This window comes from Micromonospora sp. NPDC047756, assembly GCF_055587245.1.
In genome coordinates this window covers 227641-282271 of the sequence record NZ_JBVJGQ010000003.1, presented here as the reverse complement: position 1 = coordinate 282271, position 54631 = coordinate 227641, and the positions used below count along the sequence as shown (strand labels likewise).

The following is a 54631-nucleotide window of genomic DNA, read 5'->3' as shown; positions in this document are numbered from 1 at the left end:
GGACGAGGCTTGTCGCCGGGGGAGGTGGCGTGGGCGGCGCGCGACGGGCCGGCGGCCCACGCCTGGAACGCTTCTTCGCTCTCCCACTTCGTGTAGACGAAGTAGCGGGTCTCGCCGGCCACCGGGCGGAGCAGCTCGAAGCCGAGGAAGCCGGGGGAGTTCTCCACCGCTCCGGCGCGCGCGGCGAACCGCTTCTCCAACTCCGCGCCGCCACCCGGCGGGACGTCGATTGCGTTGATCTTCACGACTGCCATCTGCCCACCTTAGCCAGGATCAGAAGGTCTCAACCGCTGGCACCAGGTCAGCGTCGACCACGATCGGCGCGTGGTCGGAGGGGCCCTTGCCCTTGCGGGCCTCCCGGTCCACGTACGCGGAGCGGACCGCTCGGGCGAACGGCGCGGAGGCGTACACCAGGTCGATTCTCATGCCCTTGTTCTGGTGGAACATGCCGGCCCGGTAGTCCCAGTAGGTGTAGGGGTGCGGGCCCTTCATCGGGGTGGGCACGACGTCGCTGAGGCCCAGGTGGCGCAGCTCCGCGAGGGCTGCCCGCTCGGCCGGGGTGACGTGCGTGGAGTGGGTGAAGACCGCCGGGTCCCAGACATCGGCGTCGGTCGGGGCGACGTTGAAGTCGCCGCAGACCGCCAGCGGCAGACCGCCGGCCAGCTCGGCGTCGAGCGCGTCGCGTAGCGCCGCGAACCAGGCCAACTTGTACGCGTAGTGCGGGTCTTCCGGTGTCCGGCCGTTGGGCACGTACACCGACCAGACCCGCACCCCGTCGCAGGTGGCCGAGATGGCACGGGCCTCGGGCTCGGGGAAGCCGGGCTCGTCGGCGAACCCGACCCGGACGTCGTCCAGCCCGACCCGGGACAGGATGGCCACCCCGTTCCACCGGCCGTCGCTGTGGCTGGCCACGGTGTAGCCCAGCGCGCCGACCTCGGCGACCGGGAACGCGCCGTCCGGGCATTTCGTCTCCTGCAGGCAGACGACGTCCGGCCCGGTGTCGGCCAGCCACTCCAGCAGCCGGGGTAGGCGGGCCTTCACCGAGTTGACGTTCCAGGTCGCCAGGCGCATGCCCTCAGCCTGCCGCATTCGCCGCCGCGACGCCGGGTCAGCCGGCCGGGGTGTCGCCGGGACGCGTCTGTTCGGCCAGGAACCGTTCCAGTTCGGCGCCGAGTTCGTCGGCGGTGGGCAGTGGACCGGCATCCGGGGCGAGCAGGCTCTTCTCGCCCCGACCTCGGGCGAACGCGTCGTACTGCTCCTCCAGAGCCTGGACCAGGGCCGCGGCGTCGTCGGTCTGCGCCACCTGCCTGTCGATCTCCACCCGGACCACCTCGGCGGCCGAGCGCAGCCCGTCGCCGGGCAGCAGCAGCCCGGTGCTGCGCGACACGGAGGTGAGCAGCACCTCGGCGGCTGCCGGGTATTCGGTCTGCGCCACGTAGTGCGGCACGTGGGCGGCGAAGCCCAGCGCGTCGCGGCCCTGTTCGCCGAGGCGGAACTCCAGCAGGTGGCCGACGCTGCCGGGCACCTGGACGCGTTGCAACCACGGCTCGTAGCCGGCGATCAGCTCGGGGCGGGTGGCGTGCGCTGTCACCCCGGTCGGCCGGGTGTGCGGAACCGCCATCGGGATCGAGTTGAGCCCGACGGTGAGCCGGACGTCCAGCCGGGCGGCGAGCCCGGCCACGGCGGCTACGAAACGCTCCCACTGCAGGTCGGGTTCGGGGCCGGTGAGCAGCAGGAACGGGGTCTCGTCGTCGTCTCGCAGCAGGTGCAGCTCCAGCTTGGGCGCGTCGACGCTCTCCCAGTGGTCTTCGACGAAGGTCATCACCGGTCGTCGGGACCGGTAGTCGAAGAGCTGGTCGACGTCGAACGTGGCGATCGGCCGACCCTCCAGCGAGGTGAGCAGCTGCTCACGTGCCAGTCGGCTGGCGTTTCCGGCGTCCACGAACCCGGTGAGGGCCTGGATCAGGACCGGCTGCCCGAGGTCGGGCAGATCGTCGGTGAGCTGGTAGAGCTCGTGTGGGTCGAGCACCGGTGCGGACCTCCCTGAAATGTGCCTGCGGGGTGCCGTCGCGACGGAGGGCACCCGTTCGGGCAACGTACCCGCCATCCTGGCGCATTCCTGCGTCGGGCGATCCGTTGGCCGGGTGGTGGGCGTGACCGGACTAATCGTCTGTTTACGCCACCAGGCCGAGCCTCGTGGCCGAACGGCCGAGGCGCGGTTCGGCCCAAAGGCCGAGTTTGCCGATCATGTTGACGTCAGGGGTGGAATATGACCCCGTGCTCTGGTTCGTTCCGGTCCGCGTGCGCGGCCGGCTTCATCCGGTACGCGAGGTCCGTTCCCCGGGCGGGTCAACCCGCCCGGGTCGTCCGCCAGTACGGTCCCTATCTGTGTCGAGCGCCACGTGATCACCGTGCGTGATCAGGGTTTCCACCTGCCTAGCCTCGGTTGATGCGTGACGACGGCACCCTCGACGACCCGTACGCCCCGAGCGGCCCCACTACCGATACGGAGGATGGCACCTCAACCGAACGGACAACCGCCGCGACCCGGCTCCGGGCGTACGCCCGGGACCTGACCGGTCGACGCCGGGCACAGCTGGCGCTGGCCACCGGTGTGGTGTGCTGCCTCGGTCTGACCGCCGTCGTCCAGGTTCGGAACGAGGACGCCGACGCGGCGACCCGGAGTGGATCGCTCTCCAGCTCGGAGCTGGCGCAGCGCGCCGAGCAGCAGCGCGCCTCCCGGTCCCTCGACCGCACGGTTGCCCCGAGCGCCTCCGCCTCCGCCCCGTCCGCCGCGGCGAGCCCGGCCGACCCGGACACCAGCGCCCCGGCCCGCAAGGTCGCCCCGGCTCGGCCGACCGACCCGGCGCCCGTCGCCGGGCTGGACGAGGACCAGATGGAGAACGCCGAGGCGATCGTCCGTACCGGCCGCAAGATGGGGGTGCCGCGCCGGGGTCTGGTGATCGCGGTGGCCACCGCCATGCAGGAGAGCAACCTCTACAACGTGGCCAGTGGCGTGCTGCCCGAGTCGCAGGACTATCCGCACCAGGGCGTCGGCTGGGACCACGACTCGGTCGGGTTGTTCCAGCAGCGCTCCAGCAGCGGCTGGGGCCCGGTGGGGGAGCTGATGGACCCCGAGTTCGCCACCCGGCAGTTCCTCAGCGCGCTGCAGCAGGTGCCCGGCTGGCAGCGGATGCGGCTCACCGACGCCGCGCAGGCGGTGCAGGTCTCCGCGTACCCCGAGCACTACCAGCAGCACGAGTGGCGAGCCACCCGGGTCGTTGACGCCATCGTGCCGGCGGGGCGGTAACCTACCGCCCACTATGGACGGTCAGGGTTGAGGCTGTCGCATCCCGGGTACATGTGTTGCAGGTTCGGGGTACACATGACTACGGGACCATCGACAGGAGGACGCCATGTCACTGATGCAGCGGATCACCACGTTCCTGAGATCGCCGAAGGGACAGCAGTTGGTCGAGCGGGGTCGTCGCGAGATGGCCAAGCCGGGCAACCAGCAGAAGCTGAAGGGGTTGGCGGCCCGACTGTCCAACCGCCGTCGCTGACCGTTCCATCGGCCGCCCTGTCCACCGTTTCCACCCCTGGGGAGACCTGGTGACCGACACCCCACCCGTCGGCGGTCAGCCCGCCGTCCCTACTCCGCAGCCGTCCGTCGACCTGCCGGCCGGGCCGGTGGACGCCCCCGAGGGCCCGCCGGCCCGGCTCTGGGACCGGATGCGTGACGACCCGCAGTACGCCCCGGAGCACCTTGCCCTGGAGGCGGTGCGCCGCCTGGGGCCGGAAGCCGTGCAGTGGGCCGCCCGGGCCCGGGCCGAGCACCCCGGGGTGTCCGCCGACGCCCTGGCCGACCAGGCGGCCCGCAAGTTCGTCAACCTGGCCCGGCTGTCCGGCGCGGTCTCCGGCGCGGCCGGGCTGCCCGGCGCCGTGATCGACGTGGGCGTGCTGGCCTGGACCCAGGCGCGGATGGCCCTGCACATCGCTGCCGCGTACGGCGTCGACCCTCTGCACAGCGACCGGGCCACCGACCTGTTGGTGCTCCAGCGGGTGCACAAGGTCGCCGAGAGCGCCCGGCTGGCGCTCGGCGTGGCCGCCGGGCGGGAACGCGCCGACGCGCTCTTCGGTCTGGGCGGCCAGCGTCCGCTGGGTCGGGTCATGCTGCAGCTCGGCGTTCGGCTGGCCCAGATGGCTGGCGTCCGGGCCGCGAAACGGATGGTCGCCAAGATCGTCCCGGGTGCGGCAATCGTGCTCGGCACCTGGGCCAATTCGTCGGCCACAAAGGATCTCGCCCAGCGGTCCCGGGCCCTCTACGGCTCCCGCGGCAACGCCGCCCCGGCGCCGCGCCAACCCTGACGGCCCGTCGTAGGTCGTCAGCTGGCCAGGCCGGAGGCGCGCCAGGTCACCTCGGCGATCCGGCCCTGGCCGGTGGCGTTGGGGTGGAACCAGTCCAGCGGGTTGAGCAGGTCCAGGGTGAAGCGGACCTTGTGCAACGCGCCGCCGTCGTGCCGGCACCGTGATCCGTACGCCCGGCAGGCCGCCTTCAACTCGGCGTTGTAGGCGTCGATCCGGTCCCGGACGGCGGCGCGGCGCGCCCGGTCGGCGGGTGCGGTCGAGGTCGCCTCGGCCAGCAGCGCCGGGCAGATGCCCCGCCGCCACGCGCGGGTGGCCCGTTCGTCGTCGTGCCCGACCTCCCAGAGCCGGTACAGGTCGGGAATGCTCACCACCAGCACCCGGGCCTTGGGCCGGCCGGTCCGCAGGACCTGCAGCCCCTTGTCGACGTCGGCCCGGAACTGCGCCACCGGTGTCATCGCGTCCACCGCGCCCCGACAGACGTCGTTGGCGCCGATCAGCACGGTGACGTAGTCGGCGCGGTCGCGTACCGCCGCCTGGGCCTGACCGGCGAGGGCGTCCGCGCGGGCGCCGGGACGGGCATGGTTGTACGTCCGGTCGCGGATCGCCGAATCCTGTTCGAGCAGCCGCCGGTAGTGGCTCTGCACCCGCAGCCCGTCCCCGGTCGACCAGGAGTTGCGCTCGCAGGAGGTGAGCACCAGGCAGGAGGCGAAGCCGGTGCTGATCGAGTCGCCGAGGGCGGCGATGCCGCCGGGCCCGGTCGGCGGCCTGGTGCTCGTGGTGGGGCGGGGTTCCGCCGAGTTGCCGCCCTCGCAGGCCAGTGCGACCAGCGCCGCGAGACAGGCCAGTGCGGCGACCCAGCGTCGAGGCATGACGTCTCCCGTTCCCGCAGCACAGAGCGACAGCGCGGTAACTCTATGCGCAGGATGTGGTTGGCCGGGAAGTTGCTGTCGGGTATGCGGCAGAGTGCCGACACGGAAGCCGTAGAGGTGCTATGCGTCCCGCCATGGTGCCCGTTGACCGTGCAGCCACCAGTGCAACGCCCGGGTGATCCGAGGCAACACCAGATAGGTCATCAGCGGGGTCAGGCAGAGCGTCATCAGCAGCACCCGGGCCGCCAGCGGCACCGCGTCGAGGAAGCGGCTCGTCAACAGGGTGGCGGTCAGGCTCAGGGGGAAGAACGCCAGCCAGATGGTCACCGCCTGCTTCCAGCGCGGCGGCGACGGGAGCGGGGCCGGCTCCACCGGGTCCACCGAGTGCTCCAGCGGCCGGTCGAACCAGCCCTCGATCCCGGTACGCCGCTCCACCCGGGTGTGCTCGACGATGCCCTGCGCCGAGCTGAGCCACCAGTTCCGCTGCGGCGACTCCTCCCACCGGCGCAGCGTGTCGGCGTCGGCGAAGCGGTAGAGCATGTGCCACTCCGGCGAACCGGGGCCGCTCTGCACCCAGCCGGCGCCGAGAAACCCGGGGAACGCCTCGGCCAGCGCCGTGCCGGCCCGCATCCACGCCACCATCTCGCTGGCCCGGCCGGGGTCGACGCGGCGGGCGATGGAGACGGTCACCGGCACGGCGAGGGTCATTGACATACGCCCATCCTGCGGTCGACCGGGGCTACGGCGCGAACGGATGTAATCGAGCACACCAGCCGAGCGATGCACCGGCCGGTGCGGCACCGGTGCCTGGCGCGACTGACCGAGGTGTCCGAAACCGGTTAACGTCGGCGATCGGGGGTAGCTCCCTGAGCATGACGAGATCGCAGCCCCGGCGCGCCCGTGGGACGGTCGGCCATGCGAACAGCGCGTTGAACCTTCGGCTCACCCTCGCCAGCTTCGGGTTGGTGATCATGGTGCTCTTCGCGGTGCTGGCGTTCTGGGCCGGCATCGCCTGGCTCGGCGTACTCTGCGCGATCTTCGCCGTGGTCGCCGTGGTCGACCTGGTCGTGATCCAGCGCCGCCGCGCCGCCCGCCGCCGCGAGGAGCCGGGCGTACGACACTCGTTGTTCGAGTGACAGGAGGACGGAATGCCCCACATCGCCACCACCAACCCCGCCACCGGACAGGTGCTCAAGACCTATGAGGCGATGTCCACCGAGCAACTCGACGACGCCATCGAGCGCACCGACCTCGCGTTCCACCAGCTGCGGGCGACGACGGTCGACCAGCGCGCCCAGTGGATGAACGCGGCAGCCGACCTGCTGGACGCCGAGCGCGACGAGATCGCCCGGATCATGACGACGGAGATGGGCAAGACGTACGTCGCGGCGCAGGCCGAGGTGACCAAGTGCGCCACCGCCGCCCGCTTCTACGCCGACAAGGCCCCGGCGTTCCTCGCCGACGAGCCCGCCGACGCCGACGCCGTGAAGGCCACCCGGGCGTTCATCCGCTACCAGCCGATCGGCGTCGTGCTCGCGGTGATGCCGTGGAACTTCCCGCTCTGGCAGGTGATGCGCTTCGCCGCCCCGGCGCTGATGGCCGGCAACACCGGCCTGCTCAAGCACGCCTCGAACGTGCCGCAGACCGCGCTGCTGCTGGAGGACGTGTTCCGGCGGGCGGGCTTTCCCGAGGGGGCCTTCACCACGGTGCTGGTCGATTCGGAGGCCGTCGACCACATCCTCAGCGACCCCCGGGTACGCGCCGCGACGCTCACCGGCAGCGAGCCCGCCGGTCGGTCCATCGCCCAGATCGCCGGGCGGGAGCTGAAGAAGACCGTCCTCGAACTCGGCGGCAGCGACCCCTTCGTGGTGATGCCCTCGGCCGACCTGGACCGGGCCGCCGAGGTCGCCACCACCGCCCGCTGCCAGAACAACGGCCAGTCCTGCATCGCCGCGAAGCGGTTCATCGTGCACACCGACGTGTTCGACGCCTTCGCCGAGAAGTTCGCCGCCAACATGGCCGCCTTGCGCGTCGGCGACCCGATGGACCCGAACACCGACGTCGGGCCGCTGGCCAGCCAGCGTGGGCGCGACGAGGTGCACGCCCAGGTGCGCGACGCGGTCGACAACGGGGCGACGGTGCTCTGCGGCGGCGAGCCCCCGAACGGTGACGGGTGGTTCTACCCGCCGACAGTGGTCACCGACCTCACCCCGCAGATGCGGATGTGGGGTGAGGAGGTCTTCGGCCCGGTCGCCGGCCTGTTCCGGGTCTCCTCGTACGAGGAGGCGATCGAGGTCGCCAACGGCACCAGCTTCGGACTCGGCTCGAACGCCTGGACCCGGGACCCGGCCGAGCAGGAGCGCTTCGCCACCGACCTGGACGCCGGAAACGTCTTCGTCAACGGGATGACCACCTCGTACCCCGAGTTGCCGTTCGGTGGCGTGAAGAACTCCGGGTACGGGCGGGAGCTGTCGGCGCTGGGCATGCGGGAGTTCTGCAACACCAAGACGGTCTGGGTGGGCGAGGGCGCCGCCTCGGCCGGCGCGGGGGCACACGCGGAATAGCGCACGCATCAGGCGACGCGGACGTGGGTAGGAAGTGTGCCCATGACGTCGTTCGGGTTTCACGCCTCGCATGAGCAGATCGGTCCACGCGCCCTGTTGGAGGCGGTGATCCACGCCGAGCGCGCCGGCTTCGACGCCGCCATGTGCTCCGACCACTTCTCGCCGTGGAGCGCCCGGCAGGGCGAGTCCGGCTTCGCCTGGTCCTGGCTGGGCTCGGCGTTGCAGGCCACCGGCATGCCGTTCGGCGTGGTCAACGCACCCGGCCAGCGGTACCACCCGGCGATCATCGCGCAGGCCATCGGCACCCTCGGCGCGATGTACCCGGGCCGGTTCTGGGCGGCCCTGGGCACCGGCGAGGCCAGCAACGAGCACATCACCGGCGACGCGTGGCCCCGCAAGGACGTGCGTGCCGCCCGGCTGCGGGAGTGCGTCGACGTGATCCGCGCCCTGCTGGCCGGCGAGGAGGTCAGCCACGACGGTCTGGTCCGGGTCGATCGGGCCCGGCTGTGGACCCGCCCCGAGCAGCCGCCCGCGCTGGTCGGCGCCGCCGTCAGCGTGGCCACCGCCCGGTGGTGCGCCGAATGGGCGGACGGGCTGATCACCGTGAACGCCCCGGTGGAGCACCTGCGCGAGATGATCGACGCGTACCGGGACGCGGGCGGTCGGGGGCCGCTGCACCTCCAGGTGCACGTCTCCTGGGCGCCCGAGCAGGCCCAGGCCGAGGCGCTCGCGTACGACCAGTGGCGCAGCAACGTCTTCGCCCCGCCGGTGTGCTGGGACCTGGAAACCGTCGAACACTTCGACGTGGTCTCCGCCGACGTGCCGGCGCAGCGGGTCGCCGAGGTGGTGAACGTGTCGGCGGACCTGGGCCGGCACGTCGGCTGGCTGGAGGAGTACGTCCAGCTCGGCTTCGACCAGATCGCCCTGCACCACGTCGGGCAGGAGCAGCGCGGCTTCATCGACGCGTTCGGGGCGGAGGTGCTGCCGAAGCTACGCCCGGGCGGCTGATCGAGGTCGAACCGGCGTACCCCTAGGCTCGTACCCCATGGAAAGCCTGTTTCCGGTCGTCGTCTTCCTGGCGATCGCCACCCTGGGTGCTGCGTTGGCCCGCCGGCTCGGCCTGCTCGCGCCGATCGTGCTGGTCGTCCTCGGCCTGGCGCTCTCGTTCGTCCCGGGCTTCCCGCAGGTGCACCTCGAGCCGGAGTTGGTGCTGGTCGGCATCCTCCCGCCGCTGCTCTACGTGGCCGCGCTGGAGACCTCGGTGCCGGCGTTCAAGAACAACATCCGGCCGATCCTGCTGCTCGCGGTCGGCCTGGTGTTGTTCACCGCGTTCGTGGTCGGGTTGGTGCTGCACCTGCTGTTGCCACAGCTGCCGTTCGCGATCTGCCTCGCCCTCGGCGCGGTGGTCGCCCCACCGGACGCCGTGGCCGCCACGGCCGTCGCCCGTCGGGTCGGGCTGCCCCGCCGGGTCGTCACCATTCTGGAGGGCGAGAGCCTGGTCAACGACGCGACAGCGCTGGTGCTGCTGCGGGTCGCGACGATGGCCACCGTCGGCTCGGCCGTCGGCGCCGACAAGATCGCCATCGAGGTGCTGCGGTCCACCGGCGGCGGCATCCTGATCGGGGCCCTCGGGGCGCTGGTGTTCGGCTTCCTGCACCGGCGGATCACCGACCCGCTGCTGGACAACGCGCTGTCGTTGATCATTCCGTTCGCTGTGGTGTTCACCGCCGAACACCTGCACGCCTCCGGTGTGGTCGCCGTGGTGGTCACCGGCCTGGTGCTCGGGCACAAACTGCCCCAGTTGCTGTCGGCGGCGTCCCGGTTGCAGATCGGCGCGTTCTGGCGGCTGGTCCGTTTCCTGCTGGAGGGCCTGGTCTTCCTCCTGGTCGGGCTGCAACTGCGGGAGGTGCTGCACGACCTCGACGAGCCGATCGGCTCGCTCATCCTGATCACTTTCGCCGTGCTGGCCACCGTCTTCCTGACCCGGTTCGTCTGGCTCTTCCCGGCCACCTACCTGGCCCGGCTGGTCCCCCGGGTGCGCCGCCGTGACGCCCGACCGTCACCGAAGTACCCCATCATCATCGGCTGGGCCGGGATGCGGGGCGTGGTCACCCTGGCCGCCGCGCTGGCCCTGCCGCTGACCCTGGCCGGCGGCGAGTCGTACCCCAGGGCGTTGTTGATCTGGCTGGCCTTCGCCGTGATCGTCTTCACCCTGGTCGGCCAGGGCGCCACCCTGCCGATGGTCGCCCGCCGGTTGAAGCTGCCACCGGACGACCCGGTGCAGGACGCGCTCTCCGCGGCCGCCGTGCAGCAGCAGGCCAGCAAGGCCGCCCAGGACCGCCTCGACGAGTTGGCCGACGGCGCACCGGATGCGGTGGTGGACCGGCTGCGCCGAGCGGTGGAGGACCGCACCAACATGGCGTGGGAACGACTCGGCGGCGACGAGCGGGAGACCCCGTCACAGGCGTACGGTCGGCTGCGGCAGGAGATGATCGACGCCGAGCGGGACGTGTTCCGGGCGGCCCGGGACTCCGGTCGGATTCCTGAGGAAGTGTTGGTGCAGGCCTACCGTGACCTGGACCTGGAAGAGTCATTGCTGCGAGAGGTTGAGAAGTGAGCTGTCAGCACCTGACCGAGGCCGGTGCCGCCGAGCCGCGTACCCCCGACGAGTGCGCGGACTGCGTCGCCATCGGCGACACCTACTGGGTGCACCTGCGCACCTGCCTGAGCTGCGGGCAGGTCGGCTGCTGTGACTCGTCGCCGAACCAGCACGCCAGCAAGCACTTCGCCTCCACCGGCCACCCGGTGATCCGCTCGGCGCAGCCGGGTGAGGCCTGGCGCTGGTGCTTCGTCGACGAGGAGATCGGCTGACGATCAGCCCGGGTGTGGTGACCGGCCGGCGCGCTCGCTGCGGTCAGCGCGTGCGGCGTGGTGGGCCAGGGCCCGTCTGGTGAGCGGCGGCACGGCGAGGCCGGTGAGCGCGAGCAACCCCGCCAGCGCCAGCCAGCCGACCGGGCCGCCGTCGATGATCAACCAGGTCAGCAGGGCCGGGCCGGCCGCGCGGACCAGCCCGGCGAGCAGTCCGTCGACCCCTTGGTAGGCACCGAGGGCGTCCGGGGCGGCGAGGTCGTAGGCCAGCGCCGCCCCGGCCCCGGCGTGCCACAGGTCGCCCATTGTGTAGATCACCGTCGCCCCCAGCAGCAGGCCGACCGCCACCGCGGTGGGCACGACAGCGGTAGCGGCCCAGAGCAGCATCCCGGCCGCCAGCACCAGCCCGGCCCGGCGCATGGTCGCCGCCGCCGGCACCGCGTGCCGCGCGCTCCCGCTGAGCCGGACGGCGAGCAGCACGGTGAGCAGCGTGTTGACCAGCAGCAGGGCGGAGACCGTCACCAGAGGCGCATCGGTGTGCGCCACCACCCACAGTGGCAGTACCAGCGTCAACGCCACCTGGTGCACGGAGAGCACCGCCGAGGCTCCCGAGACCGCGAGGAACGGCCCGTCGCGCAACGCCCGGCCGGCTCTCTGGCGCAGGGGCCGCCGGGCCGGCGGGTACGCCGGGAGTCGCATGATCAGCGCCGCCGACACCAGATAGGTGGCGACGTTGCCGACCACCAGCAGCCGGTACGCCCACCCGGTGTCCGCCACCAGCGCGAACGCGGCCAGCCCCGAACCGAGCGCCACGCCCAGGTTGGCCACCGCGCGCAGGGTGGCGAAGGCGTGCACCCGGCCCTCGGGGCCGCCCACCGCCGCGACCAGCGCGGCGCGGACGGCGAGGTTGCCGGAGATCAGCAGAGCATCCAGTGTGGCCACCAGCAGGAAGACCGGGAAAGAACCGACCAGCAGGTACGCGGCGGCGACAACCGCCTGCGCCAGTTGCAGGACGGCGCGCAGGCCCCGGGGGTCACGCCGGTCCGCCAGCCCGCCGAGCGGCACGCTGGCAGTGAGCCCGACCAGGCCGGCGACAGTGAGCCCGAGCCCCACCTCGGTCGGGGTCAGCCCCACCGTGCGGGTGAGGAAGAGCGCCGCGCCCGTCACCCACAGCCCGGTGCCGACCGTGTTGGCGAGGGTGGCCAGCGACAGAGTGCGCAGCCGACCGGGCGGCGGCAGCGGCGAGAGCCACCGCCAGCGGCCGTCGACCCGCGCCGTGGTGCCCACCTCTCGACCGTAGAGGCGACGGGCGTATGTCGATGCCCCACCGGGTGGGGCATCCGTCACAGCCGGCCTGCAGATCGTGCGCCCCCTGGCTCAGCGGCTCGTGGCGTCGACGAGACGTTCGGTGGCGAGGCAGGAGACGAGGCAGCGTTCCTTCGCGTCGCCGCCCAGCCGGGCGGTCCAGTCGGTGAGGCCGCCGTCGCCGATCTCCGCTGACCGGGGCGACAGCGGAGCAGGTGCCGACCGGTACGACCGGTGACAGCTCCACCCCGGCGACGTCGGCGGGCAGCAGTTGCCACATCCGGGCCTCCACCAGCGCGAGCACCCGCGGGTCGGCGCGGGCCGGGCGGACGAAGCGGTCCTCGCGCCACCGCCGTACCACGTCGGACGGACGCGTTGTCGCCGCTCGGTCGCGAGCCACGCTCAACAGCAGACTGCGCAGGTCCGCGCCGGAAAGCCCGGACAGTGCGGCGCGGGACCCGGCCGGCATCGCCGCCCACACCCGACCCTCCGCGCCAGTCAGATCGCCGCCAGCCAGATCATCGTCAACCAGCCCGCTGCCGTCCATGGCGTCACCATGGCTCACTCGGCGCGTCCGTTCCAACGGTTTTGCCGCTCGCCGGTGATTCGTTCACGTCATCAGCTCGACAGCGCCAGCCGTAGACACCTGCTGGCGTGCCCCGAACCGGCCTGGGCGAGGCCACACCGACGCCGCTGTTCCGGGCCACCCACCAAGTGATCATCGAAGCCGGCCGGCTGCGCGTACCCCGTCTAAGCTTCACCGACGGTGTGAGCGTCGACGGGGGACGGACATGATTAAGACTGTCATCTTCGATGTTGGTGGGACGATCCTCGACGAGTCCCACGAGTTCGCTGCCTGGGCCGACTGGCTCGGCGTGCCCCGGCACACCTTCTCGGCGGTCTTCGGTGCGGTGATCGCCCGGGGTCTGGACTATCAGGAGACGTTCCGGGTCTTCCGGCCCGACTTCGACCTCGCCGTCGAGCTGGAGCGCCGGGCGGCGGCCGGCCAGCCGGAGTCGTTCGGCGCGGAGGATCTCTACCCGGACGCGCGGGCATGCCTGACGTCCTTGAAGGACCAGGGCCTGTTCGTGGGGCTGGCCGGCAACCAGCCGGCTCACGCGGCGGCGACCCTGCGCGATCTCGACCTTCCGGTGGACGTGATCGGCACGTCGCACGGGTGGGGTGTGGCGAAGCCGTCGCCGGTGTTCTTCGAGCGGGTCGTCGCCGCGGGCGGTGGTGTCGCGTCGTCGATCCTGTACGTCGGTGACCGGCCTGACAACGACGTGCGCCCGGCCCTGGAGGCGGGCATGAGGACGTGCCTGATCCGACGCGGCCCGTGGGGACACATCCTCGACGCCTCCACGGTGGCCGAACGGTGCCTGTTCCGGATCGACTCGCTCGACGAACTCCCGGGCCTGGTGGCCGAGCACAACGCGGCCGGCGGTTGACCCGCCGGCCGCGCGGAACGCGCTGTCCTGGTGGCCGCCCTTCCCCGGGCGGCCACCAGGACGTCGGTCAGGTCAGCGAGCAGGCTGCCCCGTTGACGGTGACCAGGCCGGGGCTCGGGTTGGCGCCGCCGGCCGTCGTCGCGTTGAAGCCGAACATCACACTGCCGCCGGGTGCGATCTTGGCGTTGTGCGACTCGTTGCGCGCGATCACCGTCGCACCGGACTGGGTGACCTTCGCCAGCCACGCCTCGCGCACCCGCTGGTCACCGGTGAACGCGAAGCGCACGCTCCAGCCGTTGACGGCGGTGGCGCCCGTGTTCTGGATGGTCAGCTGCCCGGTGAACCCGGTGCCGCCCTGCCAGGCGCCGTAGTTGGTGTAGCGCGCCGTGCAGGTGGTGGCCGGCACCGCGCCGGCGTCACCCTGGTCGGCAAGGAACGAGGCGATCCAGGTCAGCGCCGAGTTCCAGTTGATCGCCACCTCGTTCGTCGAGTACGAGTTGATGTCGTCGACGTAGCAGAACATCGGCTCGCAGCCGGCCAGCAGCTTCGCCACGAACGGGTCCTGCAGGGCCGCGTTCGGGCCACCGGCGAGGGAGCCGGCGGGCGGTCGGGGAAGGCTCGGGTTGAGCTGGTGGCCGAAGATCCGGCTGTGCTGGTTCTCCGCGGCGTGCTCTCCCCACCCGGTGACGTAGGAGATGTTGAGCGCGTTGCGGCCGAGGATGTAGTCCATCGCCTGCACGGCCCCGTCACGGTAGGCGACGTTGCGGGTCAGGTCGAAGGCCGTGGCCAGCACCACCGCGTTGTTGATGACGTTGCTGTTGCCGCCCCAGAAGTAGCTGTTGGCGTCTCCGGGCATCGGCAGCCCGTACGCCTGCCGGCGCAGCTCGGCGAGGTACGTGTCGGCGGCGGCCGTGACCGAGGCGCGAACCCGGGCCAGATCGGCGGCGGGCAGACCGTTCGGCACGGTGGCCAGGTCGAGGCGGCCCAACGCGGCCACGCTCTGCCAGCCGAAGCCCCGGGCGTCGAACACGTTCCCGGTGTGGTGCGGTGACGCGGTCAGGTCGGCCAGGTAGTTCTGCGCCCCGGTGGTCAGGTACAGCTCGGCCGCCGCCCAGTAGAACTCGTCGGTGACGTTGCTGTCGTCGTACGCGCCGCCGCCGGTGCCGTCGGTCGGGCTGGCGTACACCGCCGGGTGGGCCTTGGCCGCGGCGTAGGCGGTCTTCGCGGCAGTGCCGCAGCGGGTCGCGAACGCCGCGTCGTAGGGGGCGAAGAGTCGGGCGCACTGGGCCGCGGTGGCGGCCATGTTGAGGGTGGCCGCGGTCGACGGCGGGTGCAGCTCGCGAGGCTGCGGGTCGTCCTGCGGGGACAGCGGCAGCCCGGTCCAGTTCTGATCGTGGATCTTGTGGTGGACCATGCCGGCGAGCGGCTTGCCGGCGGGCACCTGCATGCGCAGCAGGAACTCCAGCTCCCAGCGGGCCTCGTCGAGGATGTCCGGCACGGCGTTGCCGCGCTCGGGCACCCGCAGCGTGCTGTCGCCGAGTTCGGCGCCGCCGTTCGCGGTGGCCGCCGTCTTGGTCCGCTCGAAGGTGTTCAACAACTGGTAGGTGGCGATGCCGCCGTTGACCACGTACTTGCCGTGGTCGCCGGCGTCGTACCAGCCGCCGCGCACGTCGAGGGAGTAGTCGCAGACACCCGGCTGGCAGGGCACATTGGTGTCGCCCTGGTTGGGTGCCACGCCGAGGTGACCGGCGGGCCGGGCGTACTCGTCGCCGATCAGGTCACCGTCGATGGCGATGCCGCTGCGCTGGGCGTAGAAGAACTGCAACGAGTCGGAGCGCAGCTGGTCGTAGAGGGCGCCGGAGATGTCGAACGGGTGGCTGGTCTCACCGTCGACGGTGAGCGTGAGCCCGGTGCCGGGGGTGCGGTAGCTGGAGAAGTCGACAGTCTGCACGTTCTGCCCGGAGGCGGCGTCGACGCCGCGGGCGGTGGTGGTGCCACTGGCCACGACGGTTCCGGTGGCGTTGCGCAGCTGCCAGGGCAGCGCCGTGGTGGCCTCGGTGACGACAGTGGCGTTCTTCGGGCCACCGGGCAGGTAGCCGACCTGGTTGACGCGCACCCGTGGCCCGGTGTCCGGCACGTACGGCTCGGGCGGTTCGCCGCCGCGCAGCGAGACGTCGTCCAGGCAGATGGTCTGCGCCTGGGCGGCCCCGCCGACCTGGAAGATCAGCTGAGCGTTGGGGTTGTCGTCCGGAACGGTGAAGGTCTGCTCGACCCGCTGGAGGGTGGCGGTGGCGGTGGCGTCCACGGCCGCGTACGTGGTGTACGGGGCGCTGCCGAGCTGCAACACGGCCTTGACCGCGGCGCCGGGAGTGGCGGAGACGTCGAAGCCGAGGGTGTATTCGGCACCGGCGATCAGCGGCACGCCGTCCTGGCCGATGCCGGCGTCCCATGGATTGGCCAGCCCGCCCGCGACAGTGGTGCAGAGCTGGCCGTCGGTGACCGCCAGCGCGCCGGTGCCGAAGGAGAACCAGGGGCTCACCCCCTCGCTGAAGTCGCCGTTGTCGATCTGCTCGGGGGCGTCCGGTGGTGGGTCGGCGTGGGCCGCGCCGGCGCCCGCGCCGGTGAGGGCCAGAGTGGTCGCCGCAGCCAGCAGGAGGCGGCGTCGGGATGGCGTCACGGGAGTCCTTCCGGGACGGGAAGCGGGACAGTGGTGGTGGCACGAGCTGGGAAAATTCTGGGAGCGCTCCCAGGTGTCTGCTCGATGTTTCCAGTGCCGGCACGCCCTGTCAATTGATCCGGTTGGATGGGTTTCGGCGTCCGACGAGGGCGGCCAGCCCGAGCGGCACCCTCCGAGCGCCGCCACCCGGACGTGAGATTGGCCGCGCCACGCGCCGTCGTCCTGATCTCCTAGAGACAACTGCGCCCTTCGCCTGGCAGGCTGCCACCCATGACCCTGAAGCTGCGTTCCGTGGGAACGAGCGACCGTGGGCTGATCCGCAGCGGAAACCAGGACGCCCTGCACGCCGGCACCTGGCTCGTCGCCGTCGCCGACGGCATGGGCGGAATGGCCGCCGGCGACCTGGCCAGCGCCCTCACCATCGACGCGGTCGCCCCGCTGGACGTGGAGACACCCGAGGACGCCCTGGTGGCCGCGCTCGAGGGCGGCATCGCGCTGGCCACCTCGCGGATCCGGCAGGCGGTCGCCGAGGATCCCGAGCGCCAGGGCATGGGCACCACGCTGACCGCCCTGCTCTTCGCCCGTACCGGCAGCTGCCTGGCGCTCGCGCACGTCGGCGACTCCCGGGCCTACCTGTTCCGCGAGGGTGTGCTCAAGCAGGTCACCCGGGACGACACGTTCGTCCAGATGCTTGTGGATCAGGGCGTGATCACCGCCGACCAGGCCAGCAGCCACCCGCGCCGGGCCGTGGTCACCCAGGCGTTGCAGGGTGACGAGGTCTCCCCGTCGTACGCGACGATGGTGCCCCGGGCCGGCGACCGGTGGCTGCTGTGCAGCGACGGCCTCTCCAACGTGGTTCGCCCGGACACCCTCACCGAGGTGCTCAGCGGCTATCCGGACCGGGACGCCTGCGCCGCCAAGCTGATCGACCTGGCCCTGCACGCCGGCGCGCCGGACAACGTCACAGTCGTGGTGGCCGACGTCGTCGAGGAGTAGACCGCCGCTCAGCGCCGACGGGGCGCGGCGTGCCGGGTCGGTTTCGCCGTTCCCGGATCCTCCGGCCACGGGTGCCGGGGATAGCGTCCGCGCAGCTCGGAGCGGACCTGCGGATAACCGGTACGCCAGAACGACGCCAGATCGGCGGTGACCGCCACCGGCCGACCGGCGGGGGAGAGCAGGTGCAACAGCACCGGCACCCGACCGTCGGCGATGCGGGGGGCCGCCGGCCAGCCGAACGTCTCCTGGAGCTTCACGGCGAGCACCGGCGCGGCGGGGTCGCCGTAGTCCAGCCGGATTCGAGAACCACTCGGCACCTCGATCCGCTCCGGGGCCAGCTCGTCGAGGCGGGCGGCCTGCGCCCAGGGCAGCAACCGACGCAGCGCCGACGGCACGTCCACCCGCGCCAGGTCGGTCCGGCGTCGCGCGGCGGCCAGCTCCGGGCCCAGCCAGGTCGGTGCGGCGTCGAGCAACGAGTCGTCGCCAACCTCCGGCCACGGCTCGCCCAGGTGGTGCCGGAGAAACGCGAGCCGCTCGCGCAGCGCCCGCGCCGCCGGCGTCCAGGGCAACAGCCCCAGCCCGTCCTGGCGCAGGCCGGTCAGCAGCGCGGCGGCCACCTCCGCCCGGTCCGGCCGGTCCAACCGCCGCTGGACCAGCTCGATCGCGCCCAGCCGGGTCACCTCCCGGGCCACCACGTCCCCGTCCGACCAGCCGACCTCGCGGCCGGTGCGCAGCAGCGGACCGGCCGCCTCCCGGGCCGTCGCCTCGTCCACCGGGGAGGCCCGGCGAATGCGTGCCGACGGTGCGCCGGGCGTGCGGTCCGCGACCGCCACCGCCAGCCAGTCGGACCCGGCCAGCCCCGAGCCGGCGGCCAGCTCCGCGGCGGTCCCGCCGGTCATCAGGTACGCCGAGCCGCCCGGCCGCCGCACCCGGGCCAACCGTTCCGGGTACGCCAGACCGACGAGCAGCCCGGCGGCGAGGTCGTCGCTCAGTCCACCCGGGCCGGTGGCGTCGGTGCGGCCCTTCGCCGGGGCGTCGACGGGCAGCGCGGCCCGCAGCCGGCGTACCTCGGTGCGCCAACGGGCGGTCGCGCCGGCGTCCACGCCGGTGCGCAGCCGACGCCAACCGGCGACCAGATCGTCACCGGGGCCGGCCGTGCTCTCCTCGGCCAGCAGGGCGACCACCTCGGCGGCCCGGTCGGCGCCGACCCGGCCGGCGCCGTCGAGCAGCGCCCGGGCCAGCCGCGGGTGCGCTCCGGCGGCGGCGATCGACCGCCCCCGCGTCGTGATCCGACCGTCGACGTCGACAGCGCCCAGGGTTTCCAGGGTGTCCCGGGCCACCGACATCGCGGCGGCCGGCGGCGCGTCGGGCAACGCGAGCCCGACACCGTCCGGTCGACCCCAGGCCGCCAGCTCCAACGCGAAGCCGGTCAGGTCGGCGGTGGCGATCTCCGGCTCGGCGCGGGCGGGCAGCCGCTCGTGGGTCGCCGCCGACCAGCAGCGGTAGACGTGACCGGGCGCCTCCCGACCGGCCCGGCCGGCCCGCTGGGTGGCGGCGGCGCGGGAGACCGGCACGGTGACCAGCGCGCCCAGCCCGCGGGCCAGGTCGATCCGGGGCACCCGGGACAGCCCGGCGTCCACCACGATCCGCACGCCCGGAACGGTCAGACTGGTCTCGGCCAGCGCGGTGGCCAGCACGACTCGCCGTCGCTCCCCGCGACGCAGCGCGGCGTCCTGTTCGGCACCGCGTTGACGGCCGTGCAGCGGCAGCAGCGCGACAGCGTGCCGCAGGTCGGCCAGCCGGCCGGTGACCGCCGCGATCTCACCGGCCCCGGGCAGGAAGACGAGCACGTCGCCGTCGTGCTCGCGCAGCGCCCGCCGGACGGTGGCGGCCACGTGGTCGAGCAGGGCCCGGTCCACCGGCCCGGCCCCGGGTGGGGCGATCGGGCGCGCCGGGGGGACCCAGATCCGTTCCACCGGGTGCAACGCCGAGTCGGCCCGCACCACAGGTGCCGGGGTGGGTCCGCCCAGCAGCGCGGCGAACCGGTCGGTGTCCGGGGTCGCCGACATCGCCAGCAGCCACAGGTCCGGCCGCAGGGTGGCGCGCGCCTCCACTGTGAAGGCCAGCGCGAGGTCGGCGTCGAGTTGGCGTTCGTGGCACTCGTCGAGCAGCACCGCACCCGTGCCGGGCAACTCCGGGTCGTGGTGCAGCCGACGGACCAGCAGACCGGTGGTGACCACCTCGATCCGGGTGGTCGGGCCGACCCGGCGCTCGCCGCGTACCGCGTAGCCGACCCGCTCACCGACCCGCTCGCCGAGCAGCTCGGCCATACGCCGGGCAGCGGCACGGGCCGCCACCCGGCGGGGTTGGGCGATCACCACCCGACCGGTCACCCGGTCGGCCACGGCCAGCGGCGCGAGGGTGGTCTTGCCGGTGCCCGGTGGCGCCACCAGCACACCGGCGCCGGCCGCGTCGAGTGCCGCGACCAGCGTCGGCAGCACCGGGCGGACCGGCAGGTCAAGGGTCACGTCGGAGAGCACGGCCCAGTCTCGCACCGGGACGGGTGCGTCAGGAGCGACGGACCTCGTCGACGCCGAGCACGAAGGCCCGCCAGGCCGTCGTACCGAAGGCGAGCACCGGGCCGGAGCGGTCCTTGCTGTCCCGAACGGCGATCTGACCGTCGACTGTCGCGACCTCCACGCAGTTGCCGTTGCCACTGCTGCGCGTGCTGGTGCGCCAGTCCGCTCGGGTCAGGTCGTACGCCGTCATCCGCGGTACCTCTCGTCTGCGTCGGCGTGCCGCAGAAGCGGTCACGCAAAGTTACGAGAAGCATGCTCAAGACGGGTCAACGACGCCGCCGGATCGAGCGCCATCCGGCACAGCTCCTCGTGCAGAAGGCTATACCCGAGCACATGATCGGCTTCTTCCAGAGCCAGCCCCATCGTGAGGTTATCCAGGTAAACCACTGACGCGTCGGCGGCCTCGGCGAAGTTGAGGATCACGTACGGGGTACTCATCGCGGGATGCCCGCCAGCGGTGAAGGGCAGTACCTGGATTGTCACGTTGGGTAGCTGCGCGACCTGGCTCATGTGGACCAGTTGCTCGGCCATCACCGCGGTGCCGCCGACCGGGCGCAGGAGCACCGCCTCGTTGAGGATCACCGACAGCACGACCGGGTCCTCGCGGCGCAGCACCTCCTGCCGGCGCAGCCGGGCGGCGATCTTGCGCTCCAGCCCGTCCTCGCCGGCGGTGCGCCGGAAGATCTCCCGGGCGTACGCCTCGGTCTGCAGCAGTCCGGGCACCGACTCGGCCTCGTACGTGCGCAGCGCCGCCGCCTCGGCCTCCAGCCCGACGTAGAACTCGAACCACTCGGGGAGGACGTCGCTGTAGTTCTGCCACCAGCCGCGCTGCTGTGCCCCCCGGGCGATCTCGATCAGCGCCTCGGCATCCGAACCGGTCACCTGGTACAGCGCGAGAGCGGCCCGGACGTCGCGCGGTTTGATGCCGATCTGCGCGGTCTCGATCCGGGACAGGTTGCTCTTCGACATGTCGAGCTGACGGGCGGCCACATCGAGGGTCATGCCCGCGCGTTCCCGTAGCTGGCGGAGCTCCCGGGCGATGCGGCGACGCCGCACGGTCGGGCTGGCGGCGGGTCGGACGGTGGGGGTGGCGGTCACCGTCCGAGTCTGCCACGACAAGATCCGCAGGTCGCAGATGCACGGAGTGCAACTTTCAAATCTGGGAGTTGCGTTGCAGTAGCTGTCGGTGCATCCTTTCCCGGTTGCGAACACTGTGGACACACCTGTCGGGAGGACCGTTGCTCATCGCCGACGAGTTCTTCCTGATCGCCCACAACGACAGTCGTGGTAAGGCGAAACTGCACCCGGCGGCGACCGGGCTCGGGCTGGCCGGTGGGCTCCTCGGCGAACTGATCCTCTACGGACACATAACGGTCACGGCCGGCCAGGTCACCGTCATCGACCGGCGTCCGCCAGCCGACGCCCTGGCGCACACGGTGCTGGACCAGTTGATCGGCGAGTCCCAACACCGGGAGCTGCGCACCTGGCTGAGTTTCCTGGCGCAGAGCGCCACGGCGTCGGTGGGAGAACGGCTGGCCCGCGCCGGGGTGCTGCGCCGCCAGGAGAGCCGCCGACTGCTGCGTACCACGGTCAGCTACCTGCCGATCGACCTCAACGCGGTGGCCTGGCCGGCCACCCGCCTCCGGGCCCTACTGGACCGGCCGGATCCACCCGGCGTGCCGGACGCCCTGCTGCTCGGCCTGGTCGTGGCCGCCGGGCTGACCCGCGAGGTGCTGTGGAGCGCCGGCCCTCGGGCGCACCACCGGCTGAACGTCCTCATCCCCGCGCTGCCGGCCCCGCTCAAGGAACTCGTCGGGCACACCGAGGCCGCCGTCGGCGCCGCCGTGCTGCGCGGCATCCCGTGATCCCCCTCCGGTAACCCCCAACCCTCCCCCCTCGACGATCGGAGTAGTCGTATGCCCCCGACATCGACAGTCGAACGACCCAGCAACGTCTCCGAAGCCCTGGCCCGAGGTCGCCTCGGCATCCCGTCGGTCATCTTCTTCGTGCTCTCCGCCGCCGCGCCGTTGACCGTGGTGGCAGGCGTCGTCACCACCGGCTACGGCGTCATCGGGGTGACCGGAATCCCGCTGGCCTTCCTGCTGATCGCGGCGGTCCTCGCCCTCTTCTCGGTGGGCTACGTGGCGATGTCGCGCCGGGTGGAGAACGCGGGCGCCTTCTACGCCTACATCTCCCGGGGGCTCGGCCGACCGGCCGGCGTGGGCGCGGCCTGGGTCGCGCTGATCGCGTACAACGCGCTCCAGGTCGGGCTGTACGGCACCATCGGCGCGGCGGCCCAGCCGGTGCTCGACCGGCTGTTCGGCGGGCACCCCCACTGGGCCGTCGTGGCCCTGGTGGCGTGGGCGTTGGTCGGCCTGCTCGGCCTGCTCCGGGTCGACCTCAACGGCATGGTTCTGGCCGCGTTGCTGGTCGCCGAGGTCGTGGTGGTCCTCGTCTTCGACCTGGGGCAGCTTGGCAACCCGGCCGACGGTCAGGTCAGCTTCGCCTCGTTCTCGCCGGACAACCTCTTCGTGTCGGGCGTCGGCGCGGTGCTGGTGCTGGCCGTCCTCGGCTTCGTCGGCTTCGAGTCGGCGGTGGTCTTCAGCGAGGAGAGCAAGGACCCGAAGCGGACGGTGCCACTGGCCACCTACCTCTCGGTGGCGATCATCGCCGGGCTGTACGCGCTGTCGTCCTGGAGCATGACGGTCGCCGTCGGGCAGGACCAGATCGTCGCCGAGGCCGGTACGCAGGGCGTCGAGCTGATCTTCAACCTGGCCGGCGCGCAGCTCGGCGACACGATGGTCACCATCGGGCAGGTGCTCTTCCTGACCTCGGTGCTGGCCGCGATGATCTCGTTCCACAACACCACGGCCCGGTACACGTTCGCGCTCGGTCGGGAGCGGGTGCTGCCGGCGGTGTTCGGAAAGACCTCGGCCCGCACCGGAGCGCCGCGGGCCGCGTCGGTGGCGCAGAGCGTCCTCGGGCTGCTCGTCATCGCGCTGTACGCGGTCAACGGCTGGGAGCCGGTGGTGCAGCTGTTCTTCTGGGTCGGCACCACGGGCGGCTTCGGCGTCCTGCTGCTGATCGCCACCACCTCGGTGGCGGTGATCGCCTACTTCGCCCGCTCCGCCAGCGGCGAGAACCTCTGGCGACGGGCCATCGCGCCCGGCCTGGCCACCATCGCGCTCTTCGTGATCATCTGGTTGGCCGTGTCGAACTTCGCCAACCTGCTCGGCGTAGAGCCGGACTCCCCGCTGCGGTGGGCGCTGCCCGCCGCGTACCCGGTGGCTGCCCTGCTGGGCATCGGTTGGGCCCTGCTGCTGCGCAGCAGCCGCCCGGACACGTACGCCCGGATCGGCCTGGGCGCGGCGAGCGCCGCGGCCGTCACCAGGCCGGAGGCGCCGGTCGCCGTGGAGGTGAACCGATGAGCGTGGTCATCGAGCGGCTCGGGCCGCAGGAGTCCTCACTCGTGGCGGCCCGGATCGCCGAGGCGTTCACCGTCCTGGAGGTGACGTACTGGCTGGTCCCCGACGCGAGCAAGCGGGAGGCCGTGCTGGCCGGGGACTTCGAGATCCTGGTCGAGCACGCGATGCGGCACGGCATGGTCCACGCCACCGAGGACCGGGCCTCGGTAGCGGTCTGGTTTCCGTCGGTCGGTGAGCCGGCGCCGCCGCCCGCGGAGTACGACGCCCGACTGGCCGCCGCCTGCGGCGAGTGGACCGACCGGTTCCAGCACCTCGACGAGCTGTTCGCGGCGAACCACCCGCACCCGGACCACCACCACCTCGCCTTTCTGGCGACCCGGCCCGACCGGCAGGGTCAGGGGTTGGGGAGCGCGCTGATGCGCCACCACCACGCCTGGCTGGACGCCAACGGGATGCCGGCGTACCTGGAGGCGAGCAGCCCGCGCAGCCGGGACCTGTACGCGAAGCACGGCTATCTGGCCGGCGAACCGTTCCGGGTGCCCGACGGCACGCCGTTCTGGCCGATGTGGCGGGAGCCGGTCGGGGACTGAGCTGGTCGGGCGACATGAGCCGCACGTCCGGTGGTCACACTGTCACGCTCACGTGACAGTACGGGACACAGTGGAGGGCCGGGTCTCAAGGACCCGGCCCTCCACTGTGTCAACCGGTCAGTAGGTGCCGTCGAGCTGGCCGCGCAGCTTGGTCAGCGCCCGGGTCAGCAGCCGCGAGACGTGCATCTGCGAGACACCGATCTGGTCGGCGATCTGCGACTGGGTCAGGTTGCCGTAGAAACGCAGCGTGAGGATCTTCTGCTCGCGCTCGTCGAGGGTGGCCAGCGCCGGGCCGAGGGCGACCCGCAGCTCCGCCAGCTCGAACTCGTTGTCCTCGCCGCCGAGCATGTCGCCCAGCTCGGTGGCGCGCTCGCCGTCACCGGTCGGGGTGGACAGCGACACCGCGTTGTACGCGCGAGCGCCCTCCAGGCCCTCCAGCACCTCTTCCTCGGTGAGCTTGAGGTGAGCGGCGATGTCGGCGACCGTCGGCGAGCGGCCGAGGGTCTGCAGGAGCGAGCTGTTGGCGTCGGAGATGGCCAGCCGCAGCTCCTGGAGCCGGCGGGGCACCCGGATGTCCCAGGTGCGGTCCCGGAAGTGCCGCTTGAGCTCACCGATGATGGTGGGGATCGCGTAACCGGCGAAGTCGACACCGCGCTCGGGGTCGAACTTGTCGATGGCCTTGATCAGACCGATCGCGGCGGTCTGCGCCAGGTCGTCGTTGGGCTCGCCGCGCCCGCTGTAGCGGTGGGCCAGGTGGTTGGCGAGCGGCAGCCAGGCCTCGATCGCCCGGTCCCGCAGCGCGGCGCGCGACGGGTGGTTGGCGGGCAGCGCCGCCATCGCGTTGAGCAGGTCGGCAGCGCTGTCGGTGAGAGCGCGCGGGTCGAGCTTGGTGGTGGCCTTGACGGGGGCGCTCGGCTGCTCGGTGATCGTTGGCGCGGTCATGGGTGGTCCTCCCTGCACCTCGTCCGCGGACAAAAAGGTGTGACGCTTTGGTTTAGCTTCCAATAGGCCGTTCGGGAGTCACCTTAACCTGATCGTCTCCCGGAAATCTAGCCGAAAGGTTGATGTACTTAAGGTGTGTCCAATGACAAACCGGGCAAATGGTGCGGAAGTCGGAGTCCTTGTGAGCATCCTTACCCGCTGATCCGGCTGTCGACCGCTGACCGGTCGGGCGACCGGTCCGGCCGATCGGCTCATGGGCCTCGACGACTGGTCAACACGAAATCCGACAAGTCACCAGGAGTGTCGACTATCCGTCGTTGTTCCGCCGGCGGGACCGGCCGTAGCGTCGCGGGTACACACCCGGTTCGGAGGCACCGTGCTCGATCCAGCCGCTCCCCAGCTTGTCGTGAACAGTCGCACCCTCTACTTCAGCTGGCTGCCGGCCGATCCTGACGCGGTCGCCGCGCTGGTCCCTCCGGGGCTCTCCCCCCGGCCCGACCGGCAGGTCTTCCTCAACCAGTACGTCGTCGACGACGAGACGCAGACCTCCGGCTTCGGCGCATACTCGCTGACCTATCTCGGCGTCTCGCTGTTGGGCGTCGACGCGCCCGGGGGCCTCAACGCCGGCGGCTGGTGGACCCACTACGTGGCCTCCAGCCGGCGGGTCCGTGAGTACGCCGTCGCGCGCGGTGCCCCGGTGCTCGCCGGGCGCACCCACATCGACGTGAACGGCGAGGACCTGCTCTCCGAGACGGAGATCGACGGAACGCCGCTGATCCGGGCCCGGTGTCGGGTGGGGGAGACCGGGCACGCGATCAGCAGCGGGCACCACCGCTACTTCACCCGGCGCGACGGCCAGCTGGTCAGCTCGGCCTACCCGTTCGTCGCCGAGCCGGTCGCCCCGTTCGAGATCGAGTCGGTGGAGTTCCTCCAGCCCGGCCACCCGATGTACGCGCTGCGCCCGGACAACCCACTGACCATCGGCTTCGGCTACTACTCACCACGCTCGTCGTTCGCCTACCCGGGCGGGCTGAACGTGCACGCGGTGGCCGCGCCGGAGCCGGCCCGACCGCTTCACCAGGTGCCGGCCAGCCTCGCCCGTAGCGGCCTGCCGTCCGGGTCGTAGACCAGCCGGTACACCGGCAGCGCCCAGGCTCGCGTGTACCACGGCAGCCGCTCGGGGCGGTGCGGGCGCAGCCGCCCCGGTGGGCGTTCCCCGACCTGGCCGCCGTCGTACCACCGTTGCAGCGCGTCGGCGGCGGCCGTGACGGCCGCGACGGCGTCCGCCGGGTCCAGCAGGTCGGCGTCGTCCGCGCCGTCCGGGTCACGGTCCAGGTGCTCGCGCCACAACCGCAGGCGCAGGTCCCGGGCGAAGCCGCGCGCGCCGTCACCCCGCCCGGCCGGGTCGGTGGGCTCGCGCTGGTCCGGTGTCTCGTCGAGCACCGCGCAGGACAACTCGCTGTCGTGCGTCCAGGACCGCCGGTTGAAGTTGTCACTGCCCACGCTGGCCCAGACGTCGTCGACCACACAGACCTTCGCGTGCACGTAGACCGGGTCACCGGCGTGGTTCTCCACGTCGAACACGTGCACCCGGTCCGGTGCGGCCCGCTCACACAGTGACAGCGCCTGCTCGCGCCCCACCATGTTCGGCGGCAACGCCAGCCTGCCGTCCACGTCCGGGTGGCGGGGGACGACGGCGACCAGGTGCAGCTCCGGGTTGTCCCGCAGCGCGTGCGCGAACAGGTCCGCGACCTCGGCCGACCAGAGGTACTGGTCCTCCAGGTAGATCAGCCGGCGGGCCCGGCGCACCGCCTTGGTGTAACCCCGGGCCACGGTCCGCTCGCCGTCGGGCGCGAACGAGTAGCGCGGACGGACGGCGGGATAGGTGCGCAGCACCTGGATCTGGTGCGGACCGCAGGGCGGCGGATCGGCCGGTTGCTCGGGCAGCGGGTCGGGGCGCAGGTCCGAGCCGCGCAGCCGGTCCCGCAGGTAGGCCATCGGGTTCTCCGAGTCCAGCGGCATCGGGTCGGTCCAGCGTTCCCGGAACAGGGTGTCCAACGCGCCGACCACCGGACCGCGCACCGCGAGCTGTACGTCGTGCCAGGGCGGGTTGGGGCCGTACCGGGGGGACATCTGCACCGGTTGCGGATCGCCGTGGTGCGCGGCGTCGTCGCGGCGGCTGTGGCACAGGTCGATCCCGCCGGCGAAGGCGACGTCCCGATCGGGTGCCTCCAGGTGCCGCAGCACCACGAGCTTCTGGTGGTGCGAGCCGCCGCGCCGGACGCGTTGGTCCAGCAGCACCTCGCCGCCGGCGGCCGAGATCGTCTCGCTGAGGTCGCGGTTCTCCGCCTCGCTGTACGCCAGCACGTCGAGGTGTGAGCGCCAGATCAACCCCTTGACCACCACACCGCGCTGCGCGGCCTGCGCGAAGAGCTGGGCGACTGTCGGGCCGTCCGGTCGCAGCCGCTGGTCCGGGTCACCCCGCCAGTCGGTGAAGAACAGGTGGTCGCCCGCGCCCAGGGCCTCGACCTCGTCGACCAGTCGGTCGAAGTACGCCGCACCGTGAATCAACGGCTCGGCGAGGTTTCCCGTGGTCCAGACGGGTATGCCAGAGACCGGGTTGGCGCGTTCCTCAGCAGTGAGAAACCAGTCCTGCAACGGCACCGTCCAGCCCCCCTGGAGGTCGGCAACGTCCTCACCGTAGGACCCCCGACGCGGGTCCGCACGTCAGGTCCCCGGACCGGTGACCTGGCCAACGCCATCGACAGCGACGCGACGACAGCCGAGGAGGCCACACCATGCCCCGCGACACGACGAATCCCGTGACCGAGAACCGCGAGCCGGCGGTGGAGAGCGAACGGGGTGCGCTGGTAGCGGTGTTGGTGATGGTGATTCTGGGTGTTGCCGGGATATTCGCGGTCTCCTGAGGTGGCGCCGACGCCCCCGGGCTGAACCGGAGGCGTCGGCGCCGTCCTCAGCGCTCGACGGTGGTCAGGGTCGGGTGCCCTGGCCGCCGGTGTGCGGGATCCGTTCGGTGGGGATCACGCCGAGGCGGCCGGCCTGGAAGTCCTCGAACGCCTTGAGCAGCTCGTCCCGGGTGTTCATCACGAACGGGCCGTACTGTGCCACCGGCTCCCGGATGGGCTGACCACCCATGATGTAGAGGTCCAGTGCCGGCGTGTTGCTGTCCTGCGAGGTGTCGGCGCTGAACCGCAGCGCGTCACCCGGGCCGTGCACCGCGAGCTGGCCGGTCCGCACCGGCCGCCGGTCGGCGCCGACCGTGCCGCGACCGCCCAGCACGTACACCAGGGCGTTGAAGTCGGGCCGCCAGGGCAGGTCGACCTGCGCGCCCGGCTGCACGGTGACGTGGGTGATGGTGATCGGGGTGAAGGTCGAACCCGGGCCGCGGTGCCCGGCGACCTCGCCGGCGATGACCCGGATCAGCGCGCCACCGTCGGGCGTGGTGAGCAGCGCCGACTCCCGACCCCGGATGTCCTGGTAGCGGGGCGGGTTCATCTTCGCCGAGCGGGGCAGGTTGACCCACAGCTGGGTGCCGTGGAAGAGCCCGCCGCTCACCACCAGGTGCTCCGGCGGCGCCTCGATGTGCAGCAGACCGCTGCCGGCCGTCATCCACTGGGTGTCGCCGTCGGTGATGGTCCCGCCACCGCCGTTGGAGTCCTGGTGGTCGAAGACGCCGTCGATGATGTACGTGACGGTCTCGAAGCCGCGGTGCGGGTGCCACGGGGTGCCCTTGGGCTCACCCGGCGCGTAGTCGACCTCGCCCATCTGGTCGAGGTGGATGAACGGGTCCAGGTCGGTGGTCGACACCCCGGCGAAGGCGCGACGGACCGGGAAGCCCTCACCCTCGAAGCCGCTGGGCGCCGTGGTCACCGTGCGGACCGGGCGGATCGTGGTGGCCTCGTCGAGCTGGGGCAGGCGGGGAAGGACGAGAACGTTGTCGACGGTGATCGCGGGCATGTCGAGACTCCTAGCGTGAGGCGGGGGTGGTCGAGCTGGCCCGCGATGCCCGAAGGCGCTCGCCGAGCCGGTCGAAGACCCGGGTGAGGCAGGCGACCTCGGCATCGTCGAGGTCGTCCATGAGATGGGTACGCACCGACGCCAGATGGTGTGGTGCGGCTTCCCGCAGGGCGAGCAGCCCGGCGGCGGTGAGGACCGCCTCGCTGCCGCGCCGGTCGTCCGGGCAGGGTTCCTTGCTGACCAGGCCACGACGCTGCATGGAGGAGACCTGGTAGGTGAGGCGGCTGGGCGAGAAGATCAACCGACTGGCCAGCTCGCCCATCCGTAGCCGCTGCCCGGGTGCCTCGGAGAGCAGGACCAGCACGTGGTAGTCGGCGAAGCTGAGGTCGCTGGCGACCCGCAGTTCTTCTTCCAACTGGGTGTAGAGACGCTGGCTGGCCTCGATGTAGGCGCGCCAGGCGGCCTCTCGGGTGCTGTCCAGGCTCTCGGTCATGTCCACGACGGTAGCACTCTTTCAAAATTTAAATAACGTCGTTTGAGCGTTGTATAGGTCACTTCCCCGTGCCTGATCGTCGGTTCGTGCAGCTTTGAAATAAACCTGCGCGAAACGAGCGGCGCGCAGGCCGCAGGATGTGCCAGACTCCGGCCTCGTGGAACACGTGGAGCTCTGCGCCGCCGACCTGTTGCTGCGCCCCTGGCGGGACGAGGACGCCCCGGCGGTGCGCGACGCCCTCCGGGACCCGGCGATCGCCCAGTGGAACCCGCAGGGCGGCGGCCCGATCGACGACGAGGTCGCGCTGCTGTGGGTGCGTCGCCGGGCCGACTGGTCCACCGGCGGTCACGCCTCGTTCGCGGTCACCACGTCGGCCGACGGCGACCTGCTCGGCTCGGTGTCACTGCACCGCATCCACGACGGCGACGCGTCCATCGGCTACTGGACGGTGCCCGCGGCACGAGGGCGTCAGGTGGCGGTCCGCGCCGTCGTCCGGCTCACCGACTGGGCGTTCGCGGACCTCGGGCTGCATCGGGTGGAGTTGTGTCACGCGGTGGCCAACCCGGCGTCCTGCCGGGTCGCCGAGCGGGCCGGCTACCCGGCCGAGGGCACGCTGCGCGAGTCGTACCGCTACGGCGACGGCCGCCGCTACGACGAGCACCTGCACGCCCGCCTGGCCACCGACCGCTGACCGCGGGAGGGCCGGGGTCCGAACACGCTTCGGCCCCGGCCGCGCCGTTCGCCTCGACCCGTCAGTCGGTGACCTTGCGGAGGAACGTCGCGAGGGCGCTCCGGACGCGGTCGATCCTCTCCGGCAGGGGCAGCGGCTCGGGCGCGGGAGGCCCGGCGTGCTTCTTGCCCCGTAGGTAGAGCGAGCAGGCCAGGTCGGAGCACAGGTAGGTGCCCACGGAATCGCCCTGCCGCCCGCTCGGGCCGGCCTTGGGGGCGGTCATCAACGAGACGCCGCCGCCCAGGTGCGTGGTCAGGCAGAACGAGCACATGCTGTGCCGCACGCGCCCCGTCTGGTGCGTCGCGGCCCGCAGCACCACCCCGGCCAGCTTGCCGTCGGTCTCGGCGACCAGGTAGGCCCGCTGCGGTGCGGACGGGTCCCGCCAGCCGAGGAAGTCGAGGTCGTCCCACGGACGCAATTCAAGATCGTTGGGTACGGTCAGCCGCTTCGCCTCGCCTCGACTGCAATTGACGAAGGACGCGCGGATGGCGGATTCGGTCAGGGCCAACATAGGTAGTAGCCTAGCTCTCCTAGGCAAGCGATTATTAGGGATAGGTTGGGGGTGTGCTGCATGGCACGTGCCGGGGTGACCGCCGAGCGTCTGACGCTGGCCGCGGCCGAGCTGGCCGACCAGGTGGGCCTGGAGAACGTCACAGTCGCCGCCCTCGCCCGCCACTTCGGGGTCAAGGACGCGAGCCTGTACTTCCACCTCAAGAACGCGCACGAGCTACGGATCAGAATGGCCCTGCTGGCGCTGGCGGAGCTGGCCGACCGGGTCGCCGCCGCGCTCGCCGGCCGGGCCGGCAAGGACGCGCTCGTCGCGTTCGGCAACGCGTACCGCGACTACGCGCGAGAGCACCCGGGCCGGTACGCGGCCATGCAGATCGACCTCGACCCGGAGACGGCCGCCGCGAGCGCGGGAGTCCGGCACGCCGAGATGACCCGGGCGATCCTGCGCGGCTACCAGCTCGCCGAGCCGGACCAGACCGACGCGGTGCGGATGATGCACAGCACGTTCCACGGGTTCGTCAGCCTGGAGAAGACCGGCGGCTTCCGGCACACCCCGCGACCCACCGACGACTCCTGGTCGCGCACCCTGGACGCCCTCGACGCCGTCCTCACCAACTGGCCGTCGCGCTGAGGTGCCTCAGCCCACGGCATAGGCTCGGTGGTGTGGATGATCTGGAGTTGGCCGACTGGCGGGAGCGGGTGGCCCGGCTGTACCTGTCCGACGTCGACCTGGCCGGCTTCCGCGCCGGCCGCGACGAGCTCTTCGCCAACCACCCGCAGAGCCCGATCCCGGTGGCGGAACGACCCGACTTCGCCGGGGTGCGCTACTTCCCGCCCAACCCCGAGGCGGTCGTCGAGGCACCCCTGCGCCCGGCCAGCGGTGAGTTGCGCATCGACACCGGTGGCCCGGACGGGGTGGTCGCGTACCGGCGGGTCGCGGTGGCCGAGACGCCGTGGGGACCGCTGACCCTGTGGTGGATCGAGGCGTACGGGGGCGGGCTGTTCGTTCCGCTGCGCGACAGCACCTGCGGGCGGGACAGCTACGGGGGAGGGCGGTACCTCACCGACACGGTGAAGGGCACCTTCGGCCGGGGCGTCGAGGTGCTGCCCGGTAACCGGGTCCGGCTGGACGCCAACTACCTCTACAACCCGAGCTGTGCCTACGACGACCGCTGGGCCTGCCCGCTGGCGCCGCCGGAGAACCGGGTCGACGTGCCGCTGCGCGCCGGCGAGCTGGCGTACCACGACTGAACGACGAGACGGCCGTCCCGGTGTGTGCCGGGACGGCCGATCGACCGTCGCTCAACGGGCGTTCGTCGCGGAGTTGGGCATCTGCATCCGACCGAGGAGCTGTCGCGCCTGGTCGGCGAGCTGCGCGTCGACGGTCACGGCGTACTGCCCGGCGCGCAGTGAGCTGGCCGAGGTGAAGTCGCGCTGCCCGCCCGTCATGGCGTGCGCCACCGCGCCGAAGACGGCACCCCAGATCGCGCCGATGACCAGCCCGACCAGGATCACCGCCAGCCAGTTGCCGACCGTGAAGATGCCGAACAACAGGCCGATGAAGAGCCCGAACCAGGCGCCGGTACCGGCGCCGAGCAGGCCGGCTCGACCGGTGGTCATCCGCCCGAGCACCGTCTCCACCAGGGTGAGGTTGGTGCCGACGATGGCGCTGTGCTCCACCGGGAAGCGGTTGTCGGCCAGGTAGTCGACGACCCGCTGGGCGGTCGGATAGTCCGGGTACGCGCCGATCGTCACGGTCGGCGGCCCGCCCTCCGGCCCGTGGCCGTTACCGCTCGGTGTCGACAGCCGGCCGGCCGGTCCGGATGGAAGCAGGTCGCCACCCTGTGTGCCGGGCCGCCAGTTGCCGGTCGGCCCCGAAGCTGACGTCATGAGCATCCTCCCTCGTCAGCTCCCCGGGTTCCCGGCCAGGCCGAACGGTAACGCGGCTTCCGTCGCCGACCAGGAGGGGAATGGGCGGCGACTGCCCGGGTAGCCAGTCAGGTGGAGAGCGGACAGATCAGCGACTACGGTTTCCTCGCCGACGGCCGCAGCGCGGCGCTGGTGGACGCCTCGGGCTCGGTCAACTGGTGGTGCCCGGGCCGCTTCGACGCCCCGTCGGTGTTCGGGCGGCTGCTCGACGACAACGCCGGGCACTGGTCCATCCAGCCCGAGGGCGACTACCGGGTCGAGCGCTCCTACCTGGAGGACACCCTGGTGCTGCGGACGGTCTTCCACACCGCGCAGGGAGAGGTCGCGCTGACCGACGCGCTCGCCTTCGAGCCCGGCTCACGCGGCCACGACATCGGTCTGCACTCGCCGCAGGTGCTGGTCCGTTCGGTGCAGGGGCTGTCCGGTTCGGTGCCGATGCGGGTGCACTACCGGCCGCGCTTCGAGTACGGCCGCACCATCGCGTACCTGATCGAGCGGGAGGACATGCTGGAGGCCATCGCCGGGGCCGCCCGACTCACCCTGCGGGGCAGCGAGCGGTTGACCGCCGGGGACGGTGAGGCCACCGGGACGTTCACCGTCCGTCCCGGCACGAGACACACCTTCACCCTCGGGTACGCCCCGACCTACGACGCCCCGCTGCCCGAGGTGCCGGACGCCGATCAGACCATCGCCGACACCATCGCCGGCTGGCGTTCCTGGTCGACCGAACACCCCTACGACGGGCTCTACCCCGAGCACGTGCGACGCAGCCGGCTGGTGGTGCAGGGCATGACGTACCGGCCCAGCGGGGCGGTGGTGGCCTCGGTGACCACCTCGCTGCCGGAGAAGCTCGGCGGCGACCGCAACTACGACTACCGCTACGTGTGGGTGCGCGACTTCAGCCTGACCCTGCGGGCGCTGTGGCGGACGACGTGCATGGACGAGGTGCAGCGCCAGTTCGCCTGGTTGGGCCGGGCGATGGGCCGCGTCGACGACCGGCCGGTGCCCATCATGTACGGGGTGCTGGGGGAGCGGGACCTCACCGAGCACCGGCTGGACCAGCTCGGCGGCTACCGCGACAGCCCCCCGGTGGTGATCGGTAACGACGCGTGGCAGCAGCGACAGACCGACATCTTCGGCGAGGCGATGGACGCCGCCTGGTTGATGCGCGACAAGCTGGAACCGATGGACCCCGAGGTACGCCACGTGCTCCGGGTGCTCGCCGACCAGGCCGAGCGGGACTGGTCGCTGCCCGACGCGGGCATGTGGGAGGAGCGGGGCGTCCAGCACCATCACGTGTCCTCGAAGGTGCAGTGCTGGGTCGCCCTGGATCGGGCGGTCCGCTTCGCTGACCGGCTCGGCGAACCGCCGGACGTGGCCCGCTGGGCGGCCGCCCGCGACGCGGTGCGCGCGGAGGTGTTCGAGCGGGGCTGGAACGAGCGGCTCCAGTCGTACACCGGAAGTTTCGATTCCGACGACCTGGACGCCTCGGTGCTGGTGATGCCGCTGGTCGGGTTCCTGCGGGCCGACGACCCGCGGATGCGCTCGACGATCCGAGCGGTGGAGCAGCGGCTCTCCCACGACGGCCTGCTGCGGCGCTGGGACGGTGACCCGGCGGGTTTCCTCATCTGCTCGTTCTGGCTGGTGTGCTGCCTGGCCTTGGCCGGTGAGCGGGACCGGGCGCACGAGTTGTTCCGGGGGTTGGCGGAGCGGGTCAACGACCTCGGCCTGTTCGCCGAGCAGATCGATCCGCTGACCGGGGAGCAGCTGGGCAACTTCCCGCAGGCGTTCTCCCACATCGGACTGATCAACGCGGCCGGTGTGCTGACCGACGTCGAGCGGGACCCGACGCTGCGTCAGCGCGGGATGCCCCCGGCGTACTTCTCTCCGGTGGACCACTGAGCCGGACTTTCGCGGAGATCGTGACAACTTTCTATCTGGAGACGCGAAGTTCTATCGCTTCCCAGTGAAAGACGTTAATGTCCGGGACACCCTGCGGTGCTCCTCCAGTCGGCGGGAGCGGCACCGAGATCCCCCGGACAGCTGGAGGTCTCGTGTCCCGCACACCGCGCCGACGTTTCGTCAGCGCCACCACCCTGCTCACCGTCCTGGTCACCCTCTGTCTCGTCCCGCAGGCAAGCGTTCTGCCGGCCGCCGCGTCCCCGGCCCAGGCCGCCGCCCTCGCTCCGCCCGCCACCACCGGTTTCGAGAAGGTCGCCCTGGACGGCGGCCTCTCGATGGGCGAGCCGATCGAACTGGCCGTGGCACCCGACGGCAAGGTCTTCTACATCAACCGGGGCACCAGCAGCGCCGGCGGTCAGGTCCGCCTCTACAACCCGGCGACCAGGTCCACCACCGTCGCCCTCACCCTGGCGCTGGACGCCCGCTTCGAGGACGGCCTGATCGGCATCACCCTGCACCCGAGCTTCGCCAGCAACCGCTGGGTCTACCTCTTCTACTCGCCGAAGGTCACCCCACTGGTCAACCGGATCAGTCGGTTCACCTTCAACCCGTCCACGCTGCTGCTCGACCCGGGCAGCGAGGACATGCTGATCGAGTGGCCCACCGAACGCGACCTGTGCTGCCACTCCGCCGGATCGATGAGCTGGGACACCGCCGGCAACCTGTACTTCGCCGTCGGCGACAACACCAACTCCGGCGGCGACTCCGCCGGAATGGCCCCGATCGACGAGCGGACGAACCGCAACGCCCAGTACGACGCCCAGCGCACCTCCGGCAACACGAACGACCTGCGCGGCAAGATCAACCGAATCCACCCGGAGAACGACGGCAGCTACACCATCCCCGCCGGCAACCTGTTCGCCGCCGGCACCGCACGAACGCGCCCGGAAATCTACGTGATGGGCGTGCGCAACCCGTACCGGATCTGGGTGGACCGCAAGGCGAACAACACCCTCTACTGGGGTGAGGTCGGCCCCGACGCCGGCACCGACCTCGCCAACCGCGGCCCGGCGGCCTACGACGAGTTCAACCGGGCCAACGGGCCCGGCAACTACGGCTGGCCGTACTGCGGCGGCCCCAACGTCGCCTACAACGACTGGGACTTCGCCACCGCCACACCGCGTGGTTGGTTCCCCTGCGGCGGCTCGACCGGCCCGGTGAACAACTCACCCCGCAACACCGGCGTCCAGCAGCTCCCGCCGACCAGACCGGCGCTCGTCTGGGAGCAGCACGGCGGCAGCGAGGACTGGCCGGCGCTGGACAACCCGGGTGGGTGCGGATCGCCCAACCACGTCGAGGTCTACCACTACGACCCGAACCTCGTCTCGGACGTGAAGTGGCCGGCCTACTACGACAACAAGTGGCTGATCTCCGAGTACTGCCGCAACTGGATCAAGGAGGTCCAGTTCGACAACGGCAACCCGTCCACCGGCGCGCCGACGGTCATCGAACCGGTGCTCGCCGGCATGAAGCTCGTCCACCCGATCGACTGGCAGTTCGGGCCGGACGGCTCGCTCTACCTGCTGGAGTACGGCAGCGGCTACTTCTCCGGCGCGGTCGACGCCGGCCTCTACAAAATCAACTACGTCCAGGGTGGTCGGTCGCCGGCGGCCAAGGCCACCGTCAACCGGGACAACGGCCTGGCACCCCTCGCGGTGACCTTCTCCAGCGCCGGCAGCTCCGACCCGGACGGCGACCCGCTGACGTACGCGTGGGACTTCACGAACGACGGCAGCACCGACTCGACCGCCGCGAACCCGTCCTTCACGTACGCCGCGAACGGCAACTACAGCGCCCGGCTCACCGTCAACGACGGCACCGGCCGCAGCGCCACCACTGTGGTGGCGGTGGTGGTCGGCAACAACCGGCCGACCGTCACGTTGACCGGACTTCCCGCGGGTGGGCTCTTCGACTGGGAGCAGGACCTGACGGTGGGCGCCACCGCCAGTGACCCGCAGGACGGCACGCCGGCCTGCTCGGCGGTGGTCGTCCGGGCAGCGCTGGGCCACCAGGAGCACGCCCACGAGGAGGGGGAGGGGACCGGCTGCGGCGCGACCTTCAACACCGGCCCGGTGCACGCCGGCCCCGACTCGGTGCTGTTCTTCGTCCTGCGGGGCAGCTACACCGACCGCGGCGCGACCGGTTCCGTCGCGCTCACCGGTGAACAGGAGATCAGCCTCTACCCGAAACAGTGGCAGGCCGAGCACTTCGTCCAGCTCAACGGCCCCAAGGTGATCGACCAGGCGGCGGCCGAGGGTGGCAAGCGGCTGGGTGACATCCAGAGCGGCGAGAGCGTCCGGCACCACGCGGTCAGCCTCAAGGGAATCACCGGCGTCCGGGCCCGGGTCTCCTCCGGTGGCCCCGGCGGCACCCTCTCCTTCCGGTACGACTCACCGACCGGCACCGAGGTCGCCCGGATCGCGGTGCCGAACACCGGCGGCTGGGACAACTACACCGAGCTGAGCGCCACGGTGACCAAGCCGGACGACGGCACCCACGACCTGTACCTCGTGATGACCGGCGGCAGCGGGGCGCTGCTGGACGTGGACAGCTACACCTTCACCGGGCCGGGCGTCGGCACCGGCGGGGCGCGTACCGGTGAGGTCAAGGCCCTCGGCAAGTGCGCGGACATCGCCGCCAGCCAGACCGCGAACGGCACCAAGGTGCAGACCTGGACCTGCAACGGCACCGCCGCCCAGCGCTGGACCCTGCCCGGCGACGGCACGGTGCGGGGGCTCGCCAAGTGCCTGGACGTGAAGGCGAGCGGCACCACCGACGGCACCCTCGTGCAGCTCTACGACTGCAACGGCACCGGGGCCCAGCAGTGGGCCGCCCAGTCGGACGGCAGCCTGCGCAACCCCCAGTCCGGGCGTTGCCTGGACATCCCCAACTCGGATCTCACCGACGGTCGGCAACTGCGGATCTGGACCTGCAACGGCACCGGAGCGCAACGCTGGACCCTGCCCTGACCGCCCCCTGACCGGCTCGGCACCCGTACCCGAGCGTCGATGACGCACGGGGCCGGGCGGCGAAGGCGGAGCCCGGCCGTCCACCCACGTCCCCCGGGTGGGCGGCCGGGACTCGGGGGACAATGCCGGGTATGCGGCTGGTGCTCACGGCGGACACCCACCTACCCAAGCGGGCCCGGGACCTACCCGGGCCCCTCTGGGTGGCCATCGAGGCCGCCGACGTGGTGGTGCACGCCGGCGACTGGGTGGACGAGGCCCTGCTCGACGCCATGACGGCGCGATCACGCCGACTGATCGGGGTCTACGGCAACAACGACGGACCGGCGCTGCGCGCCCGGCTGCCGGAGGTGGCCCGGGTCGAACTCGACGGTTTGCGGGTCGCCGTGGTGCACGAGACCGGTCCCCGGACCGGCCGGGAGAAGCGGTGCGCGGCCACCTTTCCCGAAGTCGACCTGCTGGTGTTCGGGCATTCGCACATCCCCTGGGACACCGAGGCGCCCGGTGGGCTACGCCTGCTCAACCCCGGCTCACCCACCGACCGCCGCTCCCAACCCCACGCCACCTACCTCACCGCCGAGGTCCACGAGGGCAGCCTGACCAAGGTGAAGCTGCACCCCCTACCCCGCCCCTAACCGCCCAGCCTTCCCGCCCCGTCGCCCCGTCGCCCCTGCTCCCGCGATCTTGCACTTGCTGTCGTTGTTCTGCGCCTTAAGCGCCTTTTGCCGCGACAGCAAGTGCAAGATCGCGTGGAGGGGTGCGCGCAACGCCGGCACTGCTCTCGCGATCTTGCACTTTCTGTCCCGACACTCGGGGCATATCCGCCCAGGTTGGCAACAGAAACCGCAAGATCGGCGCGGGGGGCCTCGCTCGACACGTGGCCCGGCGGTCACGGGCCCGCGGGGCTGCGGCTTCTCGGTGCGGAGTGCGGGGTGCGGGGTCGGGCTACTGGCCTCGGCCTGTTTTGGCCTGGAGCTCGTCGATGCGCTTGGACGCCTCAGCCTTGGTCAGGTCGTCCGGGAGATCGGCGTGGGCTTCCCGGGCCAGCGTGCTCAGGTAGGACTCCTGGGCGGCGGTCGGCGGCTCGTCCCCGGTGACCCACTCGTCCGGGTCCTTGATCGCAGCGTTCTGGTCGGCCTGCTGGTCGACCTGCTCGGTGCGGCGGTCCGTCATCATCATCACCCTTTCGTTCGAACAGGTGTGCCAGTACCCCGATTGTCGGTGGTTCATGCCCGAACGCCGCCGCCTACGATCATCGGATGACGAAGGACCGGTCGAGCGTGGTGGTGGTCGGGGCGGGCATAGCCGGGGTGGCCTGTGCGATCGAGTTGACCCGGGCCGGGGTGCCGGTGCAGGTCCGGGAGCGGGGGCACGTCTGCGGTGGCCGGATGGCCAGCAAACGCTTCCACGGCCGGCCCGCGGACATCGGGGCCGCGTATTTCACCGCCACCGACCCGGACTTCGCCGCACTGGTCGAGCAGTGGCGCGCCGCCGGGCTGGTCCACGAGTGGACCGACACGTTCCAGGCGTACGACCGCAGTGGAAACCACGAGGTGTCCGGGCCGATGCGTTACGCCGCTCCCCGCGGCCTACGCTCGTTGGTCGAGCACCTGGCCGGTGCGGTACCGCTGACCGTCGACCGGCTGGTGCTCACAGTGGAACCCGGCCCGGTCGTCGACGGGCAGTCGTGCGCGGCGGTCGCCCTGGCCATGCCGGGTCCGCAGGCCGCCCTGCTGCTCGACCCGGCCCTGACCGACGCCACCCGGGTCGTGCAGGAGCAGCGCTGGTCGCCGTCGCTGGCCGCGGTGCTGCGCTTCCCGACCCGGCGCTGGCCAGACTTCCGGGGCGCGTTCGTCAACGAGCACCCGGTGCTCAACCTCGTCTGCGACGACGGCGACCGGCGCGGTGACGGCGCGCCGGTGCTGGTCGCGCACACCGTGCCGGAGTTCGCGGCCGGGCACCTCGCTCAACCCACCGGGGCCGGCCCGGCGATCGAACAGGCCGTCCGGGACCTGCTCGGGCTGCCCGAGCAGGCCGTCGACGTGCACGTGCACCGTTGGACGTACGCGAAGCCGACGAGCGATGCGGGCGGCGCCACCCACCACCTGGACGCGGACGGGATCGGCCTGGCCGGCGACGCGTTCGGCAAGCCCCGGGTGCAGAGCGCCTGGCGCTCCGGCCGGGACCTGGGCCGTGCGCTGGCCGCCCGCCTGGCCTGAGCGGGCCGCCGCTCTCAGGCGTGCCCGGCTGCCGCGACGGGGCGAGCGTCGGCGTCCCGCTCGGCCGGGTCGGAGGTCCGTTCTCCCTCCCGGTCGAGCAGTTGCATGACCGGGGTCGCCGTGATGCCGTGCACCACGACGGAGACGAGCACCACCAGCCCGACGGTCGCCCAGAGCAGTTCGGCCTGCGGGAAGTCGGCCTTGGTGGTGGCGTACGCGAGGTAGTAGAACGAGCCGACGCCGCGGATGCCGAACAACGAGATGACCCAGTGCTCGGCCGGGCGTCCGGGAGCGCCGCGCAACGACAACCAGCCGATCAGCGGCCGGACCAGGAACACCAGCACCAGCCCGACGGCGGCTGCCGGCCAGGTCAGCGGGCCCAGCAGACCACCCACGATCGCGCCGCCGAGCAGCAGCAACAGCACCAGGGTGAGCAGCCGTTCGACCTGCTCGGCGAAGTCGTGCAGCACCGAGTGGAACTCGTGGGTCCGTTCGGCGGCCCGAATGGCCCGGGCGGCCACGAACACCGCCAGGAAGCCGTACCCGCCGACCACCTCCACCAGCCCGTACGCCAGAAATGTGGCGGCCAGCGCCAGGAAGCCCTCGGCGTGCCGGGCCAGCCGCAACTCGCTGGGGGCGCGGAAGAACAGCTTGCCGAGCAACCAGCCGATGAGCAGGCCACCGCCGACGCCGATGCTGATCTTCCAGAGCACGTCCACCGTGAACCACTCGGCCAACCAGTCGCTCGGGGCGAGGCTGGTCGAGGCGATGGCGATGGCCGCGTAGACGAACGGGAACGCCAGCCCGTCGTTCAGGCCCGCTTCGGAGGTCAACGCGAAGCGGACCTCGTCCTCGGAATCCTCCACGTCGGTCGGCTCGCCGACCTGCACGTCGGCGGCGAGCACCGGGTCGGTGGGCGCCAGCGCGGCGCCCAACAGCAGCGCGGCGGCCGGTACCAGCCCCGCCCACCACCAGCCGAGCAGGGCCACCGCCGCGATGCACAGGGGCATCGCGATCGCCAGCAGCCGCCAGGTGGACGACCACCGCCGCCAACTCAACGGCCGGTCGATCTTCAGCCCGGCGCCCATCAGCGCGACGATCACCCCGATCTCGGTGAGGTGGGTGGCCAGCTCCGGGTGAGCCAGGGGGTCCGGTGACGGCAGCCCGACCGGCAGCAGGAACACCAGCATGCCGAGGGCGAGGAAGGCTATCGGCATGGACAGCGGGCGGCGCTCCAGCACCCGCGGCAGGATGCCCGCGAGCAGGGCGCCCACGCCCACCAGTGCGAACGCCACATCTACCGGCTCCACGGCACCACCCTTCCACCCGCACCCGCGAGGCGCGGGCAGGTGGTGACAGTCCTTGCCCCGCAAGGGCTCCGGCTATGCGCGCCAGTGCCGGTGGACCCGAATGATCCTCACCGGGGTCGGGTGAGCGGCGAGTCCGCCAACTCGGACAACAGCGCGGCCGGGTCGTCGTACACCGCCACGGCACCCGCGCCGGCGAGCTCGCCGCGGCTGGTGCCACCGCAGGTCAGGCCCACACACGCAACGTTCAACTGCCCGGCCGCGACGACGTCCCACACCGAGTCGCCGACGAAGATCACCCGCTCGGCGGTCAACCCGGACTGCTTCAACGCGGCGACCAGGATGTCCGGTGCCGGCTTGCTCTGCTCGGCGTCCGCGGAGGAGGTGATCGTGTCGATCACGTCGTCGGCGCCCAGCGCCCGACGAAGCGCGCCGACCTCCGGTTCCGAGGCGGAGGTGGCCAGCACGACACGCAGACCCCGCTCGGCGCAGGCGCGCAACAGGTCGGCCGCCCGGGGGAGCGGCGTGAGCCGTTCCCAGTACTCGGCGTAGAGGGTGTCGTGCGCGTCGCGCAGCTTGGAGTCGGCGTCGCGGTCCCGCTCCGGCCCGAGGAGATGGTCCAGGAGTTTGTCCGATCCCATCCCGATCGAGCGGTGCACCACCGCCATCGGCACCGGCTGGTCGGTCTGGCGTAACGCCTCCCACCAGGTCACCGTGTGCAGGTAGGTGGTGTCGACCAGGGTGCCGTCGACATCGAAGAGGACCCCGGCGGGCCGGTTGGTAGCCACTGGCGTCCTCCTGCCATCGGGCGGCTCAGGGTTGCGCGGCCGGCGGGGTGAGGATCTCGAACCAGACCGTGGAGCCCCGGACCGACGGGTCGGTGCCCCAGGCGTCGCTGAGCTCCTCGATCAGGCCGAGGCCACGCCCGCGACTGCTCAACGTGTCGGTACGGGCCCGGGTCACGGTCCCCCGGGTGCCGGAATCCGCCACCGAGACGAGCAGCCGCTCGGCGCTGAGGTCGATCTCCACCCGGGCGGCCGTGCCGGCGTGCAGCAACGCGTTGGTGGTCAGCTCGCTGGTGCAGAGCACCGCCGCTCCGATCACCGACTCGGGCACCTGCCACTCGGTGAGCTGGCCGGTCAGCCAGTGCCGGACCCGGCTGGGCGCGGTCGGCTCGGCGGGCACCTCCATGCTGGCCGAACGACTCGGCTTGAGCGCGTGCTCGACCGCCAGCACGGCCACGTCGTCCTCCGTGCCGCCCGGGACCGCCGCGGTGGCCACCGCGCAGAGCGCGCGGGGGTCGCCGCTACCGGCCTTGGCAATGGCGTCGCTCAGGGTGGCCAGCCCGGCGCTCAGGCTCTGCCGGCGACGCTCCACCACCCCGTCGCTGAACAGCAGCAGGGTGTCACCGGGACGGAACGGGACGGTCGTGGTGCCCGGCCGGCCGCCCAACCCCAGCGGCGGCCCGGCCGGAACGTCGACGTACTCGGCGTGGAACCGACCATCCGGGTCGCCGCGGCGGATCAACGGCGCGGGATGACCGGCGCTGGCCAGGGTCAGCTCCCGCCGATCCGCGTCGATCACCCCGAACGCCACGGTGACGAACAGCTCGTGGGTGCCGGCCTCCGCGCCGAGGCTGGTCACCAGCCGATCCAGGCCGGCCAGGACCACGTCGGGCGTCGGGTCGGCCAGGGCCAGAGCGCGCAGCGCGGCCCGGACCTGCCCCATCCGCGCGGCGGCCTGCACGTCGTGCCCGGCGACGTCGCCCAGCACCACGCCGAGCGAGCCGTTGGGCAGCGGGAACGCGTCGTAGAAGTCGCCGCCGGCCGCGTTGCCGTCCACACCTGGGTCGTAGCGGGCCGCGATCCGCAATCGGGGAAGATCCGGCAGATGCTCCGGCAACATGCTGCGCTGCAACAGTTGGGCCGTGCCGTGCTGGGTCTCGAAACGGCGGGCCCGCTCGGCGGCCTGGCCGATCAGCTCGGCGGAGGCGGCCAGCAGCGCCCGTTCGGCGGGGGACCAGGTGTGCGGAACCTGGTAGCCGACCGACAGCCCGCCGCGGACCACCGAGGTGCCCAGCGGCAGGGCCGCCATCGCGCGGATCTTCTGGTCGTGGCGGTCCACGGCGGTGTCCCGCAGCGGCTGCCCGTCCCGGGTGAACGACGGGGCGCCGGAGCGGGCCGCCTGCACCACCGGGGCCGGCCAGTCCGCCGGGGCGCGCCGCCAGAGCGGGGGCAGCCGCTCGTCGGCCTCGTCCAGCAACTCGCCACGGACCCGACGCACCATGCGCCAGCCGCCGCCGCCCTCGTCGACGGCGAACGAGGCCTGGTCGGGGTCGAACGTGGTGATCGCGTACCGCAGCGCCACCCGGGCCACGTCGTCGAGGGTGAGGGTGCCGGCGAGCGCCGCGGCCACCTCGCTGAGGCTCTGCAACTGCTCGGTGACGTGAGTTGTCTCGGCCGCGACCGTCAACACGCCGACGATCTGCCCGGCGCTGTCGCGCACCGGTGAGTGACCCCGGGTGAAGACCGCCTGCTCCACCGTCGCGGAGTGCCCACGGACCAGCGGCAGGGTGGACTCTTTCTCCAGGAAGGGTTCGCCCTGCCGGTAGCAGCGCTCGATCACCGCGCCGACGCCGGGCAGCGCCCAGATCTCCGCGAACACCTCGGCGGCCGGACGACCGAGGGCGCTCGGGTGTTTGGTGCCCAGCAGCTCGGCGTAGCCGGCGTTGTAGAGCAGGACGAGGTCGTCGCCGTACGCCAGGGCCATCGGCATCGGCGAGGCGAGGACCAGCTCCACCACCGCCTGGAGGGCGACGTCCCAGTCGTCGGCCGGGCCCAGCGGGGTGTTGGCCCAGTCGTGGGCGAGCACACCGACGGCCGGGCCGGACCCGGTGGGTGCGCCCGAGCCCGGACTTGCTGGCGTGGGGACCCGCCCGACCGTTCCTGGCATGTTCGCAGCCTAGTCGGCCGACCGGAAAAGGCATCCGACCACGGCGGCGGGCCGTCGCCGAGTCCGTCGCGGTGGCCATTCGGGCAGTTCAGGGCCCCTGTCCGGAGGTCTGTCGGGAAAAACGCCGCGCGCTGCGCGGAGTGCCGGACCGGTTGCCGGGTATGCGCCCGGCGCAGTCCATGCGACAGGAGGGACATCATGCTGAAAACCCTCGCGGTCCGGCAGGCCGACATCGGCGATGCCATCGCCGACACCTGGAGGTCGGTGCTGCTCTTCATCCCGAAGGCAGTGGCCTTCATCGTCATCCTCGTGGTCGGCTGGCTCATCGCCAGAGCCGTCCTCAAAATCGTGGATACGGTGCTGGAACGGGTGCGCTTCGACCAGGCGGTCGAACGCGGCGGCATCAAACGGGCCCTGGAGAGAACGAAGTACGACGCCAGCGACATTCTGGCCAGACTGGCGTACTACGCCGTACTGCTGTTCACCCTGCAGTTCGCGTTCGGAGTCTGGGGGCCCAACGCGATCAGTGACCTGATCAGCGGCGTGGTGGCCTGGCTGCCGCGCGCGTTCATCGCGATCGTCATCGTGGTGGTGGCGGCCGCGATCGCCAACGCTGTCCGGGATCTGGTCACCGGGGCGTTGGGAGGACTCTCGTACGGCAAGGTGCTGGCCGACCTGACGGCGATCTTCATCATCGCGCTGGGTGTGATCGCGGCCCTGAACCAGGTGGGTATCGCCACGACGGTGACCACTCCGGTGCTGATCGCGGTGCTCGCCACGGTGGCCGGCATCCTGATCGTCGGTGTCGGTGGTGGTCTGGTGAAGCCGATGCAGAACCGCTGGGACGGCTGGTTGCGCCGGGCGGCCGAGGAGGCCCGGGCGGTGCAGCAGCAACGCCAGGCCACGTCGGCCGGGCGTAGCGACGTGGAGCGGCAGATGGCCGACCGCGGGGGTGACCGCACCCAGGCCATGCCTCGGGTGGACGAAGCCCAGCAGTACCGCTCGTAGCGGGCGGAACGGCACGACGGGTGGGAGGGTGCTCCGCGTACGACGCGGGGTGCCCTCCTCTCGTGTCAGTGCTGGTCGAGTGCGCGAGCCAACGCGCAGACCGCGACCAGTCGGGTGAGCAGCCACTCCGGCTGGCTCCAGTCCACCGCCCCGCGGGGCGGCGTCCACCCGTGCTCCAGCGCGGCGGCGCGCACACCCTCGGCGTAGCCGGCGAGCGCCGCGGAGGTCAGCGGCGTGCGGTCGCCGTCGAGGCTGTCCCGGACGGCCGCCGCGTGCTGGTCGACGAGGGCCAGCAGCCCTGGGCGCGCGGCGGCGGCGGTGAGCCCGACAGTGCCCACGGAGACGGTGAGGGCGGCCAGGGTGGACCGCGCCGAGTCGACGGCGGTACGGGAGGCGACCCGGTGGAACGGCACACGCATGGTGACCGAGGCTAACCGACCGGTGACCGCGTCGACCTCGTCCGCTCGGCGGATGTCGGCTGCGCCACTGGGATGCTCGCCGCTGACCTGGGGGATTGATCCGGCACAGACGGGGCAGCAGGAGAACACCCAGCAGTGACGGCACCCGGCACGGAGGCACGGATGGGACAGCAGGCGGACGGACCCGATGAGCGGCACCGGCGGCCGGACGGGGTCAGCGACGCGACTGTCGCCGCGCTCGGCAAGCTCAGCGAGGCGCTGGAGTGTGTGGAGCGGGCCCGAGGGCATCTCTACTCGATGCACCAGTTGATCGGTCATGCCGACCTGATGCTCGACGACGCGGTGGAGCAGTTTCACGCCGCCGGGCATCCGGGCCTCGCCGACCGGATCGCCACCGAGCTGCGCGGCCGCAACGTCATCGCGGGGCGGTGGACGTTCCAGATCGTCGAGGACTTCGACGACGGCTACCACGCGCTGTTCCGGGAGGTGGACCAGCAGGCCCGCGACGAGCTGGTGGGTGGGCGGCGCCATCTCTACGAGGCGGAGATGAAGGAACGCCGCCGTAGCCGGGGCCGGCCGGGCCACGAGGCCCGGCCGGACGGCGGAACCTAGTCGGTTGTCGCGTTGGCCGGGCGACGCCGTGCCGCGTCGTCGGCGATGATCACGGTGGCCACCATCAGCGCGACGCACAGGCTGAACAGCCACGACTCGTCGGCGACGAGCCAGGCGGACACGGGTGCCTGGAGCGCGGCCAGCAGGAAGCCGAGCCAGGCGAGTTTGCGCTGACGCGTGGAGAGGATTCCGGAGCCCTGATGCATCCCGAAATTCTTACGCGAACCGGCCGGCTTGCCGTCCTCCGATCGGCCGATTCTGGATGAGCTGTCCGTTTTCTCGACCGTACGGACACGACTTCTTCGCGCAGCGGGCGATCGGCGGTCGACGGCGCTAGGGTGCCCTGCGGCAGGATGGTGTCTCGTGTCCACCACGCCCCCGCGTCCCCGCGCCGCGCTACTCCTGCTGTCCTACCTCGCGTTCGTCAGTCTCGGCCTGCCCGACGGCCTGCTCGGCGTCGCCTGGCCCTCGATCCGAGGCGACTTCGACGTACCGACCGAGGCCGTCGGGTGGGTGCTCACCGCCGGCACCGTCGGCTATCTCACCTCCAGTGTGCTGGCCGGTTTCACCCTGGCCCGGGTCGGCGTGGGCGCCCTGCTCGCCGGTAGCACCCTGCTGGCCAGCCTGGCGTTGACCGGCTTCTCGGTGAGCCCCGTGCTGGTGGTGCTGGTGGGCTGTGCGCTGCTGCTGGGGCTCGGCTCCGGCGCTGTCGACTCCGGGCTCAACGCGTACGCCGCCGGGGCTTTCGGGCCCCGCCACATGAACTGGTTGCACGCCTTCTTCGGTCTCGGCGTGGCCATCGGTCCACTGATCATGACCGCGGTGCTGAGCGCCGGGCTCGCCTGGCGCTGGGGGTACGGCATCGTGGCCGCCGCCCAACTCGTCCTGGCCGCCGCGTTCGTGCTCACCGTGCGGGCCTGGCGGCGTGACGCCTCGGCCGGCGGGCCCGCCGCTGCGGACTCCGGTCCGGCGCCGACCGTCCAGGTCCCGGTGAGGGACACGCTGCGGTTGCCGGCGGTCTGGTCGGGGACGCTCGCCTTCGCGCTGTACGTGGCGATCGAGGTTTCCGCGGGGCTGTGGGCATTCCTGCTGCTGACCGAGGGGCGTGGGCTCAGCGCGGCGTTGGCCGGCGGTGGCGTCTCCGCGTACTGGGGCAGTCTCTTCGTGGGCCGGGTCGTGCAGGGTTTGGTGGCCGAGCGACTGGGGTCGGGGTTGGTGTTGCGCGCCAGCCTGGCCGGGATGGCGGTCGGCGCGGCGCTGATCGCCGTTCCCGGGCCGGCCGTCCTTGCGGTGCTCGGGCTGGTCGTCGTCGGATTCGCCGCGGCCCCGGTGTTTCCGCTGCTCACCCTCACCACCGCCGACCGGGTCGGCGCGGCGCACGCGGACCGCGCCATCGGCCTGCAGATCGGCGCGTCCGGCGTCGGCGCGGCGCTCGTCCCGGCCGGGCTGGGCGTGCTGATCGGCAACACCTCGGTGGAGGTGCTGGGATCGGCCCTGCTGGTGCTCGCGTTGGCGCTGATCGTGCTCTACGAGTGGGGCGCGCGCCGACCGGCCGCTGGACGTCCCGTGCCGGCGGTGCCTGCCCAGCCCGGAGGCGAGACTCAGACGTCGGGCCCGGTCCGCCCGGTGGTGGACGGGCGGTAGGCGCGCTGCGGGTCGGTGGCCTCCCGGCTGGTGCCCTGGGCCTGCCCGTCGCGGTCCGACGCGGCCGGCCCGTGCCCGAACGCGGCCTCCTCGCCGGCGTCGTTCCCCGTCACGTCGTCGGCCTGCCCGTCGAGGCTGGAGCCCGAGACGGCGCGCTCCAACTCCTCCAACGGCAGCCGCTCCTCGTCCCGCCACACCCTGATGTTGTCGTCGGTCATACCTTCAGCGGTACCCGGGCACGATGATCGCAAACGGTGCCCGCCGAGCAGGCTCGGACACGACGATGGCCGCCGGTAGCCCGGCGGCCATCTCAGGTCATGCTGCCCAGGGTCACGGCTGGGGACGGTCCACCTGCCCGCGCCAGGCGCCGGTCTCCTGACCACGCCGCTCGATGAAGGTCTTGAACCGCTCCAGGTCGCCCTTGGCCCGTCGGTCGACGATGCCGAGCTTGTCGCCGGCCTGCTCGACCACGCCGTGCGGCTCGAACTCGAGCTGCAGGGTGACCCTGGTCTTGTCCTGGTCCAATCGGTGGAAGGTCACCACGCCGGCCTGCTGCGTGCCGTCGGTCGAGCGCCAGGCGACCCGCTCGTCGGGGAGCTGTTCGGTGATCTCCGCGTCGAACTCGCGCTTCACCCCGGCGATGTCCACGGTCCAGTGGGTCATCGTGTCGGAGAGCTGCCGAACCTCCTGCACACCCTCCATGAACTGGGGGAACTCCTCGAACTGCGTCCACTGGTCGTACGCGGTGCGCACGGGTACGGACACGTCCACATGTTCGGTAACGCCACTCATCGGGGAACCTCCTTCAGTCGCCGGTGGATGTCGGATCGGGGGCGATCCTGGTCACCAGCGAGTTGTCTCGTTCTTGTTGCCCAGCGCCGCCCACACCTCGGAGACCGTCTGGTAGACGGTGCCCTCGGGCAGCCGTTCCAGCGCCGCCACGATGTCGTCCGGCGCCTCGTTCTCGCGGGCGCTGGCAAGGAGCACCAGACGGTCGCCCGGCAGCGCGCTCATCGAGATGAACCGGCCGAGCCGGCTGCGCTGCTCGACGTCCGTAGAGCTCATGCCCTGCGGGGTGCCGGTGCGCAGGTCGCCGGCCGGGGCGGTGGTCGTCTCCGGCTGGTCCTCGCCGGCGGGCTCCGGCACCCGCGACTCGTCGACCCGAGAGCCACCGGTCCCCGGCCCCTGTACGAGGCCGCTGACCTCCTGGCTCATCTGCTCGTCGATCCTCGGTCCGTGCTTGCTGTTGCCACGCTCCATGCCTTCTGCGCTACCCGGCACCCGGGCCGATAAACCGGCACCGGCCCTCGGTCCGGCCGGGGGCCGGACATCCGGGCCGGAAACGCCAGGCTCAGTCGTCGGCGGGCTTGCGCGGCGGCAGCACCGGGTCCTCCGGGTCCGGTTCGCCGGCCTGCAACCGCCGCCCGCGCTGCACCTCCGCGTTGATCTGCACGCCGAGCATCAGTGCCGAGTTGGACAGGTAGAGCCAGACCAGGAACGCGATGGCCGCCCCGAGGCTGCCGTAGGTCGTGTTGTACGAGCTGAAGTTGGCCACGTAGAGGCCGAAGCCGAAGGAGGCCGCCGCCCAGGAGACCAGGGCCACCGCTCCGCCCGGGGTGAGCCAGCGGAACCGGGGCTGACGCACGTTCGGCGCGATCCAGAACAGCAGGGACAGCAACACCATCATGATCATGGCGAGGACCGGCCACTTCGCCACGCTCCACGTCGTGCGGGCCAGGCCGCCGGCGTTGATGAGGTCGCCGACCGCGTCGGTGACCGGCCCGCTGACGATCAGGCCGAGGGCGACCACCGCGAGCAGCACGAGTGTGATCGCCGCCAGGCCGATCTGCAGCGGCCGGAGCTTCCAGACCGGGCGGCCCTCGGTCACCCCGTAGACCGCGTTCGACGCCCGGGTGAACGCGCCGATGAAGCCCGACGCGGACCAGAGCGCGCCGAGCAGACCGAAGCTCAGCAGCAGCTTGGGGTTGCTCTGGTCGAGCACCACGGTCTTGATCACCCCGACCACGCCGCCGTTCTCCGTCGTCAGCACCGACCCGGCACCCACCTGGTTGGCCAGGTCGACCACGGTGTCCAGGGTCCGCTCCCCGTCGGAGACCAGGCCGACCAGCGCCACCACCACGATGGCGGACGGAAAGAGCGCCAGGACCCCGTAGTAGGTCAGCGCGGCGGCCCAGTCGGAGCAGTTGTCGTTGACGAAGTTCTGCACGCTGCGGACCAGCACCCCGCGCCAGGTCCGCCAGCTCAGCTGCCGCATCCGTCGGGGCACCCGGGCGTGCGGAGTGCCATCGAGCGTCGTACCCGGCTCCGTGGTCGTCATGCCCGCTCCCTGCGCCCCGGCCGCCGGATGACCGGTCGTCCCCCTCTGGCCTGGACGCGGCGGTACCCGGACGGCGAAATCGACAAACCCCACCGGGCCCGTTGGGGCGCCAGGGTTTGCCAACGCATCCCAGGGGAACTCTCACAGTCACCTTGTCGACACGGAGGAGGACGAGATGCCCGGGCGCGAAGACCTGCCCAGCACGCTGCGACGCTCCCCGGAGAAGGCGCAGCGCACCTGGGAGAAGACGCACGACTCGGCGGTGGAGACCTACGGCGAGGGGGAGCGGTCGCACCGCACCGCCTTCGCCGCGGTGAAGCACCAGTTCGAAAAGGTGGGCGACCACTGGGAGCCGAAGGGCCGCAAGGGACCCAGCGACCAGCAGGCCGCCGGCGGCGGTCCGGAACGACGGGCCCCCACCGCCGGTGGCGTGGACGCCAACGCCACCAAGGATCACCTGATGTCGGTGGCCCGCAAACTCGACGTGCCCGGACGGTCCAGCATGACCAAACCGGAGCTGGTCACGGCCATCGAGAAGGCCAACGACCGCGCCACCCGCAAGGCCCGCGGCGACTGATCGCCGCCGCACCGCAACACAACCGACGCGGTACGGGCGGACGCTCCACCCCTGCGTCCGCCCGTGCTGTTCTCACCAGTGCCCGCCCCCCGGCGCCTCGATGTGCACCGCCTTCGTCGCGGTGAACTCGTCCAGCAGCTCCGGGCCGTACCCGAAGCCCTGCCCGCTGGCCCGGCGCGGATGCGCGGCACCCCCCGGCGCACCCCCGAACACCGCGTTGACCTTGACCGTGCCCACCGGCAGCTCCCGCCAGGCCCGCTGCGCGTGACTCATCGACGGGGTCAACACCGTGGCGGCCAGCCCGTACGGGGAGTCCGCGGCGCAGCGCAACGCCTCGCCGAACGAGTCGACGACCACCACCGGGGCGACCGGCCCGAAGGTCTCCTCCCGGACCAACGGCATGTCGTGGCGACAGTCGGTGACGACGGTGGCCGGGTAGAACGCCCCCGGTCCGTCCGGCACCTCGCCGCCCACCCGCACCCGTGCGCCGTCCGCCAGCGCGGCGGCCACCTGACCGTGCACGTGGTCCCGGTGCCGCCGGTCGACCAGCGGACCCAGCTCGGTGCCCGGGTCCCGGCCCGGCCCGACCCGCAGTGCCGCAGCGCGTCGGACCAGCGCGGCCACGAAATCGTCGGCCACCTCCCGGTGCACGTAGAGCCGCTCCACCGCCACGCAGATCTGCCCGGCGTTGGCGAACGCGCCGAGCGCGGCCTGCTCCGCGGCCCACTCCGGGTCGACGCCAGCGTCCACGATCAGCGGGTCACTGCCGCCGTTCTCCAGGAGCACCTTCGCCCCGGTACGGGCCGCCGCGGCGGCGATCGCCCGCCCGGTCGCCGTGGAACCCACGTGGGCCACCACGTCGACGTCCTGCGCCGCCAGCGCCGCACCCACCTCCGGGCCGCCGGTGAGCAACGACAACACCCCGGCCGGCAGTGCCTCGTCCAGTGCTCGGGCCAGCATCCAACCCGTCGCCGGTGTGCGTTCGCTCGGCTTGTAGAGCACCACGTTCCCGGTCACCAGGGCCGCTGCGAGCAGTCCACAGGAGACCGCCACCGGGTCGTTCCACGGGGTGATCGCCGCGACCACCCCGCGTGGCTGCGGGGTCAGGAAGTCCAGCGCGGCGTTCTCGCCGTTGAGCGTGCGCCCGCCGCGCAGCGGCGCCAGTTCCGCATACTGTCGCAGGGTGCCGATCCCCGCCTCGACGCCGCCGCGGGCGTCCGCCAACGGCTTGCCCATCTCCGCGGTGACCGCCGCCGCCAACTCCTCGACGACCGCCTCGACCGCGTCCGCGGCCCGGTGCAGCGCCGCCGCCCGTTCCGCCGGGGCGGTCGCCGCCCACTGGGCCGCCACGTTGCGGGCCGCCTGGGTCGCCTTGCCCACCTCGTCGGCGGTGGCCACCGGCACCGTGCTCACCGGCGTGTCGTCCGCCGGATCACGCACCACCAGTTCGCCGCCGTCGCCGCCCGCACCCCACACCCCGCCCACCAGCTGCGCAACCGTGTACATGCGGCGCTGGATGCCCCGGCCTCGACGAGGCAAACGCGTTTCGCCCGGTTGCGTGCCGGGTAGGCGGATCCGATGACAACCACCACCGCGCCGAGCGCGGATGCCGTCATCGTCGGGGCCGGGCACAACGGCCTGGTGGCGGCCAACCTGCTGGCCGACGCCGGCTGGGACGTGGTGGTGCTGGAGGCGACCGCGGTGCCCGGCGGCGCGGTCCGCTCCGCCGAGGTCACCGCGCCCGGCTACCTGAGCGACCTCTACAGCTCGTTCTACCCCCTCGGGTACGCCTCGCCGGTGCTGGGCGGCCTGGACCTGGGCCGGCACGGCCTGTCCTGGCGGCACTCGCCGGACGTGCTGGCGCACCTGCTGCCCGACGGTCGAGCCGCGGTGATCAATCGGGATCCGGACGTCACCGCCGCGTCGCTGGAGCAGTTCGCTCCCGGGGACGGTAAGCGCTGGCTCAACGCGTACACCGACTGGCTCGACGTGGCCGAGCCGATGCTGGAGGCGATCACCTCGCCGTTCCCGCCGGTCCGCGGCGGGGTGGGCCTGCTGCGTCGGTTGCGCGTCGCCGGGGCGCTGCGACTCGCGCGCCGACTCGTCGTACCGGTCCGCAAACTTGGCAGCGAACTCTTCGACGGTCCCGGCGGGCCGGCACTGCTGGCCGGTTGTGCCCTGCACACCGACCTGTCCCCGGAGGAGGCCGGCTCCGGGGTGTACGGCTGGCTGCTGGCCATGCTCGGCCAGCAGATTGGCTGGCCGGTGCCCGACGGCGGCGCGCAGCAGATCACCAACGCGCTGGTGGATCGGCTCCAGGCGCGCGGCGGGACGATCCTCTACGGCGCTCCGGTCGACCGGGTGCTCACCGCCCGAGGCCGGGCGATGGGGGTCCGGACCGTCGGCGGCGCGCTGTGGAGAGCCCGCCGGGCGGTGCTCGCCGACGTGCCGGCACCGGCGCTCTACCTCGACCTGGTCGGCGCCGCGGCACTGCCGTCCCGGCTGGTGGAGGACCTGGCGCACTTCCGGTGGGACGGCTCCACGCTGAAGGTGGACTGGGCGCTCTCCGCGCCGATGCCGTGGACCAACCGGCAGTTGGCCGGCGCCGGCACCGTCCACCTCGGGGCCGACCTGAACGGGCTCACCCACTACGCCAGCGAACTGGCCCGTGGCGAGCTGCCCCGCGACCCGTTCCTGCTGGTCGGGCAGATGTCGGTGGCGGACCCGAGTCACTCACCGCCGGGCACCGAGTCGCTGTGGTCGTACACCCATCTGCCGTTCCGGCGGGACTGGCGGGCCGAGGAGGTCGCCGGGCACGTGCAGCGGATGGAGGACGTGCTGGAGGCCGCGGCCCCGGGTTTCCGCAGCCTGATCGTGGGCCGACACGTGGCCGGGCCGGCCGATCTGGAGAAGGGCAACCCGAGCCTGGTCGGTGGCACGCTCGGCGGCGGGACGGCCGCCGCGTACCAGCAGCTCTTCCTGCGCCCGATCCCGGGCCTGGGCCGGGCGGACACCCCGGTGGACCGGCTCTTCCTGGCCAGCGCGTCGGCGCACCCCGGCGGCGGTGTGCACGGCGCGCCCGGCGCGAACGCCGCCCGGGCGGCCCTGGCCCGCGACCGAGCGCTCACCGGCCGCGCGTACGCCGCAGCCATCGCCACCGCCCACAAAGCCATCTACCCCGTGTAACTCCCCCCGCACCCGATACCGCCCCCGCACCCCGCGCCGTCGCCCCCCGCACCCCCGCACCCCCGCGCCGTCGATCAAGGAGTTGTGGTGGGTGGCAAAGTGCTCAACCGGGTGTTGAACCGGCACCACAACTCCATGATCGACCGTGGCGGGTGGGGCCGGGGCGGGGCGGGGCGGGCGCTTGGGTGTGTGGTGGTTCAGCGGGTTATGTTGCGGTGTTTGCTGCGGAGGCGGAAGGGCATCAGGGCGCTCTCCACCTTGGTCGCGGTGGTCATCTTGGAGACGCCGTCGCGCCGCTCCTCGAAGCGGATCGGCACCTCCAGGATGGTGTGCCCCAGCTTGGTGGCGAGGTAGTGCATCTCCACCTGGAAGCTGTAGCCGTTGGACTGCACCCGCTCCAGGTCGATGTCGCGCAGGGCTTCGGCCCGCCAGATCTTGAACCCGGCGGTGAGGTCCCGGATGCGGACCCGCAGCAGGGTGTGCACGTAGAGGTTGGCCCAGCCGCTGAGCGCCCTGCGGTAGAGCGGCCAGTTCTCGTCCAGCTCGCCGCCGGGCACGTAGCGGGAACCGATCACCACACTGGCCTGGGTGGAGAGCAGCGCGCCGAGCATCCCTGGCAGCGCCTCGGGTGGGTGCGAGAGGTCGGCGTCCATCTGCGCGACGTACTCGGCGCCGCCCTCGATCGCCCGGGTCATCCCGTCCACGTACGCCCGGCCGAGGCCCTCCTTGCCGGCGCGGTGCACGACCTCGATCCGGTCGGGGTTCTCGATGGCCAACTTGTCGGCCACCTCCCCGGTGCCGTCGGGGGAGTTGTCGTCGGCGACGAGGATGCGCAGCCCTGGCAGCGGCAGCGCGAGCAGTCGCTCGACCAGCGTCGGAAGGTTGCCCGCCTCGTTGTAGGTGGGCACGACGACGGTCAGGCGTGCGTCCCGCCACGGCGACGGCAACTGCACCGGCTTGATCATGTCGGTCATCCTCGGTTTGCGGACAAGGGTCATGGAAAGGGTATCTAGTTCCCGCATTCGGTCGGAGGGAGGCACCCCTCCCGGGTGTCGCGGGCCCTCGCCGCCCACCGCGCGGGGGCGTCGAACCCCTGGTCAGAGCTTTATAAGGGTCAGCGCCGACGGCGAGCGACCGCGCTGAGTGCGAGCGCCGCGACGGCGAGCGCCA

General features: G+C 72.0%; 56 protein-coding genes (2 of these 56 running past the window's edge). 27 read left to right on the top strand and 29 right to left on the bottom strand.

Features of this window, described 5'->3' with window-relative positions; all coding sequences use genetic code 11:
• The 3 genes in view from ACZ6NZ_RS10750 to ACZ6NZ_RS10740 are tightly spaced (at most 37 nt apart) and all read right to left on the bottom strand, a layout consistent with a single transcriptional unit that may run on beyond the window.
• Positions 1–254: the 5' portion of an antibiotic biosynthesis monooxygenase family protein gene (locus ACZ6NZ_RS10750; RefSeq protein WP_465857772.1), read on the bottom strand. Its footprint begins 64 nt before the window's first position; only the first 254 of its 318 coding nucleotides appear in the window; its start codon is at positions 252–254; its stop codon lies beyond the left edge, outside the window.
• Between the two features lie 19 nt (positions 255–273).
• Entirely contained in the window at positions 274–1071 is a 798-nt protein-coding gene (locus ACZ6NZ_RS10745) for an exodeoxyribonuclease III (RefSeq protein WP_465857770.1), read from the bottom strand.
• Between the two features lie 37 nt (positions 1072–1108).
• The gene (locus tag ACZ6NZ_RS10740; protein WP_366612472.1) at positions 1109–2029 is read right to left on the bottom strand and encodes a proteasome assembly chaperone family protein; all 921 of its coding nucleotides are present in this window, start codon (positions 2027–2029) and stop codon (positions 1109–1111) included.
• A gap of 420 nt (positions 2030–2449) precedes the next feature.
• Here ACZ6NZ_RS10740 and ACZ6NZ_RS10735 point away from each other — a divergent pair, with 420 nt between their 5' ends.
• The 3 genes from ACZ6NZ_RS10735 to ACZ6NZ_RS10725 all read left to right on the top strand — a co-directional run bounded on the left by ACZ6NZ_RS10735 (position 2450) and on the right by ACZ6NZ_RS10725 (position 4368).
• Positions 2450–3310, top strand: coding sequence for a peptidase M23 (locus ACZ6NZ_RS10735; RefSeq protein WP_465857768.1), 861 nt, complete (start codon positions 2450–2452; stop codon positions 3308–3310).
• A 106-nt stretch (positions 3311–3416) separates the two neighbouring features.
• The gene (locus ACZ6NZ_RS10730) at positions 3417–3563 is read left to right on the top strand and encodes a hypothetical protein (RefSeq protein WP_167457721.1); all 147 of its coding nucleotides are present in this window, start codon (positions 3417–3419) and stop codon (positions 3561–3563) included.
• 49 nt (positions 3564–3612) lie between these two features.
• Positions 3613–4368, top strand: coding sequence for an EcsC family protein (locus tag ACZ6NZ_RS10725; RefSeq protein ID WP_366612470.1), 756 nt, complete (start codon positions 3613–3615; stop codon positions 4366–4368).
• 17 nt (positions 4369–4385) lie between these two features.
• Here ACZ6NZ_RS10725 and ACZ6NZ_RS10720 read toward each other — a convergent pair whose 3' ends face one another.
• Together ACZ6NZ_RS10720 and ACZ6NZ_RS10715 are read right to left on the bottom strand one after the other, a co-directional pair.
• A complete protein-coding gene (locus ACZ6NZ_RS10720) occupies positions 4386–5237 on the bottom strand; it encodes a GDSL-type esterase/lipase family protein (protein WP_465857765.1) in 852 nt (283 codons plus the stop codon).
• A gap of 120 nt (positions 5238–5357) precedes the next feature.
• Positions 5358–5951 carry an antibiotic biosynthesis monooxygenase gene (locus ACZ6NZ_RS10715; protein ID WP_465857763.1) on the bottom strand — a complete coding sequence of 198 codons (594 nt, stop codon included), beginning with the start codon at positions 5949–5951 and terminating at the stop codon, positions 5358–5360.
• A 158-nt stretch (positions 5952–6109) separates the two neighbouring features.
• Between ACZ6NZ_RS10715 and ACZ6NZ_RS10710 the strand changes: the two genes are divergently transcribed.
• Genes ACZ6NZ_RS10710 through ACZ6NZ_RS10690 form a run of 5 tightly spaced genes read left to right on the top strand, consistent with a single transcriptional unit; the run spans position 6110 to position 10672 of the window.
• Positions 6110–6373 carry a DUF6343 family protein gene (locus ACZ6NZ_RS10710; RefSeq protein WP_091401582.1) on the top strand — a complete coding sequence of 88 codons (264 nt, stop codon included), beginning with the start codon at positions 6110–6112 and terminating at the stop codon, positions 6371–6373.
• 12 nt (positions 6374–6385) lie between these two features.
• Entirely contained in the window at positions 6386–7801 is a 1416-nt protein-coding gene (locus ACZ6NZ_RS10705; RefSeq protein ID WP_465857760.1) for an NADP-dependent succinic semialdehyde dehydrogenase, read from the top strand.
• 42 nt (positions 7802–7843) lie between these two features.
• Complete coding sequence (locus ACZ6NZ_RS10700) at positions 7844–8809, top strand: TIGR03885 family FMN-dependent LLM class oxidoreductase (RefSeq protein WP_465857759.1); 966 nt, start codon at positions 7844–7846, stop codon at positions 8807–8809.
• A gap of 37 nt (positions 8810–8846) precedes the next feature.
• A complete protein-coding gene (locus ACZ6NZ_RS10695) occupies positions 8847–10418 on the top strand; it encodes a Na+/H+ antiporter (protein ID WP_465857757.1) in 1572 nt (523 codons plus the stop codon).
• Positions 10415–10672 (top strand): UBP-type zinc finger domain-containing protein, encoded by a 258-nt coding sequence (locus ACZ6NZ_RS10690; protein ID WP_091401591.1) that lies wholly within the window; start codon positions 10415–10417, stop codon positions 10670–10672. Before ACZ6NZ_RS10695 ends, ACZ6NZ_RS10690 begins: the two co-directional genes overlap by 4 nt.
• 3 nt (positions 10673–10675) lie before the next feature.
• On the opposite strand, the gene ACZ6NZ_RS10685 is transcribed toward ACZ6NZ_RS10690, so the two are convergent.
• Positions 10676–11956, bottom strand: a complete 1281-nt coding sequence (locus tag ACZ6NZ_RS10685; protein ID WP_465857754.1) for an MFS transporter — start codon at positions 11954–11956, stop codon at positions 10676–10678.
• A gap of 809 nt (positions 11957–12765) precedes the next feature.
• Here ACZ6NZ_RS10685 and ACZ6NZ_RS10680 point away from each other — a divergent pair.
• A complete protein-coding gene (locus ACZ6NZ_RS10680) occupies positions 12766–13422 on the top strand; it encodes an HAD family hydrolase (RefSeq protein WP_465857752.1) in 657 nt (218 codons plus the stop codon).
• Between the two features lie 67 nt (positions 13423–13489).
• On the opposite strand, the gene ACZ6NZ_RS10675 is transcribed toward ACZ6NZ_RS10680, so the two are convergent.
• Positions 13490–16099 carry a glycoside hydrolase family 9 protein gene (locus ACZ6NZ_RS10675; protein ID WP_465857750.1) on the bottom strand — a complete coding sequence of 870 codons (2610 nt, stop codon included), beginning with the start codon at positions 16097–16099 and terminating at the stop codon, positions 13490–13492.
• 270 nt (positions 16100–16369) lie between these two features.
• On the opposite strand from ACZ6NZ_RS10675, the gene ACZ6NZ_RS10670 reads away from it, so the two are divergent.
• Entirely contained in the window at positions 16370–17095 is a 726-nt protein-coding gene (locus tag ACZ6NZ_RS10670; RefSeq protein WP_112583436.1) for a PP2C family protein-serine/threonine phosphatase, read from the top strand.
• Positions 17096–17103: 8 nt separating this feature from the next.
• Here the strand turns inward: ACZ6NZ_RS10670 and hrpB are convergent, their stop codons facing one another.
• The 3 genes from hrpB to ACZ6NZ_RS10655 are packed head-to-tail and all read right to left on the bottom strand — an operon-like array spanning position 17104 to position 20730.
• On the bottom strand, positions 17104–19635 hold the full coding sequence (gene hrpB / locus ACZ6NZ_RS10665; RefSeq protein WP_465858409.1) for an ATP-dependent helicase HrpB: 2532 nt from the start codon (positions 19633–19635) through the stop codon (positions 17104–17106).
• Between the two features lie 28 nt (positions 19636–19663).
• A complete protein-coding gene (locus ACZ6NZ_RS10660; protein ID WP_465857747.1) occupies positions 19664–19864 on the bottom strand; it encodes a DUF397 domain-containing protein in 201 nt (66 codons plus the stop codon).
• A 41-nt stretch (positions 19865–19905) separates the two neighbouring features.
• Positions 19906–20730: a helix-turn-helix domain-containing protein gene (locus ACZ6NZ_RS10655; protein ID WP_366612512.1), complete on the bottom strand. Its 825-nt coding sequence runs from the start codon at positions 20728–20730 to the stop codon at positions 19906–19908.
• Positions 20731–20912: 182 nt separating this feature from the next.
• Here ACZ6NZ_RS10655 and ACZ6NZ_RS10650 point away from each other — a divergent pair, with 182 nt between their 5' ends.
• From ACZ6NZ_RS10650 to ACZ6NZ_RS10640, 3 genes are read left to right on the top strand one after another with little or no spacing between them, the layout of a single operon-like run.
• Positions 20913–21539, top strand: a complete 627-nt coding sequence (locus ACZ6NZ_RS10650; protein WP_465858408.1) for a GOLPH3/VPS74 family protein — start codon at positions 20913–20915, stop codon at positions 21537–21539.
• 51 nt (positions 21540–21590) lie between these two features.
• On the top strand, positions 21591–23102 hold the full coding sequence (locus tag ACZ6NZ_RS10645; RefSeq protein WP_366612458.1) for an APC family permease: 1512 nt from the start codon (positions 21591–21593) through the stop codon (positions 23100–23102).
• The gene (locus tag ACZ6NZ_RS10640) at positions 23099–23689 is read left to right on the top strand and encodes a GNAT family N-acetyltransferase (protein ID WP_366612457.1); all 591 of its coding nucleotides are present in this window, start codon (positions 23099–23101) and stop codon (positions 23687–23689) included. The genes ACZ6NZ_RS10645 and ACZ6NZ_RS10640 overlap by 4 nt, the downstream gene beginning before the upstream one ends.
• A gap of 117 nt (positions 23690–23806) precedes the next feature.
• Here ACZ6NZ_RS10640 and ACZ6NZ_RS10635 read toward each other — a convergent pair whose 3' ends face one another.
• Entirely contained in the window at positions 23807–24631 is an 825-nt protein-coding gene (locus ACZ6NZ_RS10635; RefSeq protein WP_366612456.1) for a SigB/SigF/SigG family RNA polymerase sigma factor, read from the bottom strand.
• 376 nt (positions 24632–25007) lie between these two features.
• Between ACZ6NZ_RS10635 and ACZ6NZ_RS10630 the strand changes: the two genes are divergently transcribed.
• Complete coding sequence (locus ACZ6NZ_RS10630) at positions 25008–25757, top strand: acetoacetate decarboxylase family protein (protein WP_366612455.1); 750 nt, start codon at positions 25008–25010, stop codon at positions 25755–25757.
• Here the strand turns inward: ACZ6NZ_RS10630 and ACZ6NZ_RS10625 are convergent.
• Positions 25706–27295 carry a phospholipase D family protein gene (locus ACZ6NZ_RS10625; protein ID WP_465857743.1) on the bottom strand — a complete coding sequence of 530 codons (1590 nt, stop codon included), beginning with the start codon at positions 27293–27295 and terminating at the stop codon, positions 25706–25708. The genes ACZ6NZ_RS10630 and ACZ6NZ_RS10625 overlap by 52 nt on opposite strands.
• Positions 27296–27429: 134 nt before the next feature.
• On the opposite strand from ACZ6NZ_RS10625, the gene ACZ6NZ_RS10620 reads away from it, so the two are divergent.
• Positions 27430–27558, top strand: a complete 129-nt coding sequence (locus ACZ6NZ_RS10620; protein WP_256441970.1) for a hypothetical protein — start codon at positions 27430–27432, stop codon at positions 27556–27558.
• 64 nt (positions 27559–27622) lie between these two features.
• Here ACZ6NZ_RS10620 and ACZ6NZ_RS10615 read toward each other — a convergent pair whose 3' ends face one another.
• The gene (locus ACZ6NZ_RS10615) at positions 27623–28609 is read right to left on the bottom strand and encodes a pirin family protein (protein WP_465857740.1); all 987 of its coding nucleotides are present in this window, start codon (positions 28607–28609) and stop codon (positions 27623–27625) included.
• A gap of 10 nt (positions 28610–28619) precedes the next feature.
• The gene (locus ACZ6NZ_RS10610) at positions 28620–29102 is read right to left on the bottom strand and encodes a MarR family winged helix-turn-helix transcriptional regulator (RefSeq protein WP_366612452.1); all 483 of its coding nucleotides are present in this window, start codon (positions 29100–29102) and stop codon (positions 28620–28622) included.
• Between the two features lie 157 nt (positions 29103–29259).
• Between ACZ6NZ_RS10610 and ACZ6NZ_RS10605 the strand changes: the two genes are divergently transcribed.
• Entirely contained in the window at positions 29260–29793 is a 534-nt protein-coding gene (locus tag ACZ6NZ_RS10605) for a GNAT family N-acetyltransferase (RefSeq protein ID WP_465857738.1), read from the top strand.
• Between the two features lie 61 nt (positions 29794–29854).
• Here the strand turns inward: ACZ6NZ_RS10605 and ACZ6NZ_RS10600 are convergent, their stop codons facing one another.
• Positions 29855–30343, bottom strand: a complete 489-nt coding sequence (locus tag ACZ6NZ_RS10600) for an FBP domain-containing protein (protein WP_366612450.1) — start codon at positions 30341–30343, stop codon at positions 29855–29857.
• Positions 30344–30403: 60 nt separating this feature from the next.
• On the opposite strand from ACZ6NZ_RS10600, the gene ACZ6NZ_RS10595 reads away from it, so the two are divergent.
• Both ACZ6NZ_RS10595 and ACZ6NZ_RS10590 read left to right on the top strand, forming a co-directional pair.
• The gene (locus ACZ6NZ_RS10595) at positions 30404–30973 is read left to right on the top strand and encodes a TetR/AcrR family transcriptional regulator (RefSeq protein ID WP_366612449.1); all 570 of its coding nucleotides are present in this window, start codon (positions 30404–30406) and stop codon (positions 30971–30973) included.
• A 32-nt stretch (positions 30974–31005) separates the two neighbouring features.
• On the top strand, positions 31006–31593 hold the full coding sequence (locus ACZ6NZ_RS10590) for a DUF1684 domain-containing protein (RefSeq protein ID WP_465857735.1): 588 nt from the start codon (positions 31006–31008) through the stop codon (positions 31591–31593).
• Positions 31594–31644: 51 nt separating this feature from the next.
• On the opposite strand, the gene ACZ6NZ_RS10585 is transcribed toward ACZ6NZ_RS10590, so the two are convergent.
• Complete coding sequence (locus tag ACZ6NZ_RS10585) at positions 31645–32232, bottom strand: YflT domain-containing protein (RefSeq protein ID WP_366612447.1); 588 nt, start codon at positions 32230–32232, stop codon at positions 31645–31647.
• 111 nt (positions 32233–32343) lie between these two features.
• Here ACZ6NZ_RS10585 and ACZ6NZ_RS10580 point away from each other — a divergent pair, with 111 nt between their 5' ends.
• From ACZ6NZ_RS10580 to ACZ6NZ_RS10570, 3 genes are all read left to right on the top strand, one after another.
• Positions 32344–34173 (top strand): glycoside hydrolase family 15 protein, encoded by a 1830-nt coding sequence (locus tag ACZ6NZ_RS10580; protein ID WP_465857733.1) that lies wholly within the window; start codon positions 32344–32346, stop codon positions 34171–34173.
• A 152-nt stretch (positions 34174–34325) separates the two neighbouring features.
• Positions 34326–37202, top strand: a complete 2877-nt coding sequence (locus ACZ6NZ_RS10575; RefSeq protein WP_465857731.1) for a ricin-type beta-trefoil lectin domain protein — start codon at positions 34326–34328, stop codon at positions 37200–37202.
• Between the two features lie 131 nt (positions 37203–37333).
• Entirely contained in the window at positions 37334–37834 is a 501-nt protein-coding gene (locus ACZ6NZ_RS10570) for a metallophosphoesterase family protein (RefSeq protein WP_465857729.1), read from the top strand.
• Between the two features lie 310 nt (positions 37835–38144).
• On the opposite strand, the gene ACZ6NZ_RS10565 is transcribed toward ACZ6NZ_RS10570, so the two are convergent.
• Positions 38145–38375 (bottom strand): DUF3072 domain-containing protein, encoded by a 231-nt coding sequence (locus ACZ6NZ_RS10565; protein WP_465858407.1) that lies wholly within the window; start codon positions 38373–38375, stop codon positions 38145–38147.
• A gap of 104 nt (positions 38376–38479) precedes the next feature.
• Here ACZ6NZ_RS10565 and ACZ6NZ_RS10560 point away from each other — a divergent pair, with 104 nt between their 5' ends.
• Positions 38480–39418 (top strand): NAD(P)/FAD-dependent oxidoreductase, encoded by a 939-nt coding sequence (locus ACZ6NZ_RS10560; RefSeq protein ID WP_465858406.1) that lies wholly within the window; start codon positions 38480–38482, stop codon positions 39416–39418.
• Between the two features lie 14 nt (positions 39419–39432).
• Here the strand turns inward: ACZ6NZ_RS10560 and ACZ6NZ_RS10555 are convergent, their stop codons facing one another.
• The 3 genes from ACZ6NZ_RS10555 to ACZ6NZ_RS10545 form a co-directional block, all read right to left on the bottom strand.
• Positions 39433–40728, bottom strand: a complete 1296-nt coding sequence (locus ACZ6NZ_RS10555) for a cation:proton antiporter (RefSeq protein WP_465857727.1) — start codon at positions 40726–40728, stop codon at positions 39433–39435.
• Between the two features lie 107 nt (positions 40729–40835).
• Positions 40836–41513, bottom strand: a complete 678-nt coding sequence (locus tag ACZ6NZ_RS10550) for an HAD family hydrolase (protein WP_465857725.1) — start codon at positions 41511–41513, stop codon at positions 40836–40838.
• A gap of 25 nt (positions 41514–41538) precedes the next feature.
• Positions 41539–43677, bottom strand: coding sequence for an ATP-binding SpoIIE family protein phosphatase (locus ACZ6NZ_RS10545; protein ID WP_465857723.1), 2139 nt, complete (start codon positions 43675–43677; stop codon positions 41539–41541).
• Between the two features lie 198 nt (positions 43678–43875).
• Here ACZ6NZ_RS10545 and ACZ6NZ_RS10540 point away from each other — a divergent pair, with 198 nt between their 5' ends.
• Positions 43876–44685 (top strand): mechanosensitive ion channel family protein, encoded by an 810-nt coding sequence (locus ACZ6NZ_RS10540; protein ID WP_285794186.1) that lies wholly within the window; start codon positions 43876–43878, stop codon positions 44683–44685.
• Positions 44686–44750: 65 nt separating this feature from the next.
• On the opposite strand, the gene ACZ6NZ_RS10535 is transcribed toward ACZ6NZ_RS10540, so the two are convergent.
• Entirely contained in the window at positions 44751–45104 is a 354-nt protein-coding gene (locus tag ACZ6NZ_RS10535) for a DUF6401 family natural product biosynthesis protein (protein WP_465857720.1), read from the bottom strand.
• Between the two features lie 162 nt (positions 45105–45266).
• Between ACZ6NZ_RS10535 and ACZ6NZ_RS10530 the strand changes: the two genes are divergently transcribed.
• Positions 45267–45716 carry a hypothetical protein gene (locus ACZ6NZ_RS10530; RefSeq protein WP_465857718.1) on the top strand — a complete coding sequence of 150 codons (450 nt, stop codon included), beginning with the start codon at positions 45267–45269 and terminating at the stop codon, positions 45714–45716.
• On the opposite strand, the gene ACZ6NZ_RS10525 is transcribed toward ACZ6NZ_RS10530, so the two are convergent.
• Positions 45713–45922 carry a hypothetical protein gene (locus ACZ6NZ_RS10525; RefSeq protein ID WP_366612438.1) on the bottom strand — a complete coding sequence of 70 codons (210 nt, stop codon included), beginning with the start codon at positions 45920–45922 and terminating at the stop codon, positions 45713–45715. The genes ACZ6NZ_RS10530 and ACZ6NZ_RS10525 overlap by 4 nt on opposite strands.
• Positions 45923–46079: 157 nt before the next feature.
• Between ACZ6NZ_RS10525 and ACZ6NZ_RS10520 the strand changes: the two genes are divergently transcribed.
• Complete coding sequence (locus ACZ6NZ_RS10520; RefSeq protein WP_465857716.1) at positions 46080–47360, top strand: MFS transporter; 1281 nt, start codon at positions 46080–46082, stop codon at positions 47358–47360.
• Here ACZ6NZ_RS10520 and ACZ6NZ_RS10515 read toward each other — a convergent pair.
• The 4 genes from ACZ6NZ_RS10515 to ACZ6NZ_RS10500 form a co-directional block, all read right to left on the bottom strand.
• The gene (locus ACZ6NZ_RS10515) at positions 47318–47578 is read right to left on the bottom strand and encodes a hypothetical protein (RefSeq protein ID WP_366612436.1); all 261 of its coding nucleotides are present in this window, start codon (positions 47576–47578) and stop codon (positions 47318–47320) included. The genes ACZ6NZ_RS10520 and ACZ6NZ_RS10515 overlap by 43 nt on opposite strands.
• 112 nt (positions 47579–47690) lie before the next feature.
• Positions 47691–48152: an SRPBCC family protein gene (locus tag ACZ6NZ_RS10510; protein WP_366612435.1), complete on the bottom strand. Its 462-nt coding sequence runs from the start codon at positions 48150–48152 to the stop codon at positions 47691–47693.
• 51 nt (positions 48153–48203) lie between these two features.
• Positions 48204–48620 (bottom strand): DUF2795 domain-containing protein, encoded by a 417-nt coding sequence (locus ACZ6NZ_RS10505; protein WP_366612434.1) that lies wholly within the window; start codon positions 48618–48620, stop codon positions 48204–48206.
• A 91-nt stretch (positions 48621–48711) separates the two neighbouring features.
• On the bottom strand, positions 48712–49698 hold the full coding sequence (locus ACZ6NZ_RS10500) for a YihY/virulence factor BrkB family protein (protein WP_366612433.1): 987 nt from the start codon (positions 49696–49698) through the stop codon (positions 48712–48714).
• A gap of 175 nt (positions 49699–49873) precedes the next feature.
• Between ACZ6NZ_RS10500 and ACZ6NZ_RS10495 the strand changes: the two genes are divergently transcribed.
• Complete coding sequence (locus tag ACZ6NZ_RS10495; RefSeq protein WP_210785235.1) at positions 49874–50275, top strand: ChaB family protein; 402 nt, start codon at positions 49874–49876, stop codon at positions 50273–50275.
• A gap of 72 nt (positions 50276–50347) precedes the next feature.
• Here the strand turns inward: ACZ6NZ_RS10495 and ACZ6NZ_RS10490 are convergent, their stop codons facing one another.
• Complete coding sequence (locus tag ACZ6NZ_RS10490) at positions 50348–51781, bottom strand: aldehyde dehydrogenase family protein (protein WP_465857712.1); 1434 nt, start codon at positions 51779–51781, stop codon at positions 50348–50350.
• 72 nt (positions 51782–51853) lie between these two features.
• On the opposite strand from ACZ6NZ_RS10490, the gene ACZ6NZ_RS10485 reads away from it, so the two are divergent.
• The gene (locus tag ACZ6NZ_RS10485; protein WP_465857710.1) at positions 51854–53461 is read left to right on the top strand and encodes a phytoene desaturase family protein; all 1608 of its coding nucleotides are present in this window, start codon (positions 51854–51856) and stop codon (positions 53459–53461) included.
• A gap of 197 nt (positions 53462–53658) precedes the next feature.
• Here the strand turns inward: ACZ6NZ_RS10485 and ACZ6NZ_RS10480 are convergent, their stop codons facing one another.
• The gene (locus ACZ6NZ_RS10480) at positions 53659–54426 is read right to left on the bottom strand and encodes a polyprenol monophosphomannose synthase (protein ID WP_355007225.1); all 768 of its coding nucleotides are present in this window, start codon (positions 54424–54426) and stop codon (positions 53659–53661) included.
• Positions 54427–54575: 149 nt separating this feature from the next.
• Positions 54576–54631: the 3' end of an SDR family oxidoreductase gene (locus ACZ6NZ_RS10475; RefSeq protein ID WP_465857708.1), read on the bottom strand. Its footprint extends 946 nt past the window's final position; the window shows 56 of its 1002 coding nt (coding positions 947–1002); the start codon falls outside the window, past its right edge; its stop codon occupies positions 54576–54578.

Bases quoted from the DNA above. Each gene is read 5' to 3' on its own strand.
- ACZ6NZ_RS10745 (WP_465857770.1), bottom strand. From the start codon at position 1,071: ATGCGCCTGGCGACCTGGAACGTCAACTCGGTGAAGGCCCGCCTACCC.
- ACZ6NZ_RS10735 (WP_465857768.1), top strand. From the start codon at position 2,450: ATGCGTGACGACGGCACCCTCGACGACCCGTACGCCCCGAGCGGCCCC.
- ACZ6NZ_RS10730 (WP_167457721.1), top strand. From the start codon at position 3,417: ATGTCACTGATGCAGCGGATCACCACGTTCCTGAGATCGCCGAAGGGA.
- ACZ6NZ_RS10720 (WP_465857765.1), bottom strand. From the start codon at position 5,237: ATGCCTCGACGCTGGGTCGCCGCACTGGCCTGTCTCGCGGCGCTGGTC.
- ACZ6NZ_RS10715 (WP_465857763.1), bottom strand. From the start codon at position 5,951: ATGTCAATGACCCTCGCCGTGCCGGTGACCGTCTCCATCGCCCGCCGC.
- ACZ6NZ_RS10710 (WP_091401582.1), top strand. From the start codon at position 6,110: ATGACGAGATCGCAGCCCCGGCGCGCCCGTGGGACGGTCGGCCATGCG.
- ACZ6NZ_RS10705 (WP_465857760.1), top strand. From the start codon at position 6,386: ATGCCCCACATCGCCACCACCAACCCCGCCACCGGACAGGTGCTCAAG.
- ACZ6NZ_RS10700 (WP_465857759.1), top strand. From the start codon at position 7,844: ATGACGTCGTTCGGGTTTCACGCCTCGCATGAGCAGATCGGTCCACGC.
- ACZ6NZ_RS10695 (WP_465857757.1), top strand. From the start codon at position 8,847: ATGGAAAGCCTGTTTCCGGTCGTCGTCTTCCTGGCGATCGCCACCCTG.
- ACZ6NZ_RS10680 (WP_465857752.1), top strand. From the start codon at position 12,766: ATGATTAAGACTGTCATCTTCGATGTTGGTGGGACGATCCTCGACGAG.
- ACZ6NZ_RS10670 (WP_112583436.1), top strand. From the start codon at position 16,370: ATGACCCTGAAGCTGCGTTCCGTGGGAACGAGCGACCGTGGGCTGATC.
- ACZ6NZ_RS10660 (WP_465857747.1), bottom strand. From the start codon at position 19,864: ATGACGGCGTACGACCTGACCCGAGCGGACTGGCGCACCAGCACGCGC.
- ACZ6NZ_RS10645 (WP_366612458.1), top strand. From the start codon at position 21,591: ATGCCCCCGACATCGACAGTCGAACGACCCAGCAACGTCTCCGAAGCC.
- ACZ6NZ_RS10640 (WP_366612457.1), top strand. From the start codon at position 23,099: ATGAGCGTGGTCATCGAGCGGCTCGGGCCGCAGGAGTCCTCACTCGTG.
- ACZ6NZ_RS10635 (WP_366612456.1), bottom strand. From the start codon at position 24,631: ATGACCGCGCCAACGATCACCGAGCAGCCGAGCGCCCCCGTCAAGGCC.
- ACZ6NZ_RS10620 (WP_256441970.1), top strand. From the start codon at position 27,430: ATGCCCCGCGACACGACGAATCCCGTGACCGAGAACCGCGAGCCGGCG.
- ACZ6NZ_RS10615 (WP_465857740.1), bottom strand. From the start codon at position 28,609: ATGCCCGCGATCACCGTCGACAACGTTCTCGTCCTTCCCCGCCTGCCC.
- ACZ6NZ_RS10610 (WP_366612452.1), bottom strand. From the start codon at position 29,102: ATGACCGAGAGCCTGGACAGCACCCGAGAGGCCGCCTGGCGCGCCTAC.
- ACZ6NZ_RS10600 (WP_366612450.1), bottom strand. From the start codon at position 30,343: ATGTTGGCCCTGACCGAATCCGCCATCCGCGCGTCCTTCGTCAATTGC.
- ACZ6NZ_RS10595 (WP_366612449.1), top strand. From the start codon at position 30,404: ATGGCACGTGCCGGGGTGACCGCCGAGCGTCTGACGCTGGCCGCGGCC.
- ACZ6NZ_RS10585 (WP_366612447.1), bottom strand. From the start codon at position 32,232: ATGACGTCAGCTTCGGGGCCGACCGGCAACTGGCGGCCCGGCACACAG.
- ACZ6NZ_RS10570 (WP_465857729.1), top strand. From the start codon at position 37,334: ATGCGGCTGGTGCTCACGGCGGACACCCACCTACCCAAGCGGGCCCGG.
- ACZ6NZ_RS10565 (WP_465858407.1), bottom strand. From the start codon at position 38,375: ATGATGACGGACCGCCGCACCGAGCAGGTCGACCAGCAGGCCGACCAG.
- ACZ6NZ_RS10545 (WP_465857723.1), bottom strand. From the start codon at position 43,677: ATGCCAGGAACGGTCGGGCGGGTCCCCACGCCAGCAAGTCCGGGCTCG.
- ACZ6NZ_RS10540 (WP_285794186.1), top strand. From the start codon at position 43,876: ATGCTGAAAACCCTCGCGGTCCGGCAGGCCGACATCGGCGATGCCATC.
- ACZ6NZ_RS10535 (WP_465857720.1), bottom strand. From the start codon at position 45,104: ATGCGTGTGCCGTTCCACCGGGTCGCCTCCCGTACCGCCGTCGACTCG.
- ACZ6NZ_RS10530 (WP_465857718.1), top strand. From the start codon at position 45,267: ATGGGACAGCAGGCGGACGGACCCGATGAGCGGCACCGGCGGCCGGAC.
- ACZ6NZ_RS10525 (WP_366612438.1), bottom strand. From the start codon at position 45,922: ATGCATCAGGGCTCCGGAATCCTCTCCACGCGTCAGCGCAAACTCGCC.
- ACZ6NZ_RS10515 (WP_366612436.1), bottom strand. From the start codon at position 47,578: ATGACCGACGACAACATCAGGGTGTGGCGGGACGAGGAGCGGCTGCCG.
- ACZ6NZ_RS10510 (WP_366612435.1), bottom strand. From the start codon at position 48,152: ATGAGTGGCGTTACCGAACATGTGGACGTGTCCGTACCCGTGCGCACC.
- ACZ6NZ_RS10505 (WP_366612434.1), bottom strand. From the start codon at position 48,620: ATGGAGCGTGGCAACAGCAAGCACGGACCGAGGATCGACGAGCAGATG.
- ACZ6NZ_RS10500 (WP_366612433.1), bottom strand. From the start codon at position 49,698: ATGACGACCACGGAGCCGGGTACGACGCTCGATGGCACTCCGCACGCC.
- ACZ6NZ_RS10495 (WP_210785235.1), top strand. From the start codon at position 49,874: ATGCCCGGGCGCGAAGACCTGCCCAGCACGCTGCGACGCTCCCCGGAG.
- ACZ6NZ_RS10490 (WP_465857712.1), bottom strand. From the start codon at position 51,781: ATGTACACGGTTGCGCAGCTGGTGGGCGGGGTGTGGGGTGCGGGCGGC.
- ACZ6NZ_RS10485 (WP_465857710.1), top strand. From the start codon at position 51,854: ATGACAACCACCACCGCGCCGAGCGCGGATGCCGTCATCGTCGGGGCC.
- ACZ6NZ_RS10480 (WP_355007225.1), bottom strand. From the start codon at position 54,426: ATGATCAAGCCGGTGCAGTTGCCGTCGCCGTGGCGGGACGCACGCCTG.